Origin of the sequence: Streptomyces solicavernae (assembly GCF_029968095.1) — a bacterium.
Classification (GTDB): domain Bacteria; phylum Actinomycetota; class Actinomycetes; order Streptomycetales; family Streptomycetaceae; genus Streptomyces; species Streptomyces solicavernae.
The window spans coordinates 55,959-112,459 of record NZ_JASCIR010000002.1 but is presented as its reverse complement, the minus strand read 5'-3'; the positions used below and the strand labels follow the sequence as shown (position 1 = coordinate 112,459).

General features: G+C 71.7%; 50 protein-coding genes, 1 pseudogene and 1 riboswitch (2 of these 52 cut by a window edge). Of the genes and pseudogenes, 22 read left to right on the top strand and 29 right to left on the bottom strand.

Annotated features, from left to right (window positions below; all coding sequences use genetic code 11):
* Positions 1-796, bottom strand: partial view of an allantoicase gene (gene alc / locus QIS99_RS02985; RefSeq protein ID WP_408909468.1) — the 5' portion only. Its footprint begins 320 nt before the window's first position; 796 of the gene's 1,116 nt are visible here — the first part of the coding sequence; its start codon is at positions 794-796; its stop codon lies off the left edge, out of view.
* Positions 797-822: 26 nt separating this feature from the next.
* Positions 823-2,160, bottom strand: a complete 1,338-nt coding sequence (gene allB / locus QIS99_RS02980; RefSeq protein ID WP_282510089.1) for an allantoinase AllB — start codon at positions 2,158-2,160, stop codon at positions 823-825.
* 365 nt (positions 2,161-2,525) lie between these two features.
* Here allB and QIS99_RS02975 point away from each other — a divergent pair, with 365 nt between their 5' ends.
* On the top strand, positions 2,526-3,335 hold the full coding sequence (locus QIS99_RS02975; protein WP_282510087.1) for an IclR family transcriptional regulator: 810 nt from the start codon (positions 2,526-2,528) through the stop codon (positions 3,333-3,335).
* An 86-nt stretch (positions 3,336-3,421) separates the two neighbouring features.
* Here QIS99_RS02975 and QIS99_RS02970 read toward each other — a convergent pair.
* Positions 3,422-4,084: pseudogene (locus tag QIS99_RS02970) on the bottom strand (ABC transporter ATP-binding protein); the annotation flags it as partial.
* Complete coding sequence (locus tag QIS99_RS02965) at positions 4,081-5,166, bottom strand: ABC transporter permease (RefSeq protein WP_282510085.1); 1,086 nt, start codon at positions 5,164-5,166, stop codon at positions 4,081-4,083. The gene QIS99_RS02965 and the pseudogene QIS99_RS02970, both read right to left, overlap by 4 nt.
* 357 nt (positions 5,167-5,523) lie before the next feature.
* Here QIS99_RS02965 and QIS99_RS02960 point away from each other — a divergent pair, with 357 nt between their 5' ends.
* From QIS99_RS02960 to yczR, 3 genes are all read left to right on the top strand, one after another.
* On the top strand, positions 5,524-6,759 hold the full coding sequence (locus QIS99_RS02960; RefSeq protein ID WP_282510719.1) for a sensor histidine kinase: 1,236 nt from the start codon (positions 5,524-5,526) through the stop codon (positions 6,757-6,759).
* Complete coding sequence (locus tag QIS99_RS02955; RefSeq protein WP_282510084.1) at positions 6,756-7,391, top strand: response regulator; 636 nt, start codon at positions 6,756-6,758, stop codon at positions 7,389-7,391. Before QIS99_RS02960 ends, QIS99_RS02955 begins: the two co-directional genes overlap by 4 nt.
* Before the next feature lie 325 nt (positions 7,392-7,716).
* A complete protein-coding gene (gene yczR / locus QIS99_RS02950) occupies positions 7,717-9,234 on the top strand; it encodes a MocR-like transcription factor YczR (RefSeq protein WP_282510082.1) in 1,518 nt (505 codons plus the stop codon).
* A gap of 97 nt (positions 9,235-9,331) precedes the next feature.
* Here yczR and QIS99_RS02945 read toward each other — a convergent pair whose 3' ends face one another.
* Positions 9,332-9,604, bottom strand: coding sequence for a DUF5955 family protein (locus QIS99_RS02945; protein ID WP_282510080.1), 273 nt, complete (start codon positions 9,602-9,604; stop codon positions 9,332-9,334).
* Between the two features lie 326 nt (positions 9,605-9,930).
* Between QIS99_RS02945 and QIS99_RS02940 the strand changes: the two genes are divergently transcribed.
* From QIS99_RS02940 to QIS99_RS02915, 6 genes are all read left to right on the top strand, one after another.
* Positions 9,931-10,560: a nucleotidyltransferase family protein gene (locus QIS99_RS02940; protein WP_282510078.1), complete on the top strand. Its 630-nt coding sequence runs from the start codon at positions 9,931-9,933 to the stop codon at positions 10,558-10,560.
* 315 nt (positions 10,561-10,875) lie between these two features.
* Positions 10,876-12,507 (top strand): malate synthase A, encoded by a 1,632-nt coding sequence (aceB, locus tag QIS99_RS02935; protein ID WP_282510076.1) that lies wholly within the window; start codon positions 10,876-10,878, stop codon positions 12,505-12,507.
* Between the two features lie 555 nt (positions 12,508-13,062).
* Entirely contained in the window at positions 13,063-13,740 is a 678-nt protein-coding gene (locus tag QIS99_RS02930; protein WP_282510074.1) for a hypothetical protein, read from the top strand.
* 151 nt (positions 13,741-13,891) lie between these two features.
* A complete protein-coding gene (locus QIS99_RS02925; protein ID WP_282510072.1) occupies positions 13,892-14,314 on the top strand; it encodes an acyl-CoA thioesterase in 423 nt (140 codons plus the stop codon).
* A gap of 72 nt (positions 14,315-14,386) precedes the next feature.
* Positions 14,387-14,474: riboswitch (ZMP/ZTP riboswitch) on the top strand.
* A gap of 33 nt (positions 14,475-14,507) precedes the next feature.
* A complete protein-coding gene (locus tag QIS99_RS02920) occupies positions 14,508-15,392 on the top strand; it encodes a bifunctional 5,10-methylenetetrahydrofolate dehydrogenase/5,10-methenyltetrahydrofolate cyclohydrolase (protein WP_282510071.1) in 885 nt (294 codons plus the stop codon).
* Positions 15,393-15,557: 165 nt separating this feature from the next.
* Positions 15,558-16,187, top strand: coding sequence for a TetR/AcrR family transcriptional regulator (locus QIS99_RS02915; RefSeq protein ID WP_282510070.1), 630 nt, complete (start codon positions 15,558-15,560; stop codon positions 16,185-16,187).
* 7 nt (positions 16,188-16,194) lie between these two features.
* Here the strand turns inward: QIS99_RS02915 and QIS99_RS02910 are convergent, their stop codons facing one another.
* Positions 16,195-17,445, bottom strand: a complete 1,251-nt coding sequence (locus tag QIS99_RS02910; protein ID WP_282510069.1) for an FAD-dependent oxidoreductase — start codon at positions 17,443-17,445, stop codon at positions 16,195-16,197.
* Between the two features lie 169 nt (positions 17,446-17,614).
* Between QIS99_RS02910 and QIS99_RS02905 the strand changes: the two genes are divergently transcribed.
* The gene (locus tag QIS99_RS02905; RefSeq protein WP_282510067.1) at positions 17,615-19,438 is read left to right on the top strand and encodes a hypothetical protein; all 1,824 of its coding nucleotides are present in this window, start codon (positions 17,615-17,617) and stop codon (positions 19,436-19,438) included.
* A gap of 51 nt (positions 19,439-19,489) precedes the next feature.
* On the opposite strand, the gene QIS99_RS02900 is transcribed toward QIS99_RS02905, so the two are convergent.
* Positions 19,490-21,973 (bottom strand): hypothetical protein, encoded by a 2,484-nt coding sequence (locus tag QIS99_RS02900; protein WP_282510065.1) that lies wholly within the window; start codon positions 21,971-21,973, stop codon positions 19,490-19,492.
* Between the two features lie 153 nt (positions 21,974-22,126).
* On the opposite strand from QIS99_RS02900, the gene QIS99_RS02895 reads away from it, so the two are divergent.
* Entirely contained in the window at positions 22,127-22,693 is a 567-nt protein-coding gene (locus QIS99_RS02895) for a hypothetical protein (protein WP_282510063.1), read from the top strand.
* Between the two features lie 179 nt (positions 22,694-22,872).
* On the opposite strand, the gene QIS99_RS02890 is transcribed toward QIS99_RS02895, so the two are convergent.
* The 8 genes from QIS99_RS02890 to QIS99_RS02855 all read right to left on the bottom strand — a co-directional run bounded on the left by QIS99_RS02890 (position 22,873) and on the right by QIS99_RS02855 (position 30,359).
* Positions 22,873-24,276 (bottom strand): nucleobase:cation symporter-2 family protein, encoded by a 1,404-nt coding sequence (locus QIS99_RS02890; protein WP_282510717.1) that lies wholly within the window; start codon positions 24,274-24,276, stop codon positions 22,873-22,875.
* Positions 24,277-24,755: 479 nt separating this feature from the next.
* Positions 24,756-26,144, bottom strand: a complete 1,389-nt coding sequence (locus tag QIS99_RS02885; RefSeq protein ID WP_282510061.1) for an 8-oxoguanine deaminase — start codon at positions 26,142-26,144, stop codon at positions 24,756-24,758.
* 75 nt (positions 26,145-26,219) lie between these two features.
* On the bottom strand, positions 26,220-27,635 hold the full coding sequence (locus QIS99_RS02880) for a nucleobase:cation symporter-2 family protein (RefSeq protein ID WP_282510059.1): 1,416 nt from the start codon (positions 27,633-27,635) through the stop codon (positions 26,220-26,222).
* A 70-nt stretch (positions 27,636-27,705) separates the two neighbouring features.
* Complete coding sequence (gene pucL / locus QIS99_RS02875; RefSeq protein ID WP_282510057.1) at positions 27,706-28,629, bottom strand: factor-independent urate hydroxylase; 924 nt, start codon at positions 28,627-28,629, stop codon at positions 27,706-27,708.
* Positions 28,630-28,634: 5 nt separating this feature from the next.
* Positions 28,635-29,033: a hydroxyisourate hydrolase gene (gene uraH / locus QIS99_RS02870; protein ID WP_282510056.1), complete on the bottom strand. Its 399-nt coding sequence runs from the start codon at positions 29,031-29,033 to the stop codon at positions 28,635-28,637.
* Entirely contained in the window at positions 29,030-29,584 is a 555-nt protein-coding gene (uraD, locus tag QIS99_RS02865) for a 2-oxo-4-hydroxy-4-carboxy-5-ureidoimidazoline decarboxylase (RefSeq protein WP_282510055.1), read from the bottom strand. The genes uraH and uraD overlap by 4 nt, the downstream gene beginning before the upstream one ends.
* A gap of 149 nt (positions 29,585-29,733) precedes the next feature.
* Positions 29,734-30,111 (bottom strand): helix-turn-helix domain-containing protein, encoded by a 378-nt coding sequence (locus QIS99_RS02860; RefSeq protein ID WP_282510054.1) that lies wholly within the window; start codon positions 30,109-30,111, stop codon positions 29,734-29,736.
* Complete coding sequence (locus QIS99_RS02855; RefSeq protein ID WP_282510052.1) at positions 30,108-30,359, bottom strand: hypothetical protein; 252 nt, start codon at positions 30,357-30,359, stop codon at positions 30,108-30,110. The genes QIS99_RS02860 and QIS99_RS02855 overlap by 4 nt, the downstream gene beginning before the upstream one ends.
* Before the next feature lie 145 nt (positions 30,360-30,504).
* Here QIS99_RS02855 and QIS99_RS02850 point away from each other — a divergent pair, with 145 nt between their 5' ends.
* The 4 genes from QIS99_RS02850 (at position 30,505) to QIS99_RS02835 (ending at position 35,266) form a co-directional block, all read left to right on the top strand.
* Positions 30,505-31,344 (top strand): TIM barrel protein, encoded by an 840-nt coding sequence (locus QIS99_RS02850; RefSeq protein WP_282510050.1) that lies wholly within the window; start codon positions 30,505-30,507, stop codon positions 31,342-31,344.
* A gap of 91 nt (positions 31,345-31,435) precedes the next feature.
* Positions 31,436-32,326, top strand: a complete 891-nt coding sequence (locus QIS99_RS02845) for a 2-hydroxy-3-oxopropionate reductase (RefSeq protein WP_282510048.1) — start codon at positions 31,436-31,438, stop codon at positions 32,324-32,326.
* 366 nt (positions 32,327-32,692) lie between these two features.
* Positions 32,693-34,150 (top strand): catalase, encoded by a 1,458-nt coding sequence (locus tag QIS99_RS02840; protein WP_282510046.1) that lies wholly within the window; start codon positions 32,693-32,695, stop codon positions 34,148-34,150.
* A 492-nt stretch (positions 34,151-34,642) separates the two neighbouring features.
* A complete protein-coding gene (locus QIS99_RS02835) occupies positions 34,643-35,266 on the top strand; it encodes a hypothetical protein (RefSeq protein ID WP_282510044.1) in 624 nt (207 codons plus the stop codon).
* A 120-nt stretch (positions 35,267-35,386) separates the two neighbouring features.
* Here the strand turns inward: QIS99_RS02835 and gcl are convergent, their stop codons facing one another.
* Positions 35,387-37,174 (bottom strand): glyoxylate carboligase, encoded by a 1,788-nt coding sequence (gcl, locus tag QIS99_RS02830; RefSeq protein ID WP_282510042.1) that lies wholly within the window; start codon positions 37,172-37,174, stop codon positions 35,387-35,389.
* Positions 37,175-37,518: 344 nt separating this feature from the next.
* Between gcl and QIS99_RS02825 the strand changes: the two genes are divergently transcribed.
* Entirely contained in the window at positions 37,519-38,253 is a 735-nt protein-coding gene (locus QIS99_RS02825) for a hypothetical protein (RefSeq protein ID WP_282510040.1), read from the top strand.
* 67 nt (positions 38,254-38,320) lie between these two features.
* Here the strand turns inward: QIS99_RS02825 and QIS99_RS02820 are convergent, their stop codons facing one another.
* A complete protein-coding gene (locus QIS99_RS02820; RefSeq protein WP_282510039.1) occupies positions 38,321-39,964 on the bottom strand; it encodes an AMP-binding protein in 1,644 nt (547 codons plus the stop codon).
* 378 nt (positions 39,965-40,342) lie between these two features.
* On the opposite strand from QIS99_RS02820, the gene QIS99_RS02815 reads away from it, so the two are divergent.
* On the top strand, positions 40,343-41,581 hold the full coding sequence (locus QIS99_RS02815) for a Tm-1-like ATP-binding domain-containing protein (protein WP_282510715.1): 1,239 nt from the start codon (positions 40,343-40,345) through the stop codon (positions 41,579-41,581).
* A gap of 47 nt (positions 41,582-41,628) precedes the next feature.
* Here QIS99_RS02815 and QIS99_RS02810 read toward each other — a convergent pair whose 3' ends face one another.
* Entirely contained in the window at positions 41,629-43,170 is a 1,542-nt protein-coding gene (locus tag QIS99_RS02810; protein ID WP_282510036.1) for an AMP-binding protein, read from the bottom strand.
* A gap of 164 nt (positions 43,171-43,334) precedes the next feature.
* On the opposite strand from QIS99_RS02810, the gene QIS99_RS02805 reads away from it, so the two are divergent.
* On the top strand, positions 43,335-44,177 hold the full coding sequence (locus QIS99_RS02805; protein WP_282510034.1) for a helix-turn-helix transcriptional regulator: 843 nt from the start codon (positions 43,335-43,337) through the stop codon (positions 44,175-44,177).
* A 16-nt stretch (positions 44,178-44,193) separates the two neighbouring features.
* Here the strand turns inward: QIS99_RS02805 and QIS99_RS02800 are convergent, their stop codons facing one another.
* The 6 genes from QIS99_RS02800 to QIS99_RS02775 form a co-directional block, all read right to left on the bottom strand.
* Entirely contained in the window at positions 44,194-44,493 is a 300-nt protein-coding gene (locus tag QIS99_RS02800) for a dsRBD fold-containing protein (RefSeq protein WP_282510032.1), read from the bottom strand.
* 109 nt (positions 44,494-44,602) lie between these two features.
* Positions 44,603-45,421, bottom strand: coding sequence for an amino acid ABC transporter ATP-binding protein (locus QIS99_RS02795; protein ID WP_282510030.1), 819 nt, complete (start codon positions 45,419-45,421; stop codon positions 44,603-44,605).
* 8 nt (positions 45,422-45,429) lie between these two features.
* Positions 45,430-46,218 (bottom strand): amino acid ABC transporter permease, encoded by a 789-nt coding sequence (locus QIS99_RS02790; RefSeq protein ID WP_282510028.1) that lies wholly within the window; start codon positions 46,216-46,218, stop codon positions 45,430-45,432.
* A complete protein-coding gene (locus tag QIS99_RS02785; RefSeq protein ID WP_282510713.1) occupies positions 46,218-47,033 on the bottom strand; it encodes an ABC transporter substrate-binding protein in 816 nt (271 codons plus the stop codon). The genes QIS99_RS02790 and QIS99_RS02785 overlap by 1 nt, the downstream gene beginning before the upstream one ends.
* Positions 47,034-47,240: 207 nt before the next feature.
* Positions 47,241-47,927: a peptidoglycan-binding domain-containing protein gene (locus QIS99_RS02780; RefSeq protein WP_282510026.1), complete on the bottom strand. Its 687-nt coding sequence runs from the start codon at positions 47,925-47,927 to the stop codon at positions 47,241-47,243.
* 148 nt (positions 47,928-48,075) lie between these two features.
* The gene (locus QIS99_RS02775) at positions 48,076-48,495 is read right to left on the bottom strand and encodes an ATP-binding protein (protein ID WP_282510024.1); all 420 of its coding nucleotides are present in this window, start codon (positions 48,493-48,495) and stop codon (positions 48,076-48,078) included.
* Between the two features lie 102 nt (positions 48,496-48,597).
* On the opposite strand from QIS99_RS02775, the gene QIS99_RS02770 reads away from it, so the two are divergent.
* Together QIS99_RS02770 and QIS99_RS02765 are read left to right on the top strand one after the other, a co-directional pair.
* Positions 48,598-49,455 (top strand): helix-turn-helix domain-containing protein, encoded by an 858-nt coding sequence (locus tag QIS99_RS02770; RefSeq protein ID WP_282510022.1) that lies wholly within the window; start codon positions 48,598-48,600, stop codon positions 49,453-49,455.
* Positions 49,452-49,649, top strand: coding sequence for a DUF397 domain-containing protein (locus QIS99_RS02765; RefSeq protein ID WP_282510020.1), 198 nt, complete (start codon positions 49,452-49,454; stop codon positions 49,647-49,649). Before QIS99_RS02770 ends, QIS99_RS02765 begins: the two co-directional genes overlap by 4 nt.
* Here the strand turns inward: QIS99_RS02765 and QIS99_RS02760 are convergent.
* Both QIS99_RS02760 and QIS99_RS02755 read right to left on the bottom strand, forming a co-directional pair.
* Positions 49,630-50,520, bottom strand: coding sequence for a universal stress protein (locus QIS99_RS02760; RefSeq protein WP_282510018.1), 891 nt, complete (start codon positions 50,518-50,520; stop codon positions 49,630-49,632). The two genes, QIS99_RS02765 and QIS99_RS02760, sit on opposite strands and share 20 nt — an antisense overlap.
* A gap of 3 nt (positions 50,521-50,523) precedes the next feature.
* On the bottom strand, positions 50,524-51,474 hold the full coding sequence (locus QIS99_RS02755) for a LysR family transcriptional regulator (RefSeq protein ID WP_282510017.1): 951 nt from the start codon (positions 51,472-51,474) through the stop codon (positions 50,524-50,526).
* Positions 51,475-51,574: 100 nt separating this feature from the next.
* Between QIS99_RS02755 and QIS99_RS02750 the strand changes: the two genes are divergently transcribed.
* A complete protein-coding gene (locus QIS99_RS02750) occupies positions 51,575-51,928 on the top strand; it encodes a DoxX family protein (RefSeq protein WP_282510016.1) in 354 nt (117 codons plus the stop codon).
* A gap of 51 nt (positions 51,929-51,979) precedes the next feature.
* On the opposite strand, the gene QIS99_RS02745 is transcribed toward QIS99_RS02750, so the two are convergent.
* The 3 genes from QIS99_RS02745 to QIS99_RS02735 all read right to left on the bottom strand — a co-directional run.
* Positions 51,980-53,131: an XdhC family protein gene (locus QIS99_RS02745; protein ID WP_282510014.1), complete on the bottom strand. Its 1,152-nt coding sequence runs from the start codon at positions 53,129-53,131 to the stop codon at positions 51,980-51,982.
* Positions 53,132-53,196: 65 nt separating this feature from the next.
* Positions 53,197-54,630, bottom strand: coding sequence for an NCS2 family permease (locus QIS99_RS02740; RefSeq protein ID WP_282510013.1), 1,434 nt, complete (start codon positions 54,628-54,630; stop codon positions 53,197-53,199).
* A 291-nt stretch (positions 54,631-54,921) separates the two neighbouring features.
* On the bottom strand, positions 54,922-56,501 hold the 3' portion of the coding sequence (locus QIS99_RS02735) for a xanthine dehydrogenase family protein molybdopterin-binding subunit (RefSeq protein WP_282510011.1). 817 nt of this gene lie beyond the right edge of the window; only the last 1,580 of its 2,397 coding nucleotides appear in the window; its start codon lies beyond the right edge, outside the window — the gene reads right to left on this strand; it ends in the stop codon at positions 54,922-54,924.

The following is a 56,501-nucleotide window of genomic DNA, read 5'->3' as shown; positions in this document are numbered from 1 at the left end:
AGTCGTTGCCCTTGTCGCGGCGGCGCCGGGTCTCCCAGCCGTCGTCCATCTTGCGGGAGCGGCCCGGCTGGATGGTGTTGGTGGCCGGGGAGTAGAAGCGGTCGGAGGCGTCCTCGACCTGGCCGCCGTTCTCCAGGGCGACCACGTCGAACGTGCCGAGCGCGCCGAGCCACTTCGGGTCCGGCACGACCTCGCCGTACACCCGCAGCCGGGCGATGCCGCCGTCGGGGTGCTGGTTGACGCGCAGGTGTGTGAAGCGCTGTTCGGCGGTGACCTCGAAGCCGTTGGCCGCGTGGCCGCCGACGGCGGTACGGGGGACGAGCGTCGTCCACTTCACGTCGCCGGACAGGAGCTCGTCGGGCGTGGGCGAGCCTTCGACGTTGGCGCCCTCGATGGACACGGCCTGCGGGTAGTTGCCGCGGAAGTGGGCGGTGTCGACGACGATGCCGCGGATGACGCCGGGGGCGCCGAGGCGGACCAGGGCCCAGTCGTGGTCGCCCTCGGTGGGGTGCGGGACGTCGGCCGAGACACCGCGCCGGCGGCGGGTCTCCCAGCCGTCCATGACCTTGCCCTTGTGGCCGAAGTGCTCCGGGTCGAACTCGGCGGCCTCGGGCTTCAGCAGGTTCTCGCGCTCGGCGAAGAACTCGTCGTTGGCGGCGATGACACCGGCGCCGAGCTGGCGGTCGGCCAGGTTGGCGTACTGGGTGAAGGGGAACCCCGACGGACCAGGGGTGCGGTAGTCGGCGTACGGCTCGCCGCCGCCGTACGGGTTCGCGTCGCCGGTGAAGTGGGCCAAACCGGAATTGTTCTGCGCCACTGGGATCAGTTCTTCCTTTCGAGGAGGCGGCCGGCGGGCTCGGTGAACTCGCCGTCCGCGTGGATGCGCTCGCCCCGCAGCCAGGTGGACTTCACGACGCCGTGCAGGGTCTTGCCCGCGTACGCGGTGACCTTGTTGCGGTGCTGGAGTCCGGCGGGGTCGACAGTGAAGGTCTCGTCGGGCGCGAGGACCGCGAAGTCGGCGTCGCGGCCGGCCTCGATGGCGCCCTTCTGGTCCAGGCCGACCAGCTCCGACGTGCGGGCGGACATCCAGCGCACCACGTCGTCGAGGGAGTGGCCGCGCTCGCGGGCCGCGGTCCAGATGGCCGGGAGGGAGAGCTGGAGGCCGGAGATGCCGCCCCAGGCGGTGGCGAAGTCGTCGGTCTTCAGGTCGGCGGTGGACGGCGAGTGGTCGGTGACGATGCAGTCGACGGTGCCGTCGGCGAGCGCCTGCCAAAGGAGGTCCTGGTTGGCGCCCTCGCGGATGGGCGGGCAGCACTTGAACTCGCTGGCGCCGTCCGGGACTTCCTCGGCGGTGAGGGTGAGGTAGTGCGGGCAGGTCTCGACGGTGAGCCGGACGCCCTCGGCCTTGGCGGCGGCGATCAGCGGGAGCGCGTCGGAGGACGACAGGTGCAGGACGTGCACGCGTGCGTTCAGGCGCTTGGCGGTCTCGATCAGACCCTTGATCGCCATGTCCTCGGAGACGCGCGGCCGGGTCTGCAGGTAGTCGCCGTACTTCGGGCCGCTGAGGTGCGGGGCGGAGTCCAGCTCGTGCGGGTCCTCGGCGTGCACGATGAGCAGTCCGCCGAAGCCGGCGATCTCGCCCATGGACGCGGCGAGCTGCTCGCGGTCCAGGTGCGGGAACTCGTCGACGCCGGAGGGCGACAGGAAGCACTTGAAGCCGTAGACACCGGCGTCGTGCAGCGGCTTGAGGTCCGCCACGTTGTCGGGCAGGGCGCCGCCCCAGAAGCCGATGTCGATGTGCGCCTTGGCGGCGGCGACTTCCTGCTTCGTGCGCAGGTTGTCGACCGTCGTGGTCGGCGGCAGGGAGTTGAGCGGCATGTCCACGAGGGTCGTGATGCCACCGGCGGCCGCGGCGCGGGTGGCGGTCCAGAAGCCCTCCCACTCGGTGCGGCCCGGGTCGTTCACGTGGACGTGGGTGTCGACGATGCCGGGCAGCAGCGCGTCGTCACCGAAGTCCTGGAGGCGGGCGCCCTCGGGGACCTCGGCCTCGTACGGAAGGACGGCTGCGATCTTCCCGTCGGCCACGGCGACGGAGGCGGCGCGCGTGCCCTCGGGGGTGACGACTCGCGTCGAGCGAAGGACAAGTTCCACGTCGGACACGCGTTTCCCCTCTCGTTTCTCGTTCCTGTTCCGCAGCACGGAATGGGATATTCAACATTCTGTTGAACGAATCTTCACTGCGCCGCAAGACCCAGTCAAGACCCTCCGGGCCCACCCGGAGGACTTCGTTCCGATTGTCCACCCAGGTTAGAGCTTTCCATGAAGCGAAAGCTAGATTTCGCTTCGCAGAATATACTTACGCACAAGACAGAAGCCACACGACCGCTGCACACCGTGGGCCGACACTCGGACAAACACGCACTGACCGGCGGAGACCGCCTCCAACGGGCCTCTGGCCCGCGAGCGACCGACGGGTAGGCTGCACCTCTGCCTTCCTGCTCCTGAAGCACCGAAAGGACCGCGCCGTGCCGACGTCAAGCGCCAGCGACGCCTCCACCGAAAGCGCCGCCTCCAAGCCCGCCGCCAGTGGCGGGGTCCAGTCCCTTGAGCGCGCCTTCGACCTGCTAGAGCGCATGGCGGACGCGGGTGGCGAGGTCGGCCTGAGCGAGCTCTCCGCGAGCAGCGGGCTGCCGCTGCCGACCATCCACCGCCTGATGCGCACCCTCGTCGCCACCGGGTACGTCCGCCAGCAGCCCAACCGCCGCTACAGCCTGGGCCCCCGCCTGATCCGCCTCGGCGAATCCGCATCGCGCCTCCTCGGCACCTGGGCCCGCCCCTACCTCGCCCGGCTCGTCGAGGAGACCGGCGAGACCGCGAACATGGCGCTCCTCGACGGCGACGAGATCGTGTACGTGGCGCAGGTGCCGTCCAAGCACTCGATGCGGATGTTCACCGAGGTCGGCCGCCGCGTGCTGCCGCACTCCACCGGCGTGGGCAAGGCCCTGCTCGCCGGCACCCCCGCCGACGAGGTGCGCGCCCTGCTCGCCCGTACGGGCATGCCCGCCGCCACGGAGAAGACGATCACCACGCCCGAGGGCTTCCTCGACGCGCTCACGGAGGTCCGCGACTCCGGGTACGCGGTGGACGACAACGAGCAGGAGATCGGCGTCCGCTGCCTCGCGGTCCCCGTCCCCGACTCCCCCACCGCCGCGGCCATCTCGATCTCCGGCCCGGCAGGCCGCGTCACCGAGGCCGCGACGGAGAAGATCGTCCCGATCCTGCAGCAGGTCGCGGCGGAACTGTCGGTGGCCCTGGCGAACACGAACGGGTCGTGAGGGGCCGGGAGAACGGGTCGTGAAGGGCCGCGAGTTCGGGTCGTGAAGGGCCGGGAGTTCGGCCGTACGGACACGAACTGACGCACGCGGAGGCGGCCGTCGTGGACCTCCGCGATCTGGTCGACGGCGGTCAGGTGCGCGCGGTCGTGGGTGACCAGGACCGTGGCGGTGGCCTGCCGGTGGGTCAGGCGCGTAATCAGGTCGACGACGGCGGCGCCGCGTTCGTGGTCGAGGGCGCTGGTGGGCTCGTCGACCAGGAGGACGGTCGGGTCGTTCATCAGCGCGCGCGCGATGTTCACGCGCTGGCGCTGCCCGCCGGAGAGCTGGTGCGGGCGGCGCCGGGCCTGCTCCGCCAGGCCGACCGCGTCGAGGAGTTCGAGCGCGCGGGCACGGGCCCCGGCCGGCCGGCGCCCGTCGATCTGCGCCATGACCTGGAGCTGTTCGACGGCGGTGAGCGACGGCACCAGGTTGGGCTGCTGGAAGACGATGCCGATCTTGCGGCGGCGCAGCTCGGTCAGCTCGGCCCGGCTCAGCCCCGCGGTGGCGGTGCCGTCGACCGTGACGGTGCCGGTGTCCGGCGTGATCAGGGTGGCGGCCACGGCGAGCAGGCTGGACTTGCCGGAGCCGGACGGCCCCACGACGGCGGTCAGGCTGCCCTTGGGCACGTCCAGGCCGACCCCGTCCAGGGCGGTCAGGCGGCTGTCGCCGTCGGGGTAGGTGAGGGTGACGTCGGTCAGGTGCAGGCTCATCGGGCACTCCCCAGGGCGGTCAGCGGGTCGACGGAGGTGATGCGGCGGATGGACAGTCCGGCCCCGAGCGCGCCGAGCAGGATCATCACGGCGGCGGGCACGAGGACGGTCGCGGGGGTCAGCAGGAACGGCACCGCGCTGCCCGCGAGGAGGGCGCCCAGTCCTGCGGCGATGCCGGTGCCGAGCAGGGTGCCGCCGGTGAGCAGGACGAGGGCCTGGCCGAGGGCGTCCTTCAGCAGGCCGGCCGTGGACGCGCCGAGCGCCTTGAGTACGGCGACGTCCGCGCTGCGCTGGATGGTCCATACGGTGAAGAAGGCGCCGATCACCAGCGCGGAGATGGCGAACAGGAAGCCGCGCATCAGCTGCAGCGAGCCGTTCTCGGAAGTGTAGGAGCCGATCGCGGAGAGGGAGTCCTCGGTGGCGACCGTCTCGGTGCCCGCGGCCCGGTCCGTGGCCGCGAGGTCGGCGTCCGGGCCGGTGGTCAGGGCGATCACGGTGGCGACGGGGCCGTCGGCCCGGCCGGGCGGTGCGGCCTGCTGCCAGGTCGTCAGGCCGGTCCAGATCACGGGCGTGTGGCTGAACGAGGCGTCGCCCCGTACGGCGGCGACCGTCAGCCGCTGCCCGGCGAGGGCGAAGGTGTCGCCGGGGCGCAGGGCCAGCTCGTCGGCCGCCGCGGTGGACAGCACGGCGGCGGAGCCTTCGAGTCGGTCGCTGTCGGGGGCCAGCGGCGATCCGGGCCGCACACCGAAGGCGGACACCCCGGTGCTCCGGTCGCCTGCCGTGGCCCTGGTGGTGGCGATGCCCAGCGGTTCGGCGGCGGTCACCCCCGGGGCGTCGGCCCACCGCCGCCACTGGTCTTCGGTGACGGTGGAGTCGGCGTACGACAGCTCCTGGCCGCCGCTCGGCGCGGCGAAGGCGATCCGGTCGGCGGGCAGTCCCGTGATCGCGGAGATGTTCTGCCGGCCCAGGCCCGCGGTCAGCCCGGACAGCAGGCCGACCAGGAGGGTGATCAGCACGATGACGGTTCCCATCAGGGCGAACCGCCCCTTGGCGAACTTCAGGTCTCTCCAGGCGACGAACACGGCTCGGCCTGCTCCTTCGGATGGTGGTGGAATCGGGAAGGGCTCCCGCGATCGGGCAGGACGCCCGCGATCGGGAAGGACGCCCGGGATCGGGAAGGACGCCCGGGATCGGGAAGGACTCCCGGGATCGATCGGGCAGGACTCCACCCTCGCCGTCCGCCCCCTGTCCGGACATCTGGCGCAGGACCGCACCTCGGCGGCCGAAAGGCGCCGGACGAGTTGTAACTTTCGACGGAGGCCGCCTCGGGGTCGCCTCTTTAGGCTGGAAGGACTGTGAACACCTCCGCCACGTCCCCGACCGGCCCGTCCCGCACCGAGCGGTCTCTCACCGACCGGTCCCTCACCCCGACCACCCGGATCCTGGCCTGGTGCCTGCATCTGCTGATCGTCGGCCTGCTCGCCCTGACCGCGGTACGCGCGGTGGCCGACGGCCGGGCGCACGCCGGGGCGGTGGTCGCCGTGACCGTGGTGTGCGCGCTGGTGTACGCGGCGGGGCCGGTGCTGCCCCGGGTACGGCGCTCGCGGTGGGCCGCCGCGTGGTGGCTGCTGTGCGTGGGCGGCTGCTGGCTGGCGCTGCTCGCGCTGTCGGCCGACGGGGTGTGGGTGGCGTTCCCCCTGTACTTCCTGCAGCTGCACCTGCTGTCCCGCCGGGCCGGGCTCGTCGCGGTGGTCGCGACCGCGGTGGCGGCGATCGCCGCGTACGCCGCCCACCAGGGCTCGTTCGGCGTGCCCATGGCGATCGGGCCGGCCCTGGGCGCGGCGGTGGCGGTCGCGGTGGTGTGGGGGTACCAGACCCTGTACCGGGAGAGCGAGGAGCGCCGGAAGCTGATCGAGGAACTCACCGCCACCCGTGCCGACCTCGCCGCCGCACAGCACACGGCGGGCGTGCTCGCGGAGCGGGAACGGCTCGCCCGGGAGATCCACGACACCCTCGCCCAGGGCCTGACCAGCATTCAGCTGCTGCTGCGTGCCGCCGAGCGGGCCCTGCCCGACGCGCCGGACAACGCGGCCCGTTACGTGGACCAGGCGCGGCAGGCCGCCGTCGACAACCTGGCCGAGGCCCGGCGCTTCGTCGCCGCGCTCACCCCGCCCGCCCTGGACGGGACCACGCTTGCCGGTGCCCTGGAACGGCTCTGCGCCACCGCCTCCGCCCGGCACCGCCTCACCGCGCGGTTCCGTCTCCGGGGCGAGCCGGGGCCGCTGCCGACCGCACACGAGGTGGCCCTGCTCCGCATCGCGCAGTCCGCGCTGGCGAACACGGTCCAGCACGCCGGGGCCACAACGGCTGACGTCACACTGTGTCATCAGCCGGACCGGGTCACCCTCACCGTCGCCGACGACGGCGCCGGCTTCGAGCCGGACCTCCTGCCCGCCCCCGACCCCGAGAGCGGCGGATTCGGCCTCGCCGCGATGCGCGCCCGCGTGCACGCGCTCGACGGCACGTTCGCCGTCGCGTCGCGCCCCGGCCGGGGCACCGTACTGACCGCCGAACTCCCCCTCGCCCCCACGGCATCCCCCGCCTCCTCCACCTCCTCCACCTCCTCCCCCTCCCCTGCCTCCCCCACCTCCAGCGAATCCGAGGCCCACCGGTGACCGAGAGCCCCATCCGCCTGCTTCTGGCCGACGACCACCCGGTGGTACGGGCCGGACTCCGCGCCGTACTGGAGACGGAGCCCGGCCTCACCGTGGTGGCCGAGGCGGCGACGGCCGAGGAGGCGGTCGCGCGCGCCGCCGGGGGCGACATCGACGTCGTCCTGATGGACCTGCAGTTCGGCCCGGGCATGGGCGGGGCGGAGGCCACCGCGCGGATCACCGAGCGGCCGGGCGCGCCCCGTGTCCTGATCGTCACGACGTACGACTCCGACGCGGACACGCTGCCCGCCATCGAGGCGGGGGCCACCGGCTATCTCCTCAAGGACGCCCCGCCGGAGGACCTCGCGGCGGCCGTACGCACCGCCGCCACCGGCCGTACGACGCTCGCCCCGGCCGTCGCCGACCGCCTGATGAACCGGCTGCGCACCCCCGCCACCACCCTGACCCGGCGCGAGACGGAGGTCCTGTCCCTGGTGGCCGAGGGCCTGTCCAACCAGGCCATCGGCAGCCGCCTCCACCTCACCGAGGGCACGGTCAAGTCCCACCTGGCCCGCATCTACGCCAAGCTCGACGTCGACTCCCGCACGTCAGCGGTGGCAACAGCGGCGGGCCTGGGCCTCATCCGCCGCTGACCGCGCCACCCCCTGCCGCCCACGCCGGGCCTCGCCACCCGGCCCAGGCCCCCGCCCCGCGACGCAAGCCCTGCCGCACCCGCCGGGGCCGCACCCCCCGGGGCCGCACCGGCCCCGGCACCACCCGGACCCTGCACGCGCCACTCCCGGCACCCGTCACCGCCATGTCCACTCCTCCCTCAACCATCCCAACCATCCCAACCAGGCCAACCAGGCCAACCAGGCCAACCAGGCCAACCAGGCCAACCAGGCCACTTTCACCGCCCGGGCACCCAGTCTGTACAGTGATTGGCCAGGCCAGCAGGGCCAATCGCGAGGAGTTGGCATGGCAGACATGCAAGTGGTCCGTTCCGTGGACAACACCCGGGGCAACACCCGGGGCAACACTCTGGACAGCACCCGGGGCAGCACCCTGGGCAGCCGGCGGCTCGCCGCCCTCCTCACGGCGACCGCGGGCGAGCGCCCCGGCTACCGCGCCCTCGCCCAGGGCGTGCGCACCCTGCTCCTCGACGGCCGGATCGCGCTGCACAGCCGCCTGCCCGCCGAGCGCGAGCTCGCGACCGCCCTCGGCATCAGCCGGGCCACCGTCACCGCGGCGTACGACCTGCTCCGCACGGACGGCTTCGCGCACAGCAGGCGCGGCTCCGGCACCTGGACCGCGCTGCCCGCGGGCCGCCGCCCCAGCAACGTCGCGTACGCCGACACCGACGACGTGATCGACCTCGCGATGGCCGCCCCGCACGCACCCCAGGGCGTGCTCGCCGACGCGCTCGCCGCGGTGACGGGTGCGGTCGCCCGGCACGGGGCCACCGCGGGCTACCACCCTTACGGGCTGCCGGAGTTGAGGGCCGCGGTCGCGGACCGGTTCACACGGCGCGGGCTGCCCACGCTGCCCGAGCAGATCCTGATCACGTCCGGCGCGCAGCAGGCCGTGTCGCTCACGCTCTCCCTGCTCTCCCGGCCCGGCGACCGGGTCCTGGTGGAGAACCCGTCGTACGCGAACGTCCTGGACGCGGTGCGCAGGGGCGGGCTGCGGGCCACGCCCGTGCCGGTGACGGACGACGGGTGGGACGCCGAGGTGGCGGAGTCGACGCTGCGGCAGGCGGCGCCCCGACTCGCCTATCTGGTACCGGACTTCCACAATCCGACGGGCCGCCTGATGCCCGTCGAGCAGCGCCGGCGCCTCCTGGACACGGCCCGCCGTACGGGCACCTGGCTGATCGTCGACGAGACGCTGACGGACATCGCGCTCGACGTCCCGGCCCCGGCACCGTTCGCCTCGCTCGCCGCCGGGCACGGGGTGGGCGAACAGCTCGTCACCGTCGGCTCGTTGAGCAAGACGCACTGGGGCGGCCTGCGCATCGGCTGGGTGCGGGCGAGCTCCCAGCTGATCACCGAGCTGGCCACGCACCGCGTACCGACGGACATCGCGGGCTCCGTCCTCGACCAGCTCCTGGCGATCGAGCTGGTGGAGCGCACGGAGGCGGTGCTGAAGGAGCGGCTGCCGCTGCTGCGCGCGCAGCGGTCGGCGCTCGCGGCCGCGCTCGCCGAGCAACTCCCCGAGTGGCGCTGGCAGTTGCCGCCCGGCGGGCTCTGCCTGTGGGTGGATCTGGGCGCGCCGGTCTCCTCGGCGCTGGCGAGCGCGGCGCTCGACCACGGCGTCCGTATCGAGGGCGGCGCGCGCTTCGGCGCCGATCCGGGCACGCACGAGCACCGCCTGCGCATCCCCTACGCGCTGCCCGCCGAGCTGTGCGTGGCGGCGGTCGGCCGGCTGGCCGCGACGCTGGCGGCGGGGCTGCCCGCGGCCGACGGCGCGGGCGGACGCCGCCACTGGGTGGCCTGAGACGCCGGCCGGCCCGAAGCCGCCCTCCCCACGCAGGGAGACGCCGGCCGGCCCGAAGCCGCCCTCCCCACGCGGGCAGACGCCCGCCGCGCCCGACTCACCCGGACGCCGGGCCCCCGAACACGTCCACCGCCTCCCGTACGTCGGTGAGCGCACCCGCGAGCGCGCTCACCGAGCCGACGGAACCGGCGATCAGGAGCAGCGAGCGGCGCAGCCGCGGCACCTCGGGGATGCCGTGGGCGGCCATCGCGGCGAGCGCGGCCAGCTCGTCCTCGGCGATGCCGCGGTCCGGGAACTCCGCCGGATACGCGGCCAGTTCGCGGCGCAGCCGGGACACGGCGGAGCACAGCCGTGCCACCTTCGGCTCCATGTCGCCGCCCACCGCCGGCCGCCTCTGTCGCACACCACGCAACACAGCTCATCCCCCTCGCACTCCGTCGTGCGCTCTTCCTCGTGCTGGATTTCCGCACCGGGGCCACCCCTGGTCCCCGGCTTCGCGCTCCGCGGCGTTCCCCGCGGTGCCCCCGGCCCCTCGATGCGATGGTCGGTCGCGAGGGGTGCGGGTCAGTAAACGCCACGAGGCGGCGCATTCGCCACTCCTGTGACCAAAATCTGTTGCCCCGCCCCCTGTCCGGGACTGAGCGAAGTGTTCCGTTCCGTCCCGCGCGGCGGCTGAGGCGTTCGTAGGCTGGCCGTATGAGCGAATCGTGGCTCGACGAGCCTGACCCGCACGACGGAGTTGGCCGAATCGCGGGGCTGCTGCTGGCCGCGGGGGGCGGGCGGCGGCTCGGAGGCCGCCCGAAGGCGCTGCTGCCGTACCGGGGCCGGCCCCTGGTGGAGCAGGCGGTGCGGGTGCTGCGTACGGGCGGCTGCGCCGAGGTGCACGTGGTCATCGGGGCGGCGGCCGACCGGGTACGGGAGGAGGCCGCGCTCGACGGCTGTGTCCTGGTCGAGAACCCGGAGTGGGAGCAGGGCATGGGCTCGTCGCTGCGGGCCGGGCTCGACTCGCTGACCGGCGGCGGCGCGCGGGCGGCCCTGGTCTCCCTGGTCGACCAGCCGGGGATCGGGGCGGACGCGGTGCGCCGGGTGGTGGACGCGTACACCTCGCCGTCGAGTCTGGTGTGTGCGGCGTACGCAGGCAGGCGCGGGCATCCCGTGCTGTTCGGGTCCGAGCGCTGGGCGGGGATCGCGGCGACGGCGACCGGGGACCGGGGGGCGCGCGCCTACCTGAAGGCGCACGAGACGGAGATCACCCTGGTCGAGTGCGGGGACGTGGCCGAGGCCTATGACATCGACACGGAGGCGGATCTGGTGCGGCTGCAGTGAACCGCGGTGCCGGTCGCGTGAACGGTGCCGGTCGCGTGAACGGTGCCGGTCGCGTGAACCTTGAGTGACTGGCATGGCACTCAGAGCCATGTTCTGTCGACTCGGAGAATCTCGACATCAACACACCTTGAACTTCCACTATGAGGAAACTACTATCCACTGGTCAGAAGCGCCCCGCGCTCCGGCGGCCTGGAAGCCGGTATTGCCCCTTCGCGGCACTCAGTGCCGTGTCCCGGCCACCCGTCTTCCGGCGTCGCAGCGGCTCCGAGGCCTTCGGGCCGCACCCGTTCATCCCGCTGAAGGAAGTGACAGCTCATGTCCGCACCAGCGCCGTCCCCGCTGGCCATCGTCGACGCCGAGCCCCTGCCTCGGCAGGAAGAGGTCCTCACCGACGCTGCCCTCGCCTTCGTGGCGGAGCTGCACCGGCTGTTCACGCCCCGGCGTGACGAGCTCCTCGCCCGCCGCGCCGAGCGCCGCACGGCCTTTTCGACGAGTGCCCGCACTGGAACGCTCGACTTCCTCCCGGAGACCGCTCAGATCCGTGAGGACGACTCCTGGCGCGTGGCCCCCGCGCCCGCGGCCCTGAACGACCGCCGCGTGGAGATCACTGGTCCCACCGACCGCAAGATGACCATCAACGCCCTCAACTCGGGCGCCAGGGTCTGGCTCGCCGACTTCGAGGACGCCTCGGCCCCCACCTGGGAGAACGTGGTCCTCGGCCAGGTCAACCTGAAGGACGCCTACGCCCGGAACATCGACTTCACGGACCCGAAGTCCGGCAAGTCGTACGCCCTCAAGGACACCGACGAGCTGGCCACCGTCGTGATGCGCCCGCGCGGCTGGCACCTGGAGGAGCGGCACCTGAAGTTCGACGGCCGCGCCGTGCCGGGTGCGCTGGTCGACTTCGGCCTGTACTTCTTCCACAACGCCAAGCGCCTCATCGAGCTCGGCAAGGGCCCGTACTTCTACCTGCCGAAGACGGAGTCGCACCTGGAGGCGCGCCTCTGGAACGACATCTTCGTCTTCGCCCAGGACTACGTCGGCATCCCGCAGGGCACCGTCCGCGCCACCGTCCTGATCGAGACGATCACCGCCGCGTACGAGATGGAGGAGATCCTCTACGAGCTGCGCGACCACGCGAGCGGTCTGAACGCGGGCCGCTGGGACTACCTGTTCTCCATCGTCAAGAACTTCCGTGACGGCGGCGCCAAGTTCGTCCTGCCGGACCGCAACGCGGTGACGATGACCGCCCCCTTCATGCGCGCCTACACCGAACTGCTCGTGCGCACCTGCCACAAGCGCGGCGCGCACGCCATCGGCGGCATGGCGGCGTTCATCCCGTCGCGCCGGGACGCCGAGGTCAACAAGGTCGCGTTCGAGAAGGTCAAGAACGACAAGGACCGCGAGGCCGGCGACGGCTTCGACGGCTCCTGGGTCGCCCACCCCGACCTGGTCCCGATCGCCATGGCCTCCTTCGACGCGGTCCTCGGCGACAAGCCGAACCAGAAGGACCGCCTGCGCGAGGATGTCGACGTCAAGGCGGAAGACCTCATCGCGATCGACTCGCTCGACGCCAAGCCCACCTACGAGGGCCTGCGCAACGCCGTCCAGGTCGGCACCCGCTACATCGAGGCCTGGCTGCGCGGACTCGGCGCCGTCGCGATCTTCAACCTGATGGAGGACGCGGCCACCGCCGAGATCTCCCGCTCGCAGATCTGGCAGTGGATCAACGCGGGTGTCGTCTTCGAGAATGGTGAGACCGCCACCGCGGACCTGGCCCGCAAGGTCGCCGCCGAGGAACTCGCCAAGATCCGCGAGGAGATCGGCGACGAGGCCTTCCAGGCCGGCAACTGGCAGCAGGCCCACGACCTGCTCCTGACGGTGTCGCTCGACGCCGACTACGCGGACTTCCTGACGCTGCCCGCGTACGAGCAGCTGACCGGCTGAGCCGGACCCGGGCCGCCTCCCTCGTCGAGGGGGACGGCCCGGCCCCACACGTGCCCCCGTGGCGCGCCCCCGCGGCGCCCCACGGGGGCACACCCATGTGCGGCCCCGTGGGCCGCCACACTCCAGCCACCCGGCCGATGCGCCGACTGGCCGCCGCCGTACGGCTGTTGATGCGCTGACCCGCCCACCGGGAAGGCGGTACGGACAGGACGGGGCAGCAGGGGCGCAGGGTCGCGGTCGTGGGCGGCAGCATCGCCGGGTGCGCGGCGGCGCTCGCGCTGGGGCGCGCGGGCGCGCGCCCGTCGGCCGCAGCCTGGTCGGCCTGGGCCGCCGCCGCCTGGGCGACGCGCTCGTGGCCCGTACGCCGGACTGGGGCGCCCTGGATCAGCGGGGCCTTCAAGCGTGGCGGCAACGGGCGGACGGCTCGGGGGCGTTCGGCGGCGGACGCCTTCGCTGACGCTCCCGAGCCCTTCGGCCACGGGCCGGGAGGGCCGTTGTCAGTGGGGCGCGGCAGGATGGGGGGACCGGGGGAAGAGGCGTGGAAGGGGTGAGCCGATGACCGGGCGGCTGACCGCGGGCCAGCGGCGGATCGTGGCAGAGGCGGACGACATGACGGGCCGGATCACCGGCTCCGAGGCGCAGTTGGCGGGCCTGGTGCGGCTCGGCCTGGCGTTCCGGCACGCCCGGCCGCCGCGCGCGCACTTCCTCACGCCCGCGGGCCATCGGGCGCGGGCCGAATTCCTGAGCGCCGCCCCGCCCCCGCCGGCACCGGCCACCGACACCGGGGGCACGGTGTTCGCCGCCCGCACCGGGTCCGAGCGGAACGCCTCCGCGCCAGGGCCCGCACGGCGCCGCGAGGTGCACAGCGCCTGGCAGGGCCTCCAGGAGCTGCGCCGGATGACGAACGCCGACGGCGCGACGGACCGCCCCTGCGCCTGGGAGCGCCGCCACCTCGTCCAGGCCGCGGCGCTCGCCCTGGAGGCGGCGGGGCGGCCACCGGCGTCCGGCGCGGGCCCGGCCGACCACTGCCCGCCCGGCTACCGGGTCACCGACACGGAGCAGCCGGAGGCGGTCGCGGTGCGGGTGATATCCGGGCCGGGCGCCGCGGAAGAGGCCGTACGGGCCGAACTCACCGCGTGCGCCGCCGTGTTGGAGCGGGCCGGGTGGCAGGTGAGCGAGCACGGGGAGCGCGGCGGCGGCCGCGTACTCCTCGCCTCACCGCGCCGCGTCTGAACGCCGGAATGCCCGCGTGAGCGCCGGAATACCGCGTCAGCGCCGGAATACCGCGTCAGCGCCGGAATGCCCGCGCCATGACCGCAGTTGAGCAACACGGCCGCGCCACCGCGGCCCCAGGCCGTGTCCGACCCGGACCGAGAGGAAGACCGTGACCGAAGCGTTCTCCGTACCCGTGACCGTCCGTGGCTACGAAACCGATGTGCAGGGGCACCTCAACCAGGCCGTGTACCTGCAGTACGCCGAGCACGCCCGCTGGTCGCTGCTGCAGGCCGCCGGGATCGGGCAGGACGACCTGGTGGACAAGGGCGTCGGCCCCGTCGTCCTGGAGACCACCATCCGGTATCTGCGCGAGCTGCACGCCGGGGACGAGGTCACGGTGGACTGCGCCTTCCACTGGGGCGAGGGCAAGACGTTCCGGATCACCCAGACCATCCGCAAGGCCGACGGCACGGTCTCGGCGGAGCTCTCCGGGGTCGGCGGCCTCATGGACCTGAAGGCGCGCAGACTGGTCGCCGAGCCGCAGGAGGTCTTCCGCGCGCTCGCGGACCGGCCGGAGCTGTTCGGCCTGTGAGCCCCGCCGGGGCCCGGACCGGGAGCGGTGCCCGGACCGGGGCGGGGGCGGGGCGGGGCCTCGTCTACCCTGGACGCGGGCCGTGACTGGCGCTGAGGTGGAGCACCACCGGGGAGCGGCCCGACGGCCTCCGTCACTGCCGCGCGCCTGGGCGAGATCCGCAGCCGATGCCGAAGACGCCCGGGAGCACCCCATGACCGCACAGCCCACCGCGCCCCAGACCGCCGAGCTCATGGACGGCACCGCCGTCGCCCGCCGCATCGTGGAGCGCACCGCCGCCCGCGCCGCCGCCCTGACCGAGCGCACCGGCGCCACCCCCTGCCTGGCGACCGTCCTCGTCGGCGAGGACCCGGCGTCGGTGACGTACGTGAAGATGAAGCGGAACCGCTGCGAGAAGGCCGGTATCCGGTCCCGGCACGTGCCGCTGCCCGCCACGACGACCACCGGGGAACTGGTCGCGAAGCTCACCGAGCTGTCCGCCGACCCCGAGGTGCACGGCATCCTGCTGCAGCACCCGTGCGGCGCGCACATCGACGAGCGGGCCGCGTTCGAGGCGATCGCGCCGGAGAAGGACGTCGACGGCGTGACGATGCGCTCGTTCGCGGCGATGGGCTTCGCGCTGCCCGGCTTCGCGTCCTGCACGCCGGGCGGCATCATGCGCCTCCTCGACGCGTACGACGTCGACCCGAGCGGCAAGCGCGCCGTGGTCGTCGGGCGCAGCGCGATCCTCGGCAAGCCGGTCGGCATGATGCTGCTCGCGCGGGACGCGACGGTCACGTACTGCCACTCGCGCACCCGTGAGCTGTCCTCCCTGGTCCGGGAGGCGGACATCCTCGTCGCGGCGGTCGGGCGGCCCGAGTTCATCCGGGGCGCGGACATCAAGCCCGGCGCGGTCGTCGTCGACGCCGGGTACAACGCGGGCAACGTCGGCGACGTCGAGTTCGCGGCGGCGGCCGAGCGGGCGAGCCTGATCACGCCGGTGCCGGGCGGTGTCGGCCCGATGACGATCGCGGTGCTCCTGGAGCAGACCCTGGACGCGGCCGAGCGGCAGCTGGGCGTTGGCGTGACCGCCGCCTGAGGCCCCGCAGAGGTGCCGGTGTACGGTCGGTCCCGGTCGCGGCGCCCGGCTGCCCGGCCTGGAACCGCCCGTACGTCCGGAACGGCCCGTACGCCCGGAACGGCCCGTACGCCCGGAACGGCCCGTACACCTGGAACCGCCCGTACGCAGGGGAGATGAGCCACGATGAGCCCGCGCCGGGCCACCGGATCCGGAGCTGGATCCGGTGAGCCGACCTTCACCGAGCGGGCCCGCCGCGAACAGCTCGTGGCGTGCACGATCGAGCTGATCGCGAGCCGCGGCTACCCGGCCGCCTCGCTCGCCGCGATCGCCGAGCGGGCCGGCCTGTCGAAGGCCGCGGTGCTCTACCACTTCGGCTCGAAGGACAAGCTGACGCGGGCCGCGTTCGACCACGTGGTGAGCCGGTTCGCGGCGTATGTGCACGAGCGGGTGGACGCCGCGCCCGATCCGCGCGCGGCGCTCGTCGCGTACGTGCGCGCGATGGTCGGCTACCAGCAGGCCAACCGCAGCCATGTCCGCGTCATCACCGAGACCCTGCTCGACGACGCGGGCGGCACCCGCCTGAAGACACCGGGCGGGCACGAGGCGACGGGTCGCCTCGACGGGCTCGTGCAGCTGCTCACCGCAGGCCAACAGGCGGGCGTGTTCCGCGAGTTCGAGCCGCGCACGGTCGCCCTGGCGGTGGGCGGCGCGATCGACGGGGTGGTCGCCGCCTGGCTCTCGGACCCGGCGCTCGACCTGGACGCGGCGGCCGACGAGCTGGTCGCGTTCACGCTGCGCGCGGTCGACGCCTGACGCACCCTCACGACACCGTCCTGCGGGCGAACTCCGGCGCGCGTTCCGGTCGTACGCCCATGCCTCCCCCGTACGCCGCGATGCCCTGGAGCAGGGGCGAGCGGCGCAGGGCGCGCAGCGGCAGCGGCAGCGGGCGGTGGTCGAGGGTGCCGTCGAGGGCGGGGCGGATCAGCAGGTCGTGCTCGGCGAGCTGCGACTTCTGCGTGACGGCCGCGGGCAGGGCGCGCCGTTTCTGCACCCGCGCGAGGTCGGCCTCGGCGACCCGGCCACGGCGCAGCGGACCGGCGAGGAGGCGGGCGGCGGCCACGGCGTCCTGCACGGCCAGGTTGACGCCGACGCCGCCGACCGGGGACATGGTGTGGGCGGCGTCGCCGATGCAGAGCAGCCCGTCGGCGTACCAGCGCGGCAGCCGCCCCATCGTGACGTCGAGCAGTTTCACGTCGTCCCAGGAGCGGATGGCGTCGGTGAACTCGGGTCCCCAGTCGAAGAGTTGGCCGAGGCGTGCGCGCAGCGCGGCCACGTCCTGGCGGCGGCGGGCGGCGTCGGTGCCTTTCGCTATGAGGTAGGAGGTCTGGAAGTAGTCGCCGCGGTCCATGGTGACGGCGACCTGTCCGGACCCGAAGTGACCGAAGACCCGCCCGCGGTGCGCGGCGTCCGCGCCGGGTGCGGGCACGCGGACCTGCCATACGTCCATGGGTACGGGGAAGTTCCGCTGCCGCAGGCCGGCCGCCGCGGCGACGGCGGAGCGGCGCCCGTCGCAGCCGACGACGAGGTCCGCGGCGAGCGTGCCCGGGGCGCCGCGCTCGTCCGTGAGGCGTACGCCCGTGACGCGGCCCGTGGAGTCCGTGACCAGGCCGGTGACTGCGGTGCTGCGGCGCAGCGTGAAGGCGGGCTCCGCCGCGGCCGCCTCGGCGAGCAGGTCGAGGAAGTCCCACTGCGGGACCATCGCGAGGTACTTGTGCCGCGTGCGGCCCGGCATGCGCCGGAAGTCCGCCATGGTGACGGTGGTCGCGCCGACCCGGATCCGCATCTCCTCCAGACGGTGCGCGGGCAGCCGCGCGAAGCGGGCGCCGAGGCCGAGTTCGTCGAGCAGGCGGAGCGTCGAGGGGTGGACGGTGTCGCCGCGGAAGTCGCGCAGGAAGTCGCGGTGCTTCTCCAGGACGGTCACGTCGACCCCGGCACGGGCGAGCAGCAGCCCGAGCATCAGTCCGGCGGGGCCGCCGCCGACGACGCAGCACGTCGTACGTTCCAGGGTCATCGCGTACCTCCACAGCTCGACTGACCGACCGGACAGCAATCTAACCGATCGGTCAGGACCGGCCTGGCGCACCCCCCTGCGAGGTCGCGCACGGCCGGTGCGGGGGCTGCGTCCTGGCGGCGCTATCGTGTCCGCAGCCCGGGGGGACGTGGACGCGAGGAGTGATGGGGTGAGGGAGGGCCGTCGGCTGCCGCTGCCGATCAGCGCGGACCGGGACCGGTGGAGCACGGTCCTCCCCGAGCGCACCGTTCTCGGCGTGGTGCACAACATCACCTCCGCGACGCGCCTCCTCGACCTGCTTTCGGCCTTCGAGGGCGACGCACGCGTACAGGTCGTCTTCTCGTGCACGGGCTCGTCCGCGCTCGACTCGGGCGTGCCGGAATTCTTCACGGCGCGCGGAATGCTGTACGTGGAGTGGGAGGACGCGCGCGACTCCGAGGAGTTCGACCTCGCGATCGCCACGAGCCGAGGAGGAGAGCTGCACCGCCTCCGAACTCCCCTGATTGGCACGCCACATGGCGCCGGATACAATAAGAGGCTGGCAAGAAACCGGAAACCGGAAACCGGAAACCGGAAACCGGAAACCGGAAACCGGAAACCGGAAACCGGAAACCGGAAACCGGAAACCGGGGCTTTTGGGCTTACGGAGGAATGGCTGGTGCACGACGGGAAATTGATCCCGTCCGCCGTCGTCCTGTCCCACGCCGAGCAGCTCGACCGCCTCGCCGAGACCTGCCCGCAGGCCCTCCCCGCAGCCGTGGTGGCCGGGGACCCCGTCATCGACCAGCTCAGATCCGGTCTGCCGTTCCGTGAGCAGTACCGCCGCGCCCTCGGCCTGGAACCGGGACAACGGCTCGTCGTCATCTCGTCGACCTGGGGGCGGGGCTCCGCGCTCGGCGCGACGACACAGTGTGACGTCATCCGGCGCGCCATGGCCGAACTGCCCGCCGACACCTTCCGTGTGCTGGCCGCGGTCCACCCCAACACGTGGCACGGAGCGCACAATTCCTGGCAGCTGCACCACTGGTTCGCCCCGCTGCTGGACTCGGGCCTGCTTCTCCCGCCGCCCGAATCGGAAACCTGGAAAGCCGCGCTCTGCGCCGCCGATTTCCTGATAGGCGACCACGGTTCAGTGACCCTGTACGGGCACGCCCTCGGAATTCCCAGCATTCTGGGCGCATTCGACAGCCCGGCCGTCGCACCGGACTCCCCGATGCACCGGCTCGGCGAACACCTTCCCCGCCTGCGCCGCGGCACCCCACTGGCCCGCCAACTCATCGAAGCCGAAGCGCAGGCACGGGCGCAGGCACAGGCACAGGCACAGGCGCAGGCAGAGGCAAGGGCACAGGCCCAGGCACAGCCGCAGACACCGCCGTACGACCCCATCACCTCTCGCCCGGGCGAGGCCGCCGCCCTGCTTCGCTCGCTCTTCTACACCTGGCTGAAGCTCCCCGAGCCGGACCGGCCCGCGGCGACGCCTGCGATCCCCGTCCCCCCGGCACCCCCGGCCCGCCGCGCACTCCCCCACGTCCCCGCCCGGTACGTGACGGCCGACGCGGACCCGGCGCAGGCCGCCACCCACCTCACCGTGCACCGCTACCCCGCCGCCCACCAGCGCACCCAGCACGCCCACCTCACCTCGGCCCACCTCGCCGCGGACGTGGACGACCCCGACCAGCGCCTCCCGCGCACCGCCGACGTACTCCTCGTACCGCACGACCGGCGCGCGGACCACGCGACGTACACGTCCCGCTTCCCGCACCACGGCCTGCTGGCGTACGAGGAGCCGGACCACGGCTGCCGGGCGCTGCCGCCCGACTCCCGCCCCGTACAGGCCCGTTGGGTGCGAAGGCCGAACTGGGCGGACTTCGGGATGGCGGCCTCCGTGGTCCACGCGCTGCAACCCGGCATCGAGGACAAAGAGGCTCACCTCGTGCACGTACACGCAGGCGAACACCAGCCGGTCGGGCTGCTGGAACTGCGCCGGAACTGAGCCGCGGCGACATGCCCGGGGGCGCCGCCCCCGTGGACCACGCCCGCAGTCCTACCGCTCGTCCAGTTCGCCCAGCTCGTCCGGCTCGCCCAGCTCGTCCGGCTCGTCCAGCTCGTCCAGCTCGTCCAGCAGGGCCTGCACCTCGTTCGCGCGGGCGCTGTTGCTCTGCTCGAACAGGTCGCGGGCGCTCTCCCAGTCGGCTCGCGCCGCCTGCCGGTCGGCCCGCTGCGCGTGGAGCCTGCCGCGCAGCAGCCGGACCTCGGCCTGCTGATATGCGGCGGCGAGCTGTCCCATGCCCTCGTCGGCCGCGTCCAGATGGCTCAGCGCGGCGTCCGGCTGCCCGCAGGCCATGCGGTCCTCGGCCTGCCGCAGCCAGGTCTTGGCCACGTTGAACCGGTCCGGGCCGTACGGCAGCCGCTCGAACTCCTGCCGGGCGCGGACGAGTTCGCGGTCGGCATCGTTGTGCCGGTTCAGGACGGTGTACGCGCGGGCCGTGTGGAAGATCAGCAGGGCGCGGCCACGCGGGTGCTCGACACCCTGGAGCGCAGCCTCGGCCTGTGCGAAGCAGTCCAGGGCGTGCTGTGCGTGCTTCAGCTTCAGGGCGCGCAGGCCCATCGCTTCCAGGACGCTGGACTCGGTGCGCCGCTCCGCCTCCCCGCGCCCCTGAGCCTCCCCGTGCCCCTGAGCCCGTACGAGCCGCAGCGCCTTGTCGAACTGCTCGCGCGCGAGGCGGGGGTCGTCCTCGTCGAGGCTCCAGCGGTCCAGGTGGGCGAAGCCGAGCTGGAAGTGCATCCGGGCGACCGCGAGAGGGTCGCCGCACTCCTGTGCGGCGGCGAGGCCCGCGCGGTGCGACTCGATCCACTCCGCGTGGCTGCGGGTCCGCAGGTAGAAGCTCCACAGGGCCTGACACAGCAGCCAGGCGTGCCGGTGCCGGCCGGTGGCGTGGGCGAGCAGCACGGCCGGCACCAGAGTGTCCCGACGGCGCGCGAACTCCCCCTCCGCCCTGGCCTGTTCGGCTGCCCCCTCCTCGTACGTCGGGGTTCCCGCCGCCCGGTCCCGCAGCGGGGCCACGTACTGCGGTGCGTGCAGCCACCGCAGTGAGAGGGCCGCCTCGCCCCGCTCCGCGAACTCCAGGATGTACGCGAAGAACCGGTCGAGCAGGTCTTCGCGCGAGCCGTCCTCCTCGTCCTGTTCGGCGCGGGACAGCGCGTGGTCGTGGACGAGCGGCTCCAGACGGCACGCCTCCCGGTCCGGGCGCTCGACGACACTGCGGTCCCACAGTTCACGCAGCGCGAACCGCACTTCGGCCGCGCTCCAGGCGGGCAGCAGGGCGTACAGCGTGTCCAGGTGGACCCGGCCGCCCGGCAGCAGTCCGAGGAGCCGGTAGAGCCGGGCCGCCTTCGGGCCGAGCTCGCCGTAGGCGAGGTCGAAGTGCGTGTACAGGTGATCGTCGTGGTCCATGTGAAGGAGCTCCTGCCTGGAGTGGCGGTGGGCCAGGAGGCCGACGACGTCGTCCAGGACTTCCAGGTCCGTGGAGTGCAGCGAAGCGGCGGCCATCCGCAGGCCCCAGGGGCTGCCGCCGACGCTGAGGGCGATCGGGCGCAGCCGCTCCGGCGCCACGGCCAGCTCACTGACCCTGCCGAGCAGTTCAACCCCGTGGTCGGCCTGCAGCGGCGGCACCCGGAACTTGCGGAAGTCGGGAGCTCCGTCGAGCCTCGCCGGGGCTTGACCGCAGGTGATGAGGGCCACGCTGCCCGGGGTGCCCGGGAGCAGCGGCTCGATCTGCGCCCGGGTCCCGGCGTTTTCGAGGATGACGACGACGGGGCCCGTCGTGCGGTGCGCCCGGGCGCAGGCCTCGCGGAATGCTCGCGACTTGGCGGTCAGGTCCCCCGAGCGGTCCTGGGGCGGCGCGTCGAGCTGGTGCAGCCAGGTGTCGAGCACCGTGGCCGGGTCCGCGTGCGTACCGTTCGCGGTGCGGCCCAGGTCGTAGGTGAGGACGGGGCCGCGGAAGGAGTCGAGGTGCGCGCCCGTGAAGCGGCGGCGGGCGGTTCTGCGACCGCTCCCGCGCGGGCCCACGAGGAGCATCACCGCGGCCACGCCGGCCGCCCGGCACCGCGACCAGTAGTCCTCCATCTCCGCGTTGAGGGGGTCGTGGTTGACGCGGTGCAGGGTGATCGGCACGAGCGCGGGATGCGCGCACGCCTCGCGCCCCTCCTGCACCAGCTCCCGTACGGCTGCGGGCCCGTGTTCGGGCCGGGCGTGCAGCAACTCCGCAAGGCCGGACGTCAGTTGGGCGCGCAGGTCCTCGACGGCGCCCTGGTCTCCCGCCTCGTGCGCCTGAGTGAGTTCGCGGACCAGCTGCTCCAGGTCGGGGCCGGGAGGCTCGGTTCCTCCGGGCTCGTCCTGCCGGTTCCGGGCCATGAGCTCCCGGACCTTCCCGAACCCGGCCGTGGCCCAGTTGACCAGGCCCGTCGTGGCGAGCGACACCACAGTGGCCGCCCCTGCCCGCGCCAGATTGGCGATTTCCGCGTCCACGCTCATCCCCCATGTCTTCCGGCACGCTGCCCGCACGTGCACGCACCCACCGTAGTGATCACCGCGCCGGGACGACAGGCGTAGCCCGTCATCGACTGGAGCGACGGGCTGAAAGCCGGGACGGCGTACGGCGATGTGGACTAGCGTGCCCGCATGGGTGCGACGACTTCCTTGCGCGTCGGTGTCGGGGCCATAGCTGCCGTAAGTGCCGTGCTGCTCGCCTCCGTGTCGCTCACGGCGTGCGCCGGACCGGCCGACGACGGCAAGGGCGGCGACGGCAAGGGCGGCGCCCCCGGACACAGCCGCTCCGCGAAGCCGGGACCGAGGCCGGAGCCGACTCCGAAGCCGACTCCGAAGCCCTCGTTCACCGCCGAGGACGGGCACGACATCAAGGCCTGCGCGGACGCCGACTGCGAGGTCGTCACGTCGAAGCCCGTCAAGGTGAGCTTCGACGGGCCCGGCGGGAAGACCACCCTGTCCGTGACCGAGGTCGGGCCGAACAAGGTCGCGTACACCGTGAAGTCCGCGAACGGGCAGTCCCGGGGCAGCGCGAGCGGGCCGGGGCAGGGATGCATCACCGTGCTGCACGCGAACGGCAGCGGCAACACCTGCGGCCGGATCGACCCGTCGTCCCCACCCGACCCCCAACCCGACGCCGTGGTCGTGCAGTTGGTGTCCGGCGCGGACGGCACGGCACTGCTCCACCTCGTGTCCGAGTAACGGGGCGGGGCGGGGCGGGAGCAACGCGGGGAGCAACACGCGTGGCGCGTACGGCAGTTGTCGCCGTACGCGCCACGCAAACGCCCCGTCAATCCCCGGAGGGCTCAGCGGGTCAAGCCCCCGGAGGGCTCAGTGGGTCAAACCCCCGGAGGGCCCAGTGGGTCAAACCCCCGGAGGGCTCAGTGGGCCGGAGCCTCCTCCGTGCGCTTGGCCGGGACCGAGCCCGCGAGGTCCTGACCGCCCTCCATCGGATGCGTGACGTCCGCCGCATCCTTGCTCTTGCCCACGTGGTTGAAGACCAGGTTCAGCAGAACCGCGGCCACACAGCCCGTGGAGATACCGGAGTCCAGGATGATCATCGCGGTCTCGGGGAACGCGTGGTAGAACGTCGGCACCGCGATCGGGATCAGGCCGATGGCGATCGAGACGGCCACGATCAGGACGTTGTTGTCCTTGTCGAGGCCCGCCTTCGCCAGCGTCTGGATGCCGCTGGCCGCGACCGAGCCGAACAGCACGATGCCGGCGCCGCCGAGCACCGGGCGCGGCACGACCGCGATCAGCGAGGCCGCGATCGGGCACAGGCCCATCAGGACCAGGAAGCCACCGCCGACGGCGACCACGAACCGGCTGCGGATCTTCGTCATCGCCACCAGGCCGACGTTCTGCGCGAACGCGCTCGCCAGGAACCCGTTGAAGAACGGCGAGAGGGCCGAGCCGAGGGTGTCGGCGCGCAGGCCGGCCGCGATGGTCTTCTCGTCCGCGGGGCGCTCGACGATCTCACCGAGGGCGAGCATGTCGGCGGTGGACTCGGTCATGGAGACCACCATGACGACGGTCATCGACACGATCGCGGCGAGCGCGAACTGCGGGGCGCCGAAGTGGAACGGCGTCGGGAAGCCGACCAGGTCCGCCTCGCCGAGCGCACTGAAGTCGGCGACGCCGAACGGGATGGCGATGAGGGTGCCCAGTACGAGCCCCAGAAGTACGGCGATCTGCTTGACGAAGCCGGTGGTGAAGCGGCGGATCAGCAGGACGATGACCAGGGATATCGCGGCCAGGCCCAGGTACTTGAACGAGCCGTAGTCCTGGGCGGCCGGATCGGGTCCCTGCGCCCAGCCGAAGGCGACGGGCATCAGCGAGATGCCGATCAGGGTGATCACGGTGCCGGTGACGACGGGCGGGAAGAACCGGACCAGCTTGGAGAAGTAGGGGGCTGCCAGGAAGCCGAGCAGACCGGCGACGATCACGGCGCCGAAGATGATCGGCAGCGCGTCCTTCTTGTCCGGGGTCTGGTTGACGATCGCCACCATGGGCGCGACGCCCGCGAAGGTGACGCCGTTGACGAAGGGGAGCCTGGCACCGATCTTCCAGATGCCGAGCGTCTGCAGGAACGTGGCCAGGCCCGCGGTGAACAGGCTGGCCCCGGTGAGGAACGTGAGCTCCTTCGCGGAGAGCCCGACGGCGGCTCCCACGATGAGCGGCGGGGCGACCACGCCCGCGTACATGGCGGCCACGTGCTGGAGGCCACTGGTCATCATCTTGAGAGGCGGCAACTTCTCGTCGACCGGGTGCTTTGCGGGCATCTGGTCGCGGACGTTGTCGTCCTCTGGCACGGCGACTGCTTCTCGAACCCTGGGCTTGGCTGCCACTGCGGTTCCTCCGGTCGGGTAACGCGTCGCCAGCGACGCGGGTGTCATGGAGGTCGTAACTGGTGCGGACAGCTGCTCGTACGAACGAACGGCTGGTGGTGCAAACAGCTGGCGGTGCTGGTGCTGCGGGTCGTGCACGTACTGCTGAGCGGTGTGCGGTGTGCGGTTGTGGTGGCGCGGGGCTGCGATGTGCGGTCGCTGTGCGGGTACTTCCGGTGGTGCGGGTACTTCCGGTGGTGCGGGTACTTCCGGTGGTGCGGGTCGTACGAGCCGGGTCGTACGTGTGACGGTTCACCGTCACCGGTGGGCGGGGCGATGGCGCCGCGCCCACCGGCTCCGGCTGCCGTGGACCCCGCTCGGGTCCACGGCGACCGGCCGAGGGCCGTCCCCCTCAGCCGGACTCTCGGGGACGGTCAGGCCGAGGCCGCGATCCGCGCGAGGCGCTGGGCCTCGGCTCGGGCGTCGCGGGCGATGGCCTCTTCGTCGACCGTCAGAAGCCGGTTGGCCTCGACGATCTGCTTGCCGTTGACGAACGACGCGGTGACCGGGGCCGCCGCGCCGAACACGATCGCGGTGACCGGGTCGGCGATGGACGAGTGACCGATGCCGTCGATCTTCCAGAGGACGAAGTCGGCCAGCTTGCCCGCTTCGAGCGAGCCGATCTGGTCGGCGCGGCCGAGCACCTGGGCACCGCCGTAGGTGCCGAGGCGCAGGGCCTGGCGGGCGTTGAGCGCGGCCTCCTTGTGGGCGCCGAGCCGGTTGATGAGGAGCGCGTTGCGCAGTTCGGTGTGGAGTTCACCGGACTCGTTGGACGCGGTGCCGTCCACGCCGAGGCCCACGGGGACACCGGCCGCCAGCATGTCGGGCACGCGGGCGATACCGGCGGCGAGCCGGGCGTTGGACGACGGGCAGTGCGCGACACCGGTCTTCGTACGGGCGAAGGCGGCGATGTCGGAGTCGTTCATGTGGACGCAGTGCGCCATCCACACGTCCTCGCCGAGGAATCCGGTGGACTCGAAGTAGTCGGTCGGGCCCATGCCGAACAGCTCGTGGCAGAACTTCTCCTCCTCCACGGTCTCCGAGCCGTGGGTGTGCATGCGCACGCCGAGCCGGCGGCCCAACGCAGCGCCCTCACGCAGGAGTTCGGTGGAGATGGAGAACGGGGAGCAGGGGGCGACGGCGACCTGCGTCATGGCGTCGAAGGAGGCGTCGTGGTGCTTCTTGACGGTCTCCTCGGTCGCGGCGAGCGCGCCCTCGGTGGTCTCGACGGCGAAGTCCGGGGGCAGTCCGCCGTCCTTCTCGGAGCGGTCCATGGAGCCGCGGGCGAGCGTGAACCGTACGCCCATGTCGCGGGCGGAGCCGATGATCGCGCCGGACAGGTCGCCGGAGCCCTGCGGGTAGACGTAGTGGTGGTCCATCGCGGTGGTGACACCGCCACTGGCCATCATCGCGAGGGAGCCCTGCGCGGCGGCGCGGACCATCGGCTCGTCGATGCGCGCCCAGGTCGGGTAGAGGGCGACGAGCCAGTTGAACAGGTTGTGGTCCGTGGCCAGGCCGCGGGTGATCCACTGGTAGAAGTGGTGGTGGGTGTTGACCAGACCCGGCGTGATCAGGTGGCCGGTGGCGTCGATGCGCCGGACCACGTTGTCCAGGCCCTCCGGTGCGGGACCCGCGCCGATGGACTCGATCCTGTTGTCGGCGACGACCAGGTGGCCCGAGGCGAACTCGGTGTCCTGGGCGTCGACGGTGGCGATCGCCGCGTTCTCGATGACGATGCGCTGAGGGGCTGCCGAAGGTGCCATGGTGCGCTTCCTTCTTGTGTGTGGCGGGGTTTTCCCGCGCCCGGGGGCGGGTGGCGGGGAGGGCACGGCAGGACCCTAGGAGGATTTGAGTGCCGCGGGCACGGGGGCGCGTCCACGGGTGCCGAGATGGTGGAAGAACAGGTTCAGCGATACGGCGACGAGCGCGCCGGCGCTGATGCCGGAGCCGAGCACGGTCTGCGCCCAGGCGGGGAAGTCGGCGTAGAACGTGGGTGCGGCGAGCGGGATGATGCCCGCGCCGAGCGAGACGGCCACCAGGATGATGTTGGAGCTGTCGTCGAGCCCGGCCTCCGAGAGCGTACGGATGCCGCTGACCGCGATCGAGCCGAACAGCACGATGCCCGCACCGCCGAGGACCGGCATCGGCACCAGGGAGACGACCGCGCCGAGCACCGGGAAGGCGCCGAGCACGATGAGCGCGCCACCGGCGACGGCGACGACGTACCGGCTGCGCACCCGGGTCAGCGAGACGACGCCGACGTTCTGCGCGAACGCCGAGGTGGGGAAACCGCCGAAGACGGGGCCGAGCAGGGTGGCGATGCCGTCGGTGCGCAGGCCGCGGGTGATGGTCCTGCCGTCGGTCTTGCGCTCGCAGATCTCGCCCACGGCGATCATGCCGGCCGAGGACTCGGTCATCAGGACCAGCATCACGATGCAGAGCGAGAGGATCGCCGCGGGCTGGAACGTGGGCAGGCCGGCGTCGAACGGCGTGGGCAGCGCGGCGACCGGCGCGGCCTTGAGGGACGAGAAGTCCGCCATGCCGAACGGGATCGCGACGACCGTACCGATGAACAGGCCCATGAGCAGGGCGACTTGCTTGACGAAGCCGCGTCCGAAGCGCTGGAAGAGCAGGATCACGACGAGCGTGAAGGCGGCGAGCGCCAGGTACCTCATGTCGCCGTAGTCGGCGGCTTCCTTGTCGCCTCCCTGGGCCCAGCCGACGGGCACGGGCATCAGGGTCACACCGATGAGGGTGATGACGACGCCGGTGACGAGCGGCGGGAAGAAGCGCAGCAGCCGTCCGAAGAACGGTCCGACGGCGAGACAGAAGACGCCGGCGACCATCACCGCGCCGTAGATGGCGGGGAGTTGCTCGCCGTGGGCGTTGGTCTCCGCGATGGCGAGGATCGGGGCGATGCCCGCGGAGGAGGCGGCGTTGACGAACGGCAGCCGGTTGCCGGCGAAGTTCTTGACGCCGAGGGTCTGCAGGACGGTGGTGAGTCCCGCGATGAGCAGTCCCGCGGCGATGAGCCGGGTCTGCGCGACGGTGTCCAGGCCGACGGCCTGGCCGATGATCAGCGGAGGGGTGACGACGCCCGCGTACATGGCGGCGATGTGCTGAAGGGCGGCGGGGATGAGCCGCGACGGGTGGAGCTTCTCATCCACCGGGTGGCAGTCGGGAGTTGCGGTGCTGCCGGTCTCCGATGGGGTGGAACACGGGCCTTCCACAGGCCCTTCTGCAGGCTGTGCCATTGCTGTGCGTTCCCTCCGGTGTGGCGCGCCCCCGTCCGCTGCGGACGGACGGGGGCGCGCACGTCCCGCGTCAGAGGTTGGTCATGTCGACCGGGATCTGGGGCTCTACGCCGTCCCGCAGGATCGTGGCCTCGATGAGGCCGTAGGGGCGGTCGGCCGCGTAGTAGACCTCGTTGTCGTTCTTCAGGCCGAACGGCTCCAGGTCCACCAGGAAGTGGTGCTTGTTCGGGAGCGAGAAGCGGACCTCGTCGATCTCCGAACGGCTGTTGATGATGCGCGAACCCATCTGGTACAGGGTCTGCTGCAGGGACAGCGAGTAGGTCTCCGCGAAGGCCTGCAGCATGTGCTTCTTGACCTGGTCGTACGACTTCTCCCAGTTGGGCATGCGCTGCTCGTCGTCGGTCCAGTTGAACCGCCAGCGGCCCGACACCTGGGTGGCCAGGATGCGGTCGTACGCCTCCTGGAGGGTCGTGTACTTGTCCTTGATGTAGCCCCAGAACTCCGAGTTGGTGGAGTTCATGACGATGAGGTCCTTGAGGCCGGAGATGACCTGCCAGTTCTCACCGTCGTAGGTGATCTCGCTGACGCGGGTCTCCTGGCCCTTGCGGACGAAGGAGTGCTTGACGTCGTCGGCGCCGATGAACTTCGAGTTGGCCTCGGAGGTCTCGATGCGCTCCCAGGCGTACTCCTCGATGCGGATGCGGGCCCGCTTGATCGGCTCCTGCGACGTCACGAAGTGCCGGGCGAGGTGGATGCCGAACTGCTCGGCGGACTCGATGCCGTACTCCTTGGCGAACGCGTACACCGTGTTCTTGGTGGTGTCCGTCGGGAGGCAGTGGGCGTTCGAGCCGGAGAGGTGCACGTCCTCCAGGTCGCCGGAGAGGGCGACGGAGACGTTCAGGTCCTTGATGTGGTGGGTGTCGCCGTCCCGCGTGATCTTGACGACGCGGTTCTCTGCTTTGCCGTACTGGTTCTGGCCGAGAATCGTGGGCATGTCTGCTAGCTCCCTCGGTAAACGGAGTAGCCGAACGGGTTGAGCAGCAGCGGTACGTGGTAGTGCTCGCCCGGCTTGACGGCGAATGTGATCGCCACCTCCGGGAAGAACGCACCGCTGTCCCGATTCGCGGGGGCGTCCTGCTGCGCCTCGGCTTGCTGGTTGTGCTGGGTCAGGAAGTACGCCTCGGTCTCGAAGTCGAGTCGTACGTGGGTGGTGCCTTCCGGCAGGGCCGGCAGGTCCTTGCAGCGCCCGTCGGCATCGGTCTTGGAGCCGCCGAGCGCGACGAAATCGGCGCTCGCGCCGCTGCGGGCGGAGAGCTGGATCGCGACGCCCTCTGCGGGGCGGCCCTTGCTGGTGTCCAGGATGTGCGTGGACACCGATGCCGTGGTGGCGGTGCTCATGCCTTGCTTCCTTCCTCTGCGGCCTCTTGGGCCTCTTGGGCCTCTGCGGGCTCCTCGACGAGGCGGGTGAGCCGAATGCGGTTGATCTTGCCCAGTTCGGTGCGGACGATCTCGCGCTCCTGCTCGGGCCCGTTCTCGATGCGGGTCCTGATCCGGTCGAGCATGAACTCGGCCGTGGCGCCGGTGGCGCAGATGAGGAAGACGTGTCCGAACTTCTCCTGGTAGGCCAGGTTGAGTTCGAGCAGTTCGGCCTTGAGCTCCTCGGAGGCCCCGGCCATGCCCCGCTGTTCGCGGGCCGAGGTCGGGTCACCCGGCTTCGGGCGGCCGATGGGCGGGTGCCCCGCCATGGCCTCCTCCAGGTCCGCGGGGGTCAGCTCGGCCATGGCGGCGTCACTGGCGGCGAGGAGGAGGGCGGCCGATGCGTACGGGCGCTGGGCGAGGATCTTGCTGCCCCAGGCCGGACTGCTGCACACCTCGTGGAGCGCTGCGGTGGCCGCAGGCTCCTCGGAAGCGTTGAACCGGGAGAGTCCCGGCGTGGTGCTCGAAGTCACGGGATTGCCTTCCGTGGCTGTGCTGGACGGGCTGCGGAACAGCTAAGACCCTCAACAACACCGCGTCAACACTTTGTTGAAATAACTTGAACAAAGAAGCCGCCGCCCGATCCTCCGGGCGACGGCTGCTCTACAGGGCGTAACGGTCGTCAGTCCGTCTTCGCGGCATTCTCCCTGTTCAGGTAGTTGTAGACGGTGAACCGGGAGACCCCGAGCGCGCCCGCGACGGTCTCCACGCCATGCCGTACGGAGAAGGCGCCGCGCCCCTCCAGTATCCGTACGACCTCCTGCTTCGCCTTGCGGTCGAGCTCGGCGAGGGGCTGTCCGTAACGGCGCTCCAGGGCGGCCAGGATGTGGTCGAGGGAGTCGGCGAGCTGGGGCAGCCGGACGGCCAGGAGGTCCTCGCCCTCCCAGGCCAGGACGACGTCGTCACCGGCGGCCTCGTCGGGTCTGAGCAGTTCGCCGCCCATGGCGTCGACCAGCGGCTTGACCGCGGTGACGAACGGGTGGTCTCGGGGCTCGGTCACCGCTCGTCCTCCCCGACCACGTTGACCTGGAGCGAGACGCGGGTGGCGCCGGCCGCCAGGGACTTGCGCAGCAGCGCGTCCACCGCGGTCAGGACCTCGTCGGCGCCGCCCTCCGCGGTGTTGCCGAAGGGGCCGACGTCGACGGCGTCGAGCTCGGCCGCCTGGATGACGTCCCGGGCCACCACCGCGTGGGCGGGGGCTTCGTCGAGGTCGAAGGGCTCGGTCGTGAACTCCACTCTCAATCGCACCCCGTCAACCTAGCGGGCGCGGGGCGATTTCCGGCAGTCCCCCCGTTCCGTGCACCGCCGGTCTTGACAGCCCTCCCCACCTGCAGGCAATCTTTCCATCAAGTAGAAAGTAACTTCCGCAATACGGAAGGAGCGCCGACCCCTCATGGGCTACCCGGACCAGCGCTTCAATGTGAACCTGTCGATCCTCTTCACCGAGCTCCCGCTTCTGGAGCGCCCCGCGGCCGCCGCCGCGGCGGGCTTCACCGCGGTCGAGCTGTGGTGGCCCTGGGTCGACTCCCCGACGCCCGAGCAGGCCGAGCTCGACGCCCTGAAGAAGGCGATCGAGGACGCCGGTGTGCAGCTCACGGGCCTGAACTTCTACGCCGGCCAGCTTCCGGGACCGGACCGCGGCGCGCTGTCCGTCCCCGGCGAGGAGTCGGACAAGTTCCGCGCCAACCTCAAGGTGGCCGCGGACTTCGCGCAGTCGCTCGGCTGCAAGGCGCTCAACGCCCTGTACGGCAACCGCGTCGACGGCGTGGACCCGGCCGCCCAGGACGAGCTCGCCCTGGAGAACCTGAAGCTGGCCGCCGCCGAGGCGGACCGCGTCGGCGCGATCCTCCTGGTCGAGGCGCTGAACGCGCCGGAGTCGCCGAAGTGCCCGATCGTGAGCGCCCCCAAGGCGATCGAGATCGTGGACGCGGTCAACGCCGCCACCGGCCTCGGCAACGCCAAGTTCCTCATGGACCTGTACCACCTGTCCATGAACGGCGAGGACCTCGACGAGATCATCGCGAAGTACACCGAGAAGACCGGCCACGTGCAGATCGCCGACAACCCGGGCCGCGGTGCTCCGGGCACCGGTGACCTGCCCCTGGAGTCCCTCCTGGACCAGCTGAAGCAGGCCGGTTACGAGGGCTACGTCGGCCTGGAGTACAAGCCCGGCGACAAGCCGAGCGCCGAGGCCTTCGACTGGCTGCCGGCCGAGGCCCGCGCCGCTCGCTGAGCCTCCCTCCCTCTCACGAGCCAGTTGCCGCCCGACTGTGCGGCGGGCGGCAACTCACCCCCGTATCAAGCGTTTTGAAAGAGGCACCCTCATGTCCAACCTTCCCAAGATCGCATGGATCGGCCTCGGCATCATGGGCTCCCCCATGTCCGAGAACCTGATCAAGGCCGGTTACGACGTCACCGGCTTCACCCTGGAGCAGGACAAGCTGGACCGCCTCGCCGCCGCCGGTGGCACCGCGGCCAAGTCGATCGCCGAGGCCGTCAAGGACGCCGACGTCGTCGTCACGATGGTGCCCGCGTCGCCGCAGGTCGAGGCCATCTCGTACGGCCCTGACGGCATCCTGGAGAACGCGAAGTCGGGCGCGCTGATCATCGACATGTCGTCGATCACCCCGCAGACCTCCGTCGACCTGGCCAAGAACGCCAAGGACAAGGGCATCCGCGTCATCGACGCGCCCGTCTCCGGTGGCGAGGCCGGCGCCATCGAGGCCGTCCTGTCCATCATGGTCGGCGGCGAGCAGGCCGACTTTGACACCGCCAAGCCGATCCTCGACGCCCTCGGCAAGACCATCGTGCTCTGCGGCCCGCACGGCTCCGGCCAGACGGTGAAGGCCGCCAACCAGCTGATCGTCGCCGTCAACATCCAGGCGTGCGCCGAGGCCGTGGTCTTCCTGGAGAAGTCCGGCGTGGACCTGAAGGCCGCGCTCGACGTCCTCAACGGCGGCCTGGCCGGCTCCACGGTCCTGACCCGCAAGAAGGACAACTTCCTGAACCGGGACTTCAAGCCGGGCTTCCGGATCGACCTGCACCACAAGGACATGGGCATCGTCACCGACGCCGCCCGCAACGTCGGCGCCTCGCTGCCGGTCGGCGGCGTGGTGGCCCAGCTGGTCGCCTCGCTGCGCGCCCAGGGCGACGGCGGCCTGGACCACTCCGCGCTACTCCGCTCCGTCGAGCGCCTTTCGGGCCAGCAGGTCTGACCCTCCGGGACCTCGCCGGTCCCCCAGAACCCCGGGCGGCGCCCGCGCTGACACCTGTCCTGTCGCGCCCAGGCGCGGGCGCCGCCCGGACATATCCCGTACGGCCTGACCCGCTCAGGTCTGCTGCCCCGGGCCCCGGCCACCTCGCGCCAGGGCCCGGTCAGGCATGCCACGACGCCGCCGGGAACCGGCTGTTCGCCTTTTTTCAACAAACTGTTGACGTTCAGTTTGAGGCGAACCTACGCTCCACCACACAGCGGAAAAGTCTTTCCGCGGCATCCGCGGAATCTCTCCGCTCGGCGGACTCTCTCCGCTCAGCGGATTCTCTCCGCCCAGCAGCTCCCGCACGGAAGGTCACCCGACAACATGCCGCAGCGCGTGCTTACCACCGAGTCCGGCGCCCCGGTCGCCGACAACCAGAACTCCGCCACCGCCGGCGTCGGCGGCCCCATCCTCCTGCAGGACCAGCACCTCCTGGAGAAGCTCGCCCGCTTCAACCGCGAGCGCATCCCGGAGCGCGTGGTGCACGCCCGCGGCTCGGGCGCGTACGGCTACTTCGAGGTGACCGACGACGTCACCGGCTTCACCTCCGCCGACTTCCTCTCCGAGGTCGGCAAGAAGACCGAGACGTTCCTGCGCTTCTCGACCGTGGCCGACAGCCTCGGCGGCGCGGACGCCGTCCGTGACCCGCGCGGCTTCGCCCTGAAGTTCTACACGGAGGAGGGCAACTACGACCTCGTAGGCAACAACACGCCCGTCTTCTTCATCAAGGACCCGATCAAGTTCCCCGACTTCATCCACTCCCAGAAGCGCGACCCCTTCACGGGCAAGCAGGAGGCGGACAACGTCTGGGACTTCTGGGCCCACGCCCCCGAGGCCACGCACCAGATCACCTGGCTCATGGGCGACCGCGGCATCCCGGCCTCGTACCGCCACATGAACGGCTACGGCTCCCACACCTACCAGTGGACCAACGCCCAGGGTGAGGCCTTCTTCGTCAAGTACCACTTCAAGACGAACCAGGGCATCCGCTCCCTCTCCGCCGAGCAGGGCGCCGAGCTGGCCGGCCAGGACGCCAACTCGCACCAGACGGACCTCCTCCAGGCCATCGAGCGCGGCGTCAACCCGTCCTGGACCCTGTACGTGCAGGTCATGCCGGCCGCCGAGGCCGCGGACTACCGCTTCAACCCGTTCGACCTCACCAAGGTGTGGCCGCACAAGGACTACCCGCTGCAGCGCGTCGGCCGCCTGGTCCTGGACCGCAACCCCGACAACGTCTTCGCCGAGGTCGAGCAGGCCGCGTTCTCCCCGAACAACTTCGTTCCGGGCATCGGCCCCTCCCCCGACAAGATGCTGCAGGGCCGCCTCTTCGCCTACGCGGACGCGCACCGCTACCGCCTGGGCGTCAACCACACCCAGCTGCCGGTCAACGCCCCGAAGGCGACCGAGGCCGACAACTACGGCCGCGACGGCCTGATGGCCACCAACGCGCAGGCCCGCGGCGCCAAGAACTACGAGCCCAACTCGTACGACGGCCCCGCCGAGACCGGTCGGCCGCTGGCCGCCCCGCTGGCCGTGTCCGGCCACACCGGCACCCACGAGGCCCCGGCGCACACCAAGGACGACGACTTCTTCCAGGCGGGCGAGCTGTACCGCCTGATGTCCGAGGACGAGAAGAAGCGCCTCGTCGCGAACATCGCCGGCGGCCTCTCGCAGGTCACCCGCGACGACGTCGTCGAGAAGAACCTCGCCCACTTCCACGCCGCCGACACCGACTACGGCAAGCGCGTCGAGGACGCGGTCCGCGCCCTGCGCGAGGACTGAGGCGAATCGCAGGCTCCGTCAGGGATGTGACGGGAGGTCAGATCCCTGACGGCCAGGCCCTGGCCACGGACCCGGATGAGGGGTGGTCCTGGCGGGGCGTCCGCTTCGGCGGGCCTAAGGACCGCGGCGGCATGCGAGCCAGTGCGGTGGTAAAGGTGCCACGGGCCCTTCTCGACCTGAGGGAAGGGAGACCGGGCTCCATCGCATCCGCCGCGGTCCCCAGCGACTTCAGCCTCCCCGAGGCTGCTCCTCCAGCTCCTCCCCGAGGCTGCGCCTCCAGCCTCCTCCCCGAGGCTGCTTCGGACTCCGTCCGGCGGCGCGAACGTCCTGTCGCGCCAGCCTTGCGCCGTCGGACGGCAAGCACACTTCCCCTCCAACTCCCCGGCCAGAGCGCCGAGTTGCGGTACGGTCCCGCGACTCGGCGCTCTTTCGCGCGTTACGGTGGCCACGTAGCGAGCGATCACGATTGGTTGTGTCTTGCATTCCACCCTCATGAGACAGCGCATCACCGACCGGTACGGCGACGTCCCCGGGCTCGTCGGGCCGTTTCACATCGACCGGTTCGGGCTGATGAAGGAGAAGGAGCCGGTGGCTCCCAAGGGGCTCAGGCCCGAGGTGTTCAGCGAGCAGCGGATGACGGGCGGTGCGCTCCGGAAGATGTGGGCGGCCGGCATGCAGATCTTCTGGAGCGAGAAGGGGAACCCCAGCGGCCCCCAGGAGTTCGGCGCCGATCCGGCCCGGCGGGCGGAGTTCCGGCAGAAGGGCAAGGCCTTCTTCGGCGGCTGGGAGAGCACCGCGGGGCAGCTCCTGGCGGCCGTGCAGCCCGTGTCCCGCTGGTGGTACGTGTGGAGCTTCCTGGCGCTCACCCCGGAGGGGCTGCGGGTGTACTACGCCCCCAGTCACCAGTCCAGCGCCTTCGAGCTCGCCGAGGGCGTCCTCGCGGGGCCCGCGTTCCCGCGTGAGCGCCTCGCGTGGATCCGGCGGCACAAGGACGGCAAGCACCACGAGTGGGGCTTCACCGACGGCTCCTGGGTGACGCTGCACGTGGCCGACCACGAGGAGTTCGCCCGGCAGGTTCCCGGCGTGCTCGAACCGAAGGCGCCCGTACCGTTCTGAACCCGTCCCGTTCTGAACCCGTACCGCTGTGAGCCCGTACGACAAACCCGTACACAGCACAAGGGCGGTCCACCCCCCTCCGGGTGGACCGCCCTTGCTGCGTTCGGGAACGCGTGAGCGTCAGCTCTTCAGGGTCTTGATGGCCGTCGGCGCGTGCCAGGCCTCCGTCGCGACCTCTTCGAACTCCGTGACGTCGCTGATGTCGGCCGTCTTGCTCATCGCGATGTTGGTGATGCGCTCCAGGATCGCCTCGACGACGACCGGGACACGGTGCTCCGCGGCGAGCTTCTTGGCCTGCTCCAGGGCGTCGCCCAGCTCGTCCGGGTCGGTGACGCGGATCGCCTTGCAGCCGAGGCCCTCGGCGACCTTGACGTGGTCGACGCCGTACACGCCCAGCTCGGGGCTGTTCTGGTTCTCGAACTCCAGGTTGACCTGGAAGTTGATGTCCAGGCCGATCTGGGCCTGCCGGATCAGGCCGAGGTAGGCGTTGTTCACCAGGACGTGGACGTACGGGATGCGGTGCTGCGCGCCGACCGCCAGCTCCTCGATCATGAACTGGAAGTCGTAGTCGCCGGAGAGCGCGACGACCGGGGTCTCCGGGTCGGCCTTGGCGACGCCGAGCGCGGCCGGGATGGTCCAGCCGAGCGGGCCGGCCTGGCCGCAGTTGATCCAGTGGCGCGGCTTGTAGACGTGCAGCATCTGGGCGCCCGCGATCTGCGACAGACCGATGGTCGTCACGTAGCGCGTCTCGGGCCCGAACGCCTTGTTCATCTCCTCGTAGACGCGCTGCGGCTTCATCGGGATGTCGTCGAAGTGCGTACGGCGCTGCAGCGTGGCCTTGCGCTCCAGGTGCGAGGCGACCCAGGCGGAGCGGTCCGGCAGCTTGCCCGCGGCCTTCAGCTCCTTGGCGACCTCGACGAACAGCTCCAGGGCGGCCTTCGCGTCGGAGGTGATGCCGTAGTCCGGCGGGAAGATCTTGCCGAGCTGGGTGGGCTCGATGTCGACGTGGACGAACTTGCGGCCCTCGCGGTACGTGTCCAGCTTGTAGCCGGTGTGGCGGTTGGCCCAGCGGTTGCCGATGCCGAGGACGAAGTCCGACTCCAGGAACGTGGCGTTGCCGTAGCGGTGAGCGGTCTGCAGGCCGACCATGCCCGCGTTCAGCTCGTGGTCGTCGGCGATGGTGCCCCAGCCCATCAGGGTCGGGATGACCGGGGTGTTGGTGATCTCGGCGAACTCGACAAGCAGGTCGCTCGCGTCGGCGTTGATGATGCCGCCGCCCGCGACGATCAGCGGGCGCTCGGAGGCGAGCAGGAACTGGATCGCCTTCTCGATCTGGGCGCGGGTCGCGGCCGGCTTGTAGACCGGCAGCGGTTCGTACGTCTCCGGGTCGAAGTCGATCTCGGTCGTCTGGACGTCGATGGGCAGGTCGATGAGGACCGGGCCGGGGCGGCCGGAGCGCATCAGGTGGAAGGCCTGCTGGAAGACGCCGGGGACCTGCGCGGCCTCCAGGACCGTGACGGCCATCTTGGCGACGGGCTTGGCGATCGACGCGATGTCGACGGCCTGGAAGTCCTCCTTGGCCAGGAGGTGGCTCGGGGCCTGGCCGGTGATGCAGAGGATCGGGATGGAGTCGCCGATCGCGGAGTAGAGACCCGTGATCATGTCGGTGCCGGCGGGGCCGGAGGTGCCGATCGCGACACCGATGTTGCCGGGGTTGGTACGGGTGTAGCCCTCGGCCATGTGCGTGGCGCCCTCGACGTGGCGGGCCAGCGTGTGGTCCACGCCGCCGACCGTCTTGAGGGCCTTGTAGAAGGGGTTGATCGCAGCGCCCGGCACACCGAACGCGTTCGTAACGCCCTCGCGCTTGAGGATCTCCACTGCCGCCGCGGCGGCTGTCATTCGAGGCATCGAGTACTCCTGCGTCGACCTGTCGGGCACTTCCACCGGCACCACCTGGCCGTTTCCGGTGGTTTTCACTATGCGGAAGTATTGTTCTGCTATACGGAAGCAATGTAGAAGCAGGTTGTTCGGGTCGTCAAGAGGCCACCCCCGCCAACCTGGCCAACTCCCTCCCCAGAAGCGCGTCCTTGGTGGACGATGGGGGCGCGGCATGGCAATACGGGGCGTCACAGCGAAGGGGGCGACCATGGCGAGCGGCGGCGCTGCGGGCCTGAGGGGCGGCACCGGCGACCGGAGGGGCAGTGCCGAGAGCCGGAAGGGCACCACCGGCGACCGCCGGAAGGGCGGCGTCGATGGCTGAGAGTGTGCCGGTGCGCTGCCCGGCCTGCCGGCGGGAGCACGTGTACGCGGCGCCCGCGTTCCCCTGCGCCTGCGGGGCGCCCGTGCGCCCGCCCCTCGCGCGCGGCGCGACCCCCGTACCCATCACGCACCGCACCTGGTCGGAGGACTGGGTGAGCGTGCGCTGCCAGGCCTGCGGGCGCCAGGACCAGTGGCCGCACCCGGAGCTGGGCTGCCCCTGCGGAACGATCCTGCGCATCATCGTGCGCTCGGTCGCCGCGGGCCCCGGCGACGGGGCAGGCGTCGCCGGGCCCGCCGCGCCGCCCCTGCACATACCGCTGCCGCCCACCGCGCCCGCGCCGCGGCCCGCGTTCCACCCGGTGACGATCCGGACCGCCCGGGACGCGGTGACTGCGGCCGCGCTGTACCTGAAGTGGCTGGGCTACCGGGACGTACGGCACGTCGAGCCGCGCGACGGCGCGACGGTCGGCCTGTACGCGCCGGGCCTGGTCGCCCGGGTCGAGCCGTCCACGCGGCGGACGGCGGTGCGGGACGTGGAGACCCTGTGGCTGTCGGCGCTCGCCGAGTCGGCGGTGCCGGTGCACTTCTCGCTCGCCGGGTACGCGGACGGGGCCCGCTTCCGCGCGGACACGCTCGCGGTCCCGCTGTTCGTGCTCGACCTCACGGGAACACCGCAGCCGGTGAACAGCCCTGCGGACGAGCTGGTGACCACGGGGGGCGGGGAGTAGGGGGCTGGGCGGCGATCGGGGGCTGGATTCCCCCCGATTCCCCCCGCACCCCTGTCGGAGCCCGCCCTCAGCCCCCGAACCTCTCCCGCAGCTCCACCTTCCGCACCTTCCCCGACACCGTCATCGGGAAGGACTCCACGATCTGCAGGCGGGTCGGGATCTTGTAGTGGGCGAGGCGGTCGTGGCAGTAGGCGCGCAGCTCGTCCAGGGTCAGGCCGTCCTCCGGCGAGCGCAGGATGACGCAGGCCAGGACCTCCTCGCCGTACTTCTCGTGCGGTACGCCGACCACCTGGACGTCGGAGATCAGCGGGTGCCCGTACAGGAACTCCTCGATCTCGCGCGGGTAGATGTTCTCGCCGCCCCGGATGATCATGTCCTTGATCCGGCCGACGATCTGCACGTACCCGTCCTCGCGCATCACCGCCTGGTCCCCGGTGTGCATCCAGCGGCCGGCGTCGATGGCCTCGGAGGTCTTCTCCGGCTCGTCCCAGTAGCCGAGCATCACGCTGTAGCCGCGGGTGCACAGCTCGCCCGGCTCACCGCGCGGCACCGTGACCCCCGTGGCCGGGTCGACGACCTTCACCTCCAGGTGCGGGTGGACGCTGCCGACCGTGCCGGTGCGCCGCTCCAGGTCGTCCGACATGCGGGTCTGCAGCGACACCGGGGACGTCTCCGTCATGCCGTAGCAGATCGACACCTGCTCCATGTGCATCTCGGCGACGACCCGCTTCATGACCTCCACGGGGCAGGGCGAGCCCGCCATGATGCCGGTGCGCAGCGAGGTCAGGTCGTACGAGGCGAAGTCGGGCAGGCTCAGCTCGGCGATGAACATCGTCGGCACGCCGTACAGGGAGGTGCAGCGCTCCTGCTGGACCGCGTGCAGTGTCGCCGCGGGCTCGAAGGACGGGGCGGGGATGACGATGCAGGCGCCGTGCGCGGTCGCCGCGAGGTTGCCCATGACCATGCCGAAGCAATGGTAGAAGGGCACCGGCAGACAGATCCGGTCCTGCTCGCTGTAACCGATCAACTGCCCCACGCGGTGGCCGTTGTTGAGGATGTTGTGGTGCGAGAGCGTGGCGCCCTTCGGGAAGCCGGTGGTGCCCGAGGTGTACTGGATGTTGACCGGGTCGTCGCAGCTCAACTCGGCCTCACGGGCGGCGAGTCGGGCCCGGTCGGCCGGGCGGGCGAGGAGTTCCGCCCAGCTGGCTTCGTCGCCGATGTAGTACGTGCCGCGCAGGCCCGGGCAGCGCGGCCGCACCTCCTCGACCAGGGCGCGGTAGTCGCTGGTCTTGTGGCCGAGGGAGGCGACGAGGACGCCGATCCCGGCCTGGCCGAGGACGTACTCCAGCTCGTGGGCGCGGTAGGCCGGGTTGATATTGACCATGATCGCGCCGATGCGGGCGGTGGCGTACTGGACCAGCACCCACTCCGGGCAGTTGACGGCCCAGATGCCGACCCGGTCACCCTTGGCCACGCCCCGGCCGAGAAGTCCGAGCGCGACCTCCTCGACGGCGGCGCCGAACTCGGCGTACGTCCAGCGCCGGCCGGACGGCACGTCGACGAGCGCATCGCGGTCCGGGTGCCGGGCGATCGCCCGGTCGAGGTTGCGTCCGATGGTGTCCCCGGTCAGCGGGGTGTCACCGAGGCCATGTGCGTACGAGAGGGGTTCGCTCGACGGGGGTTCGCTCGACAGGGGTTCGCTCTGCAGCATGGCGTCAGCATGCCCCGGGGGCCGGGGGTGCGGCTAGGGCCTGTCCGGCGGATCTTCGCGGGCCCACGACGCTCCCCCAGCTACCGCTGTGGGTGCCCCCAGGCACGCTCCCCCAGCCTCCGGCCGGGGGTACCCCCACTCGCCGCACGCCCGAATCACCCAAGTACGTCCAGTACGAGGGCGATCCGGGCGCACTCCCCCAGCCTTCGGCCGGGGGGACCCCCAGAGCACGCTCCCCCAAGCTCTCGGCTCCGCTCGAACAGGGGGGACCCCCATGACGCCGCGGCCTGTTCCGCGAAGATCCGCCGGACAGGCCCTGGATCTTGTTCGTGGTCTTGCCGTGCGTGTCCTCGTCGGCGAACACTGATCTTCATGCCGATACCCATGGTTGTGCTGGTCGGAACGTTGGACACCAAGGGCGAGGAGTACGGATGGGTGCGGGACCGGCTACGGGAGCGGGGGGTCGGGACGCTGCTCGTGGACACCGGGATCGTCGGCACGCCCCGCGTGCTGCCCGACATCACGCGGGACGAGGTGGCCCGGGCCGCCGGGAGCGAGGTCGCGCGGCTCGCCCGGGACGGGGACCGGGGCGCGGCCGTGACCGTGATGGCGCGGGGCGCCGCCCGGGTCGTGACCGGGCTGCACGCGGCGGGGCGGCTGCACGCGGTGCTCGCGGTGGGCGGCAGCGGCGGTACGTCGATCGCGACCCGGGCGATGCGTGAACTGCCGTTGGGCGTACCGAAGTTGATGGTGTCGTCGATGGCCGCCGGGGACGTGTCGCCGTATGTGGGCGGCTCGGACATCGCCATGCTGTACAGCATCGTCGACATCGCGGGCGTGAACCGGGTGTCGCGGCCCGTCCTCGCCAACGCCGCCGACGCGGCCGCCGGGATGGCGCAGGGGTACGCGGCGGCCGCCCGCGCCGAGCGGTCCGTGGAGTTCGCGGCGGGCGACCGGCCGCTGGTCGCGGCGTCCATGGCGGGGGTGACGACGCCCGGTGTGGACGCGGCCCGCGCCCGGCTCACCGAACTCGGCTACGAGGTCCTGGTGTTCCACGCCTCGGGCACCGGCGGGCGGTCGCTTGAGGAGTTGGCGGGGCGGGGCCTGTTGGCCGGGGTGCTCGACCTGACGCTGTGCGAGATCGCTGACGAGGCGCTCGGGGGGATCCTCACGGCGGGGCCGGACCGGTTGAGCGGTGCGGGGCGGGCGGGGGTGCCGCAGGTGGTGGCGCCGGGCGCGCTCGACATGATCAAGTTCGGGCCGATGGAACGGGTCCCGGAGCGGTTCCGGGCGCGGCGGCCGCGGGTGCACAACCCGTCCATCAGCGTGGTCCGCACCACCGCACAGGAGTGCGCCGAGCTGGGCGCTCTGGTCGCGGCGAAGCTGCGTGCGGCGGTCGGGCCGACGACGCTGTTGCTGCCGCTGCGGGGGTTGTCCACGCTGGGTGGGCCCGGTGGTCCGTACTACGAACCGGAGCTGGATCAGGTGCTGTTCGGGGCGTTGCGGGAGGGGCTGCGGGGCAGTGGGGTGGAGGTGGTGGAGGTCGATAGGCATCTCAACGATGCGGAGTTCGGGCGGGGGGCGGCGGAGGCGCTGCATGCGGTGATGGCGGGGTGACAGGGGGTGACTGCCCCCAACCCTGCCCCCAACCCGTCAGGAAAGGTTCAGTTGACCTCCCGCCCCAGCCCCTCCCAGTACGGCTCCCGCAGCTTGAACTTCTGGATCTTGCCGGTGGCCGTACGGGGGATCTCGGCGCGGAACTCGACGCTCGTCGGGGCCTTGTAGCCCGCCATGCGCGCCTTGCAGTGGGCGATGATGGCGGCCTCGTCGGCGGTCGCGCCCTCGGCGAGGACCACCAGGGCCTTGATGGTCTCGCCCCACTTCTCGTGCGGGACGCCGATCACGGCGACCTCGGCGACTGCGGGGTGGCTGAACACCGCGTCCTCGACCTCGATCGACGAGACGTTCTCGCCGCCGGTGATGATCACGTCCTTCTTGCGGTCGGAGATGGTGAGGTGGCCGTCCGCCGCGTCGAGGGTGCCGCCGTCGCCGGTGTGGAACCAGCCGCCCTCCAGGGCCGCCTCGGTCTCCTCGGGCTTCTCCCAGTACCCGTCGAGTACGACGTTGGAGCGGGCAAGGACCTCGCCCCCGTCCGAGACCTTCAACTTGACGCCCAGCGCGGGCAGTCCGGCCCGCGACAGCTTGCGGGCGCGCTCCTCGGCGGGCAGGGCGGCGTCCTCGGGGCGGGCCCGGTTGAAGGTGAGCACCGGGGACGTCTCCGTGAGGCCGTAGATCTGGGTGAACTCCCAGCCCAGCTCGTCGCCGACGCGCTGGATCACCTTGGTCGGCGGCGGCGCGCCCGCGCACACGATGCGCACCTTGTCCCGGCCCGGGATCTCGCCCCGCCAGCTCGCGGCCGCGTCCAGGACCATGTTCCACACGGCGGGCGCCCCGCACATCAGCGTGACGCCGTGCTCCTCGACGCGGCGCAGGATCTCCGCGCCGTCCACCTTGCGCAGGACCACCTGCTTCACGCCGAGCCCGGCCATCACGTACGGCATGCCCCAGCCGTTGCAGTGGAACATCGGCAGGGTGTGCAGGTAGACGTCCTGCTCCCAGGAGCGGGTGTGCAGGCCGAAGGTGAGGCCGTTGACCCAGATGTTGCGGTGGGTGAGCTGGACGCCCTTGGGGCGGGCGGTCGTACCGGAGGTGTAGTTGATCGTCGCGGTGGCGTCCTCGTCCGGCCGGGACCAGGGGCGGGGCTCGACGCCGAAGCGCATCAGCTCCGTGTCGGTCTGCTCGCCGAGCACGAAGCGGTGCCGGGCCTTGACCCCGGCGAGCGCCTCGTCCAGCTCCGGGTCGACGAGCAGCACGGAGGCGCCGCTCTGCCGCACCACGTACTCGATCTCCTCCGGCTTGAGGCGGAAGTTGACCGGCACGCAGATCCGGCCGCTCATCGGCACCGCGAACAGCAGCTCAAGGAGGCGGGTGGAATTGTGGCTGACGACGGCCACGCGCTCGCCCTCGCCGACACCGAGCGCGTCGAACCCGGCCTGCCAGGCCCGCACCCGCTCACCGAGCCCGCCGTACGTCAACTCCGGTACGGGAAGGGCCGGTTGGGCGGGTTCGTCGATCACGCCGGGGCTGGAGGCGAACCCCAGCTCGGCCCGGTCGAGGAAGTCCGCGACGGTCATCGGTGTCCGCATGCCTGTCTCCTGTCGTCCCGTGGTCCCACACTGCGGGGGGATTGCCGCCAAGCGCCTCCCCCGCACCGGACCGCTCATTAACATCGTGGAAGCGGTGACCGGATCCCGCCACCCCCGGACGGGGGGTGCGGGCGAACCGGCCCGGGGCGACGGAGGGAGTACGCGTGACGGCGGACGCCGGAGCAGCCGCGGAGGTAAGGGCGGCCCTCGTGCGGCTGCGCCGCGCCACGGGCCTGACGGTCGCCTTCGGCGGCCTGGTCGAGGACGGGCGCGGGCTGCGCATCGGCGAGCTGAGCGGCGCCGCCACCGCCTCGCTGCGGGGCCTCGCGGTCGCCCCGGGCAGCGGCCTCGGCGGCAAGGCGCACGCCCTGGCCCGCGCCTGCGCCGTCACGGACTACAGCACGTCGCGGCACATCAGCCACGAGTACGACGTCCCGGTCAACGCCGAGGGCCTGCGCTCGATGCTCGCGGTGCCGGTGGTGGTGCGGCGCCGGGTGCGGGGTGTCCTGTACGGGGCGCTGCGCACCGCCCAGCCGCTGGGCGACCGCACCCTGAACGCGGCCGTCGCCGCCGCCCGCGACGTGGAGCAGGCCCTGGTCGTACGGGACGAGGCGCGGGCGCTGCTCGCCGAGATGCGGGCGCCCGCGGCGGACGCCGGCGCCTGGGAGCAGGTCCGCGAGGCCCACGCGGCGCTGCGCGCCCTGGCCCCGCGGATCGCCGACCCCCTGCTGCGGGCCGAACTCCTCGGCGTGGTGGGCCGGTTGGCGACCGCGAGCAGCCCGCCCCGGGAGTACGCGGTGCGGGACTGCGCGGTACGGCTCGCGCCGCGCGAGGTGGACGTCCTGTCCTGCGTGGCGTCGGGCGCGACGAACGCGGCGGCCGCGGACCGGCTCGGCCTGCGCCCGGAGACGGTCAAGGGCTACCTCCGCTCGGCGATGCGGAAACTGGGCGCGCACACCCGCCTCGAAGCGGTGGTGGCGGCGCGCAGGGCCGGGATTCTGCCGTAGGAGACCGCCGCAGGAACTAGGCTCTGGCGTCCGGCCACCCGCCGTAGGGCGCGGAAGTCTCCTCTCGTCTGACGTTTCCCGCCGCCGCCATGCCGTGATGGGCCGTCTGCTTGAGCTGGTCGGCCAGGTTCTCCAGCGCGCGGGCGGTCGCGAGTTCGTCGCCTATCTCGGGTACGTCCCGGTCCGACGGGTTGCGGTGCGCGACGCCGTGCCCGGTGATGTGGGTGCTTCCCGTGTCCAGGTCGACGCTGACCTTGGTCGTGCGGTCCTCCTCGACCAGGTGGACGCGGGCCTGCCAGTCGGTGGTGTGAGACATGGTGTCCTCCAGCCCTGTATGCCGGACAGCCCGGCTCTCCCCGGGGCCGCCCGCCGTACATCCAGCTTGCACCTTCTGGCCCTGCTTGCCCACCTCTGGTCCATATTGCTCATCTCTGACCCTGCTTGCCCACATCCCCCGGCACCGGCGTCGGCGTCGGCCCCAGCACCGGCTCCGGCGCCGCCGCCGGGTCGAGGACGCGGGCCAGGAACGTACGGGTCCGCTCGTGCTGCGGGTCCCCCACCACCCGCTGCGCGGGCCCCTCCTCCACGATCACGCCGCCGTCCATGAACACCACCCGGTCCGCGACCTCCCGCGCGAAGCTCATCTCGTGCGTGACGACCAGCATCGTCATGCCCTCCTGCGCGAGCGACCGCATCACCGCGAGCACGTCCCCGACCAGCTCCGGGTCGAGCGCGGACGTCGGCTCGTCGAAGAGCATCAGGTCCGGGTCCATCGACAGCGCCCGCGCGATCGCGACCCGCTGCTGCTGCCCGCCGGACAGCTGCGCCGGGTACGCCTCCGCCTTCTCCGCGAGCCCAACCCGCTCCAGGTTGGCGCGCGCCACCTCGGCCGCCTCACGCCGGTCCCGCCGCAGCACGCGCCGCTGGGCGAGGGTCAGGTTGGCCAGGACGGTGAGGTGCGGGAACAGGTTGAAGGACTGGAAGACCATGCCGATCCGGCGCCGCACCCGGTCGATGTCCACATCCGGATCCGTGACCTCCGTACCGGCGACGGTGACCGTCCCCGACGTCGGCTCCTCCAGGAGGTTGACGCACCGCAGCAGCGTGGACTTGCCGGAGCCGGACGGCCCGATGACGCAGACGACCTCGCCGCGCGCGACGGTGACGTCGATCCCGCGCAGCACCTCCAGGTCCCCGAACGCCTTGTGCAGTCCCCGCACTTCAATCTGTGTACCGGTACTCATGGGGATGCTCAACTCGCCTTCGCCGTACGGGATTCCAGGCGCCGCACCAGATGCCCGAGCGGCAGCGTGATCATGAGATAGAGCAGGCCGGCGATCAGGATCGGGGTGAGGCTCTTGTGCTCGTTGAGGGCGTCGCGGCCGAAGTTGGCCAGTTCGTACTGGCCGAGCGAGAGCCCGAGGAGGTACACGAGCGAGGAGTCCTTCGTCAGCAGGATCAGCTCGTTCGTCAGCGGCGGAAGGACGATCCGGAACGCCTGCGGGATGATCACGGACACCATGGCCCGCCCGTGCGACATGCCCAGCGAACGGGCCGCCTCCATCTGTCCCTTGGGCACGGCCCGGATCCCGGCCCGGATGGTCTCCGCCATGTACGCGGCACCCACGAGCCCGAGCGCGAGCATCACCGTCGCGTACTTGTCGAGCGCCACCTCGAAGGCGAGCGGCACGCCGAAGCCCAGCGCGATGAACACGAGCAGCGCGGGCACGCCCCGGAAGAACTCGATGTAGGTGACGGCGAGCCAGCGGTACGGCGGCACCGACGACAGCCGCATCAGCGCGAGCGCAAGCCCGAGCACGAGCCCGAAACCGAAGCCGAGCAGCGTGTAGAGGACCGTGTTGACCAGGGCGGTCGTCAGGATGTCGGGGAACTGCGCCTTCGCCACCTCGACGTCGAAGAACGCCTGCCGCAGCCGCTCCCAGTCGGCGAGCAGCACGACCACGGCGAGCGCGGCGCCGAGCAGCGCGTACTGCGCGCCCCGGAAGGCGCGGGCCCGCTGGCTGCGGGTGAGGGGCGCCATCACTTGCTCTTGGGGGCCGTGCCGAACCACTTTTTGTAGATCTCGTCGTAGCGCCCGTCCTTCTTGGCCGCCTCGATGATCCCGTCGACCTTCTTGCGCAGCGCGTCGTTGCCGGTGCGGAAGCCGATGCCGTACTGCTCGCCGGTGTCGAACTCGGCGGTGACCTGGGTGTCGGGGTTCTGCTTCACGTAGTCGTAGAGGACGCCGTTGTCGTTGATGCCCGCGGCGACCTGCCCGGACTTCACGGCGGCGAGCAGCAGTCCGACGTCCTCGAACTCGACGAGTTCCACGCTCTTCGGCGCGTTCTTCTTCGCGTACTCACCGCCGGTGGTCGCCTTCTGATACCCGAACTTCTTCCCCTTCAGATCCTCAAATGTCTTGTATTTCTTGCCCTTTCGGGTGATCAGGGCCTGGGTGGCGTCGAAGTACGGGACGGAGAAGTCCATGACCTTGTCGCGCTCGGGCGTGATGGTCATGCCGGCGGCGGCCAGGTCGCACTTGTTGGTGTTGAAGTCCTGGCCGGTCTCGATGCCCTCGAAGGGCGTGTTGACTATCTCCTGCTTCACGTCGAGTTCCGCGGCCACGAGATCGATGAGGTCCACGTCGAAGCCGACGACCTCCCCGTCCTTCTTGGACTGGAACGGCGGGTACGGCAGATGCGTGCAGGTCTTCAGGACCCCCTCGGTCACGAGCCGCACGCCACCGCCCTTGTCGCCCGCGGCACCGCCCTCCGACTTGGTGCTGGTACAGCCCGTAAGCAGCAGGGCGACGGCGGCGGCCGCGGCGGTCACGGGCAGGGCGGTACGAACGGACACGGACACGGGGCCTCCAAGGCGGCAACAGCCGGACAACCGAGCAGGTGGTGCGGGGGTGCGGTGTGCGTGTTGCGAGGTATGTCGTGGTACGCGAACTGACCCGCGCCGCCGCGTGGAGCGGGCGAGTTGCTGCATCCTAAGACGCGGGTGGGGTCGGCGACAGGGGTGATCGCGTGGCTGATTCCGGTCGGTCGCCCCCGGGTCCGTTCACTCCGGTCCGGAGGTCTCCGCCTCGACCGCCGCGCGGGTCTTCGGGCCGTACGCACCGGGCTCCTCGCCGATGTTGCGGGCCTGCTGGAAGCGGGTCACGGCCGCCTCGGTGGCCGGGCCGTACGTGCCGTTGGCGGGGGCGACGAGCAACTGCAGCTGCCGGAGCCGGAGTTGAAGCTCGACGACCTGTTCGCCGCTGTCGCCGCGACGGAGGGTGCCGGTGCTGGTGCTGGTGCCGGTACTGGTGCCGGTCTGCGGCGTCGTGGGCGTGGCCGCCGGGCTCGTGGGGCGCTCCGAGCTGCGGTTCGCGCGCCGGGACTCGCGGGTTGTGGGGGTGGGCGAGGCGGAGGTGGCCGGATCGGTGACCTGGACGGTGTCGGCGGGGCCCGCTTCGGCGCCCGGTTCGCTGCCGCCGCCGGGGATGTACCCACCGGCCACGCCGACGGTCACCGCGACGAGGGCGGCGGCCCCGGCGAGCGGCCCGTACCACCGGCCCTTGCCGGAGGTGCCGGGGCGGTCGGAACGGCTCAACTCCGTTGCCTGGTAGGGGAGTTCACTCGGCTGCTGGTCGAAGAGCCGGAGGATTTCCTGCGTCGGCCGAGTGTCGTCGGCGTCGGCGTCGGGCGGGGCGACGTGCCCGAAGACGGGGTCGGCCTCAGGGCGCTCGGGCAGCTCCTCGCGCACCCGCCGGGCACAGTCACAGCCGGGCCTGAAGTCCGGCAGAAACGCGGTTCCGCATCCGGGGCAGCTCTGTCCACTCACCGTTCGTCCACACACCTTCCATGAAGCGGCCACCGATTATGCAGACCGTGGCCCCGTCTGCCCACCCCCCTCATTCCTCCTCCGACCTCTTCAATCCCGACACTTCAGCCCAAACGATCTTCCCGATCCGGCGGTCACGTACGCCCCAGGAATCCGCGAGCGCGGCCACGATCCGCAGCCCGAACCCACCCGCGCGCCCCGCCTCCGGCCGCCGCTCCGCACACGCGTCCGCGACCTCGATACGCAGGAGTTCGCCCCGCAACAGCAGGGTGAGCGCGAAGTCCCGCCCGGACACGCGGCCGTGCGTGACGGCGTTCACGGCCAGCTCGGCCACGATCGACGCGGCCGCGCGGGAGGTCTCGCCGCCGTGTGGGAAACCCCACTCTTCGAGTTGGCAGCAAGCGAGCCGGCGCGCGAGCCGCGCACCTCGGGGGGTCGCGCTGAGCATCTGCCTGAACTTCAGGTCAGGGCTGGGGATTTGAGCTTTCATGTCACCGAGCGTGGCCGTTTGCTCCTACGCTGACCAGTGACGACTGGACGACGGAGCGTAGCCGTACGGGTCCGCTCCGCTGGGTGTACGGGTGGTACGGACATGCACGAACAACGGCCGGAGCGGCCCGCGCAGGCGGACGGCACGAATCATCTCTTCGCCACGCTGGGCAAACAGATCAAAGTCCTGCGCGAGGCCCGCGGCATGGGCCAACGCGAACTGGCGACGGCCACGCACGTGAGCCTGGACCTGGTGTCGGCGATCGAGCGCAACGTACGGATTCCGCAGCCGCGGTTCCTGGAACTGGCGGAGGTCGCGCTGGACGCGGGCGGGATCCTGACGGCGGCGATCCCGGAGGTGAAGGCGGCGCTGGCGCGGGCGCGGACTCGGCATCCGGAGTGGTATCGGGGGCATGCGCAGCTGGAGTCGGAGGCCGTGGAGCTGCATCACTACTGCAGCTCGGCACTGCATGGGCTGCTGCAGACTGCTGGGCATGCGGAGGCGGTGTTCCGGCACCGTCGGCCGCTCCTCGATGAGTTGACGATCGACAAGCGCATCGCCGACCGCCTGGACCGACAGAAGCTCTTCACTCGACAGCCCGCACCGGTCATCAGCTATGTCTTGGAGGAAGCCCTTCTGGACCGGCCTGTCGGCGGACTGAGCGTGCACGAAACGCAGTTGCGGCACATCATGGACATCAGCTCCATGCGCAACGTCGAGCTACAGGTGATGCCGACGGCCTGCGAAGCCCACCCCAACCTGGGCGGGTCGTTCAACCTACTGGTGCCCAAAGGGCAGCATCACCAGGTTGGTTACACCGAGATTCAGGAGCACCCCCGCCTGATCTCCGATCCCGCCGAGGCCCGAGTACTCGCCGAGCGCTATGGGATCATGAGGGCGGCGGCGCTGACGCCACTGAAGTCCTTGGAGCTGATCGAGAGGAAGCTGGAGAAGCTATGACCTCCACCGAACAACTCGCCTGGTTCAAGTCGAGCTACAGCGACGGTGGGGGCGGCGACTGCCTCGAACTCGCCCAAGCCCAAGGAAACTCAAGGGACTTGATCCATATCCGCGACTCCAAGAACCCCACCCTCCCCCACCTCACCACCACCCCCGACGCCTGGTCGGCGTTCCTCACGTACGCCACTCGCTGACGCGCCCCGGCACCACCGCCACCGCGCAATGCGCATGCAACAGCACCGCGTTGGCGACCGAGCCCATGAGGAGCGTGTCCGTGGTGAGGCGGCGGCGGTGGCGGCCCACCACCAGGAGACCGGCCGTGCGGGAGGCCGTGACCAGGCGGCCGGCCGGGTCCGCGGGGGCGACGACCGGGTCGACGGCGACCTTCGGGTAGCGCTCCGCGAACGCGGTGAGGCGTTCGCGCTGGCCCGCCGTCAGGGCGAGGCCCGCCCTGCGCGCGTCCGCCGCGTCGCCGGGGACCAGGTCGCCCATCGTCGTCAGGGCCCGCAGCGGCACCCGGTACGTGGAGACCACCTGGAGTTCCACGCCCCGCCGGGCCGCCGCGGCGAACGCGAACTCGATGACCTCGTCGGCCGTCTCCTCCGGGTCCAGGCCGAGGACGACCCGTCCGGGCGGACCGGGCTGCGCGGCGGCCTCCGCCGTACGGGACTCGTGCGGGACGACCACCACCGGGCACGGGGCCTGCGCGGCGCACTTGCGGCCCGTGGAGCCGAGCAGCAGCGCCGCGAACCCGCCGAGGCCACGGGAGCCGAGGACGAGCAGGCCGGCCTTCTGCGCGAGTTCGCCGAGCGCGGCCGCGGGGTGGCCGTCGGCCTCCACGTACCGCACGGGCGGCGCCTGGTCCCCGTACGCCGCGACCGTCGCCTCCACCTTGGCCCGTACCGGATCGGTGCCGTCCGCCGGCGCGGCGCCGCGGCCCGCGCGGACGTGGGCGGCCACCACCTCCGTGCCATGGCCGAGAGCCGCGTCAATGGCCCAGGTCAGGGCCTTGAGGCTGGGTTCGGAGCCGTCGACTGCGGCCAGGACCGGAGCGCTCGTACTCATTCTTCAAGCCTGCGGCCCGTGGCCCTCGGGCGGCAGGGCCGAAGGTCCCGACGTGGGGGCGGCGCCCACCACGTCCAGGCAGCTGCGGACGAAGTCGCCGACCACCGGATTGCCGTCGTCCGCGGGCGCCCACGCGACCCCCACCGAGGTCGGGGCGACGCCGTCCACCGGGACGTAGGTCACACCGGGCCGGGCGTAGAAGCGGGCCGCCGAGGCGGGGGCGAGGGCGATGCCGTAGCCGTTGGCGATGGCGCTGAGCCATTCGTCGGGCTGGTCGGTGACCGCGCCGATCCGCACCGGCCGGTCGGCGGGGCGGGCCTCGACCGCCAGCCAGTAGTCGCGGAAGGAACCGGTCGTCGGCGGGGCGGCGATGAACGGCTCGTCCCAGAGCTCGGCGAAGTCGAGGCGCGCCCGGTCCGCCAGGGGGTGCGTGGCCGGGAGCACGGCCACCCGGTCCTCGGTGAGCAGGGTCTCGACGCGGTACGTGTCCTGGCCGGGGAACGGCAGCCGCAGCAGCGCCGCGTCCACGTCGCCGTCGGCGAGCCCGGCGGTCGGGTTGGACCAGGCGGCCTGGCGCAGCTCGACCCGGGTGCCGGGGCGGCGGCGGCCGAACTCCGCGACGATGTCCTGCGTGGCCTCGTTGGCGGCGCTGGCGAGGAACCCGACGCGCAGCACCCGCGCCTGGGCCCGCCCGGCGCTGCGGGTCTCCCGTACGGCGGTGTCGACGGCGGCGAGGACGGCGGGGGTGCGGGCGGCGAGGGCGCGGCCGGGGCCGGTGAGGGCCATTCCGGCGCGGGAGCGGGTGAAGAGCCGGACGCCGAGCAGCTGCTCCAGCTGCCTGATCTGCTTGGTCAGGGCGGGCTGGGAGACGAAGAGGCGCTCGGCGGCGCGGGTGAGGTTGCCCTCCTCGGCCACGGCGGCGAAGGAGCGCAGCAGACGCGAGTCGACATCCATGCCGTCAGGTTATGGATGCAGGTATTGGACGGCCAGGCGGGGGCGGGGCGAGGGTCGGAAGACGGGCCGCTCAGGTCCACCGAGCCGGAAGGATCGCGCCATGTTTGTCGCGTATGTCGTCGTCACCGTGTTCACCGCCGTCGTCGTCGGGGCGATCGGGGTGCTCGATCTGCGTGAGGCGCCCGCCGTGCTCGCGACCTCCTCGGCCGTGGACGTCCCGCGCTCCTGGGTCGCGCCGCTCGGCGTGCCGAAGGTGGCGGCCACGGTCGGGCTTTTCCTGGGGCTCGCGGGGTGGCGGTGGCTGGGGGTCGCGGCGGCCGCGGGGCTTGTGGTGTTCTTCGTCGGGGCCGTGCTGACGCATCTGCGGGCGCGGGTGTTCAGCACGATCTGGGCGCCGGCGGGGTTCCTGGCGCTGTCGGCGGCCGCGCTGTGGCTGGGGGTGGCGGCCGCGTAAAGGGCCGCGTAAACGCGTAAAGGCGCCGCGTAAAGGGGCCGCGTAGAGAGGTCAGGCGACGGAGCCGAGGCGGCCCGCGGGGGCCTGCGGGCCGTCGTGGTGGATCGGGGTGTGGGCGCCGGTCAGGGACACCCCGCTGCCGCCGCGCCGGTTCGCCACGATCTCCGCGGCGATCGACAGGGCCGTCTCCTCGGGCGTACGGGCCCCGAGGTCGAGGCCGATCGGGGAGCGCAGGCGGGCCAGCTCAAGCTCGGTGACGCCGACTTCGCGCAGGCGGCGGTTGCGGTCCTCGTGGGTGCGGCGGGAGCCCATCGCGCCGACGTACGCGACGGGCAGGCGCAGCGCGAGTTCGAGGAGCGGCACGTCGAACTTGGCGTCGTGGGTGAGGACACAGAGGACCGTGCGGCCGTCGACGTCGGTGCGCTCCAGGTACTTGTGCGGCCACTCCACCACGAGGTCGTCGGCCTCGGGGAAGCGGGTGCGGGTCGCGAAGACCGGGCGGGCGTCGCAGACGGTGACGTGGTAGCCGAGGTACTTGCCGATGCGGACGAGCGCGGACGCGAAGTCGATCGCGCCGAAGACGATCATCCGGGGTGCGGGCACGGAGGACTCGACGAGCAGGGTCAGGGGGCGGCCGCAGCGGCTGCCGTCCTCGCCTATCTCGACGGTGCCGGTGCGGCCCGCGTCCAGCAGGGCGACCGCTTCGGCGGCGGAGGTGCGGTCAAGCTCGGGGTGGCCGCCGAGGCCGCCCTCGTACGTCCCGTCGGGGCGGACGAGGAGGGCGCGGCCGAGGAGGTCGGACGGGCCGTCGGTGACCCGCGCGACCGCCGCCGCCTCACCGGAGGCGGCGGCGGCCAGCGCGGCCGCGAACACTCCCCGTCCCGGAGCGTCCGCGGGTACCGGGGTGACGAGGATGTCGATGATTCCGCCGCAGGTCAGGCCGACGGCGAAGGCGTCCTCGTCGCTGTAGCCGAAGCGTTCGAGGACGGTCTCGCCGTCCTGGAGCGCCTGCCGGCACAGCTCGTACACGGCGCCCTCGACGCACCCGCCCGATACCGATCCGATGGCGGTGCCCTCGCCGTCCACGGCGAGTGCGGCACCGGGCTGACGGGGACCGCTGCCGCTGACCGCCACGACGGTGGCGATCGCGAAGTCACGTCCCTGCTCGACCCACCGGTTCAGCTCCTCGGCGATGTCCAGCATGTCGGCCTCCTTCAGAAAACGATACGTGGGGCGGGGGCGAAAAGGGCGTCCCGCGAGTGTGGGCGCTAGTGCCCGGAACCGGTGGCGAAATAGAAGATGAACACGGCCGACAGGATCCACATGAAGATGCTCGGATCGCGCCACTTGCCCTGCGCGAGCTTGATCGCGCAGTAGGCGATGACGCCGCAGCCGACACCGGCGGTGATGGTGTACGTGAACGGCATCAGGACGACGGTGAGGAACACCGGGGCCGCGACGGACCAGTCGGTCCAGTCCACGTGGCGGGCGTTCTGCAGCATCATCGCGCCGATCACGACGAGCGCGGCCGAGGCCACCTGGTTCGGCACGAGCTGGGTGAGCGGCGTGAAGAACAGGCAGGCGGCGAAGAACATGCCGGTGACGGTGGCGGAGAGGCCGGTACGGGCGCCCTCGCCGACGCCGGACGCCGACTCGATGAACACGGTCTGACCGGAGGCACCGGCCACACCGCCGACCGCGCCGCCGGCGCCGTCGATGAACAGGGCCTTGTTGAGGCCGGGCATCTTGCCGCGTTCGTCGGCGAGCTTGGCCTCCTGGCCGACGGCGATGATGGTGGCCATCGCGTCGAAGAAGCCGGCCAGCACGAGCGTGAAGACGATCATGCCGACGGTGGTGGCGCCGAGCTCGTCCCAGCCGCCGAACTCGATGGAGCCGAAGAGCCCGAAGTCCGGCATGGAGACGGGGCTGCCGTGCAGGACGGGCGCCTTGCCGCCCCACTCCTTCTCGGAGATCAGGCCGGTGGAGGTGGCCAGGACGGAGATCACGGTGCCCACGACGATGCCGAGGAGGATCGCTCCGGGCACCTTCCGGGACTGCAGCATGAAGATGAGGATCAGGGTGAAGGCGAACAGGGCGACCGGCCAGCCGCTCAGGTGCCCCTCCACGCCGAGGGTGACGGGCGCTCCCTTGCCCACGAAGCCGGCGTTCACGAAGCCGATCATCGCGATGAACAGGCCGATGCCCATGGTGATGCCGTGCTTCAGCGGCAACGGGATCGCGTTCATGATGATCTCTCGTACGCCGGTGGCGACCAGAAGCATGATCACGACGCCGTAGACCACACACATGCCCATGGCCTGCGGCCAGGTCATGTCGGGGGCGACCTGCGTGGACAGTACGCCCGAGACGCTGAGACCCGCGGCGAGCGCCAGCGGGACCTTGCCGATGAAACCCATCGCCAGGGTGGTCACCGCGGCTGCCAGAGCGGTGGCGGTGATCAGCGCGGGCTGGCTCATCTTGTTGCCGAGCGCGTCCTCACCGCCGAGCAGCAGCGGGTTGAGCAGGAGGATGTAGGCCATCGCCATGAAGGTGGTGATGCCGCCGCGCACCTCACGCGCGACCGTCGATCCTCGGCTGGATATGTGGAAGTACCGGTCGAGCCAAGACCTGCCGGCGGGGACACGCGAGCCGTTGCCCGCGTCCTCCGCGACCGTCTTGGGCTCCACTGACGACTGGGTCATGGGGCCTTCTCCCAAGGTTCACAGGGGCATCCGCGCGCGTCGGTGCGCGACGGAATTTGGGATGTTGCTTGGCTGCACGACCCGGGGGACGGCCCGAGACGAACGAGGAGGCCCGGGGGAACCGGGGGGAGCCGCCTCCCCCGGACCTCAGATCACTTGCGACTTGCGGCTTTGCTGCACAGGCGCATCGCCTCGCGGACGCTCGGCGGCGTCAGCTGTGACGTACTGCCTGCTTTCGTGACCAGCCCGGCTCACCGCGGCCTCGGAAGAGCCGCGGTGCCCGTGTGCCGGTCACGTGCCGGTGAGGTGCTCGGGGCGCACCGGCGTCTTGTTCAGCTCCAGACCCGTCGCGTTCCGGATCGCCGCGAGGACGGCCGGAGTCGAGGAGAGGGTCGGGGCCTCGCCCATGCCACGGAGTCCGTAGGGGGCGTGGGGGTCGGCCAGTTCGAGGTAGTCGACGGGGATGGTCGGCGTGTCGAGGATGGTCGGGATCAGGTAGTCCGTGAAGGACGGGTTGCGCACCTTCGCGGTCTTGGGGTCGACGATGATCTCCTCCATCACCGCGACGCCCAGGCCCTGAGTGGTGCCACCCTGGATCTGGCCGACGACGGAGAGCGGGTTGAGGGCCTTGCCGACGTCCTGGGCGGTGGCCAGTTCGATGACCTTGACCAGGCCGAGCTCGGTGTCCACCTCGACGACGGCGCGGTGCGCGGCGAACGAGTACTGGACGTGTCCGTTTCCCTGGCCGGTCCGCTTGTCGAAGGCGACGGTCGGGCGGTGCCGCCACTCGGCCTCGATCTCGACGGTCTCGCCTTCGAGGAGTTCGGCCAGGTCGGCGAGGGCCTCGCCGCCGTCGGTGACGACCTTGCCGCCCTCCAGGAGGAGTTCGGCGGTCGCCCACGCCGGGTGGTACGAGCCGTACTTGCGCCGGCCGATCTCCAGGACCTTCTCGCGGACCAGCTCGCAGGAGTTCTTCACGGCGCCGCCGGTGACGTACGTCTGGCGGGACGCGGAGGTCGAGCCGGCCGAGCCCACCTGGGTGTCGGCGGGGTGGATGGTGACCTGCTGGACGCCGAGTTCGGTGCGGGCGATCTGGGCGTGCACGGTGATGCCGCCCTGGCCGACCTCCGCCATCGCGGTGTGCACGGTGGCGACGGGCTCGCCGTTGATGACCTCCATGCGCACCTTGGCGGTGGAGTAGTCGTCGAAGCCCTCGGAGAAGCCGACGTTCTTGATGCCGACCGCGTAGCCGACACCGCGTACGACGCCTTCGCCGTGGGTGGTGTTGGAGAGTCCGCCGGGCAGTTCGCGTACGTCGGCGTCGCCGTCGGCGACCTCCCACTGGCGCTCGGGCGGCAGCGGGCGGGCCTTGACGCGGCGCAGGATCTCGGCGACCGGGGCGGGCGAGTCGACCGACTGGCCGGTCGGCAGGAGGGTGCCCTGCTCCATGGCGTTGAGCCGGCGGAACTCGACCCGGTCCATGCCCACCTTGTCGGCGAGCTTGTCCATCTGGGCCTCGTAGGCGAAGCACGCCTGGACGGCGCCGAAGCCGCGCATCGCGCCGCAGGGCGGGTTGTTGGTGTAGAGGGCGAGGGCCTCGATCTCGACGTCGTCGATCACGTACGGGCCGGCCGACAGGGACGAGGCGTTGCCGACGACCGCCGGGGAGGCCGAGGCGTAGGCGCCGCCGTCCAGGACGATGCGGCACTTCATGTGCGTGAGCTTGCCGTCCTTGGTGGCGCCGTGCTCGTACTGCAGCTTCGCCGGGTGGCGGTGGACGTGGCCGAAGAAGGACTCGAAGCGGTTGTAGACGATCTTCACCGGCTTGCCGGTGCGCAGCGCGAGCAGGCAGGCGTGGATCTGCATCGAGA

What these genes read in the sequence shown, in the direction of transcription:
- QIS99_RS02765 (WP_282510020.1), top strand. Translation starts at nt 49,452, where the DNA reads ATGACCTCCACCGAACAACTCGCCTGGTTCAAGTCGAGCTACAGCGAC.
- QIS99_RS02760 (WP_282510018.1), bottom strand. Translation starts at nt 50,520, where the DNA reads ATGAGTACGAGCGCTCCGGTCCTGGCCGCAGTCGACGGCTCCGAACCC.
- QIS99_RS02915 (WP_282510070.1), top strand. Translation starts at nt 15,558, where the DNA reads ATGAGCCCGCGCCGGGCCACCGGATCCGGAGCTGGATCCGGTGAGCCG.
- QIS99_RS02920 (WP_282510071.1), top strand. Translation starts at nt 14,508, where the DNA reads ATGACCGCACAGCCCACCGCGCCCCAGACCGCCGAGCTCATGGACGGC.
- QIS99_RS02890 (WP_282510717.1), bottom strand. Translation starts at nt 24,276, where the DNA reads ATGCCCGCAAAGCACCCGGTCGACGAGAAGTTGCCGCCTCTCAAGATG.
- QIS99_RS02940 (WP_282510078.1), top strand. Translation starts at nt 9,931, where the DNA reads ATGAGCGAATCGTGGCTCGACGAGCCTGACCCGCACGACGGAGTTGGC.
- QIS99_RS02740 (WP_282510013.1), bottom strand. Translation starts at nt 54,630, where the DNA reads ATGACCCAGTCGTCAGTGGAGCCCAAGACGGTCGCGGAGGACGCGGGC.
- QIS99_RS02835 (WP_282510044.1), top strand. Translation starts at nt 34,643, where the DNA reads ATGAGACAGCGCATCACCGACCGGTACGGCGACGTCCCCGGGCTCGTC.
- QIS99_RS02910 (WP_282510069.1), bottom strand. Translation starts at nt 17,445, where the DNA reads ATGACCCTGGAACGTACGACGTGCTGCGTCGTCGGCGGCGGCCCCGCC.
- QIS99_RS02790 (WP_282510028.1), bottom strand. Translation starts at nt 46,218, where the DNA reads ATGGCGCCCCTCACCCGCAGCCAGCGGGCCCGCGCCTTCCGGGGCGCG.
- QIS99_RS02775 (WP_282510024.1), bottom strand. Translation starts at nt 48,495, where the DNA reads ATGAAAGCTCAAATCCCCAGCCCTGACCTGAAGTTCAGGCAGATGCTC.
- QIS99_RS02820 (WP_282510039.1), bottom strand. Translation starts at nt 39,964, where the DNA reads ATGCTGCAGAGCGAACCCCTGTCGAGCGAACCCCCGTCGAGCGAACCC.
- QIS99_RS02945 (WP_282510080.1), bottom strand. Translation starts at nt 9,604, where the DNA reads ATGGAGCCGAAGGTGGCACGGCTGTGCTCCGCCGTGTCCCGGCTGCGC.
- uraH (WP_282510056.1), bottom strand. Translation starts at nt 29,033, where the DNA reads ATGAGCACCGCCACCACGGCATCGGTGTCCACGCACATCCTGGACACC.
- QIS99_RS02825 (WP_282510040.1), top strand. Translation starts at nt 37,519, where the DNA reads ATGGCTGAGAGTGTGCCGGTGCGCTGCCCGGCCTGCCGGCGGGAGCAC.
- pucL (WP_282510057.1), bottom strand. Translation starts at nt 28,629, where the DNA reads ATGCCCACGATTCTCGGCCAGAACCAGTACGGCAAAGCAGAGAACCGC.
- QIS99_RS02850 (WP_282510050.1), top strand. Translation starts at nt 30,505, where the DNA reads ATGGGCTACCCGGACCAGCGCTTCAATGTGAACCTGTCGATCCTCTTC.
- QIS99_RS02755 (WP_282510017.1), bottom strand. Translation starts at nt 51,474, where the DNA reads ATGGATGTCGACTCGCGTCTGCTGCGCTCCTTCGCCGCCGTGGCCGAG.
- QIS99_RS02880 (WP_282510059.1), bottom strand. Translation starts at nt 27,635, where the DNA reads ATGGCACAGCCTGCAGAAGGGCCTGTGGAAGGCCCGTGTTCCACCCCA.
- QIS99_RS02795 (WP_282510030.1), bottom strand. Translation starts at nt 45,421, where the DNA reads ATGAGTACCGGTACACAGATTGAAGTGCGGGGACTGCACAAGGCGTTC.
- QIS99_RS02840 (WP_282510046.1), top strand. Translation starts at nt 32,693, where the DNA reads ATGCCGCAGCGCGTGCTTACCACCGAGTCCGGCGCCCCGGTCGCCGAC.
- QIS99_RS02770 (WP_282510022.1), top strand. Translation starts at nt 48,598, where the DNA reads ATGCACGAACAACGGCCGGAGCGGCCCGCGCAGGCGGACGGCACGAAT.
- QIS99_RS02750 (WP_282510016.1), top strand. Translation starts at nt 51,575, where the DNA reads ATGTTTGTCGCGTATGTCGTCGTCACCGTGTTCACCGCCGTCGTCGTC.
- QIS99_RS02800 (WP_282510032.1), bottom strand. Translation starts at nt 44,493, where the DNA reads ATGTCTCACACCACCGACTGGCAGGCCCGCGTCCACCTGGTCGAGGAG.
- QIS99_RS02810 (WP_282510036.1), bottom strand. Translation starts at nt 43,170, where the DNA reads ATGCGGACACCGATGACCGTCGCGGACTTCCTCGACCGGGCCGAGCTG.
- QIS99_RS02845 (WP_282510048.1), top strand. Translation starts at nt 31,436, where the DNA reads ATGTCCAACCTTCCCAAGATCGCATGGATCGGCCTCGGCATCATGGGC.
- yczR (WP_282510082.1), top strand. Translation starts at nt 7,717, where the DNA reads ATGGCAGACATGCAAGTGGTCCGTTCCGTGGACAACACCCGGGGCAAC.
- QIS99_RS02745 (WP_282510014.1), bottom strand. Translation starts at nt 53,131, where the DNA reads ATGCTGGACATCGCCGAGGAGCTGAACCGGTGGGTCGAGCAGGGACGT.
- QIS99_RS02885 (WP_282510061.1), bottom strand. Translation starts at nt 26,144, where the DNA reads ATGGCACCTTCGGCAGCCCCTCAGCGCATCGTCATCGAGAACGCGGCG.
- aceB (WP_282510076.1), top strand. Translation starts at nt 10,876, where the DNA reads ATGTCCGCACCAGCGCCGTCCCCGCTGGCCATCGTCGACGCCGAGCCC.
- QIS99_RS02930 (WP_282510074.1), top strand. Translation starts at nt 13,063, where the DNA reads ATGACCGGGCGGCTGACCGCGGGCCAGCGGCGGATCGTGGCAGAGGCG.
- QIS99_RS02895 (WP_282510063.1), top strand. Translation starts at nt 22,127, where the DNA reads ATGGGTGCGACGACTTCCTTGCGCGTCGGTGTCGGGGCCATAGCTGCC.
- gcl (WP_282510042.1), bottom strand. Translation starts at nt 37,174, where the DNA reads ATGCCTCGAATGACAGCCGCCGCGGCGGCAGTGGAGATCCTCAAGCGC.